At 72.9% G+C, this 57,671-nt stretch carries 47 protein-coding genes, 2 tRNA genes and 1 pseudogene (1 of these 50 running past the window's edge); 33 read left to right on the plus strand and 17 right to left on the minus strand.

Features of this window, described 5'->3' with window-relative positions:
• Positions 1-89 precede the first annotated feature (89 nt).
• Both DEI91_RS11290 and DEI91_RS11295 read left to right on the plus strand, forming a co-directional pair.
• Entirely contained in the window at positions 90-596 is a 507-nt protein-coding gene (locus tag DEI91_RS11290; RefSeq protein ID WP_111052400.1) for a hypothetical protein, read from the plus strand.
• 66 nt (positions 597-662) lie between these two features.
• The gene (locus DEI91_RS11295) at positions 663-1,535 is read left to right on the plus strand and encodes a PHP domain-containing protein (protein WP_111052401.1); all 873 of its coding nucleotides are present in this window, start codon (positions 663-665) and stop codon (positions 1,533-1,535) included.
• A 146-nt stretch (positions 1,536-1,681) separates the two neighbouring features.
• Here DEI91_RS11295 and DEI91_RS11300 read toward each other — a convergent pair whose 3' ends face one another.
• On the minus strand, positions 1,682-3,193 hold the full coding sequence (locus DEI91_RS11300; protein ID WP_111052477.1) for a DEAD/DEAH box helicase: 1,512 nt from the start codon (positions 3,191-3,193) through the stop codon (positions 1,682-1,684).
• Positions 3,194-3,277: 84 nt separating this feature from the next.
• Here DEI91_RS11300 and DEI91_RS11305 point away from each other — a divergent pair, with 84 nt between their 5' ends.
• Positions 3,278-3,991 (plus strand): ferritin-like domain-containing protein, encoded by a 714-nt coding sequence (locus tag DEI91_RS11305; protein ID WP_258367425.1) that lies wholly within the window; start codon positions 3,278-3,280, stop codon positions 3,989-3,991.
• A gap of 177 nt (positions 3,992-4,168) precedes the next feature.
• Here the strand turns inward: DEI91_RS11305 and DEI91_RS11310 are convergent, their stop codons facing one another.
• Complete coding sequence (locus DEI91_RS11310) at positions 4,169-4,465, minus strand: hypothetical protein (protein ID WP_111052402.1); 297 nt, start codon at positions 4,463-4,465, stop codon at positions 4,169-4,171.
• Positions 4,466-4,476: 11 nt separating this feature from the next.
• Complete coding sequence (locus DEI91_RS11315; RefSeq protein WP_111052403.1) at positions 4,477-4,701, minus strand: DUF3107 domain-containing protein; 225 nt, start codon at positions 4,699-4,701, stop codon at positions 4,477-4,479.
• A gap of 119 nt (positions 4,702-4,820) precedes the next feature.
• Between DEI91_RS11315 and DEI91_RS11320 the strand changes: the two genes are divergently transcribed.
• Entirely contained in the window at positions 4,821-7,976 is a 3,156-nt protein-coding gene (locus DEI91_RS11320) for a UrvD/REP family ATP-dependent DNA helicase (protein WP_181439582.1), read from the plus strand.
• Positions 7,973-11,251 carry an ATP-dependent DNA helicase gene (locus tag DEI91_RS11325; protein WP_258374400.1) on the plus strand — a complete coding sequence of 1,093 codons (3,279 nt, stop codon included), beginning with the start codon at positions 7,973-7,975 and terminating at the stop codon, positions 11,249-11,251. The genes DEI91_RS11320 and DEI91_RS11325 overlap by 4 nt, the downstream gene beginning before the upstream one ends.
• A gap of 58 nt (positions 11,252-11,309) precedes the next feature.
• On the opposite strand, the gene DEI91_RS11330 is transcribed toward DEI91_RS11325, so the two are convergent.
• A complete protein-coding gene (locus tag DEI91_RS11330; RefSeq protein ID WP_111052479.1) occupies positions 11,310-12,308 on the minus strand; it encodes a phosphotransferase in 999 nt (332 codons plus the stop codon).
• 81 nt (positions 12,309-12,389) lie between these two features.
• Here DEI91_RS11330 and nudC point away from each other — a divergent pair, with 81 nt between their 5' ends.
• Complete coding sequence (nudC, locus tag DEI91_RS11335; RefSeq protein WP_111052405.1) at positions 12,390-13,325, plus strand: NAD(+) diphosphatase; 936 nt, start codon at positions 12,390-12,392, stop codon at positions 13,323-13,325.
• A complete protein-coding gene (locus tag DEI91_RS11340) occupies positions 13,322-15,067 on the plus strand; it encodes an ATP-dependent helicase (protein WP_111052406.1) in 1,746 nt (581 codons plus the stop codon). Before nudC ends, DEI91_RS11340 begins: the two co-directional genes overlap by 4 nt.
• Here the strand turns inward: DEI91_RS11340 and DEI91_RS16855 are convergent.
• Both DEI91_RS16855 and DEI91_RS11350 read right to left on the minus strand, forming a co-directional pair.
• Positions 15,012-15,815 (minus strand): annotated as a pseudogene (locus tag DEI91_RS16855) (TOMM precursor leader peptide-binding protein); the annotation flags it as partial. The gene DEI91_RS11340 and the pseudogene DEI91_RS16855 sit on opposite strands and share 56 nt — an antisense overlap.
• Before the next feature lie 188 nt (positions 15,816-16,003).
• Positions 16,004-17,437 carry a zinc-dependent metalloprotease gene (locus tag DEI91_RS11350; protein ID WP_111052408.1) on the minus strand — a complete coding sequence of 478 codons (1,434 nt, stop codon included), beginning with the start codon at positions 17,435-17,437 and terminating at the stop codon, positions 16,004-16,006.
• 102 nt (positions 17,438-17,539) lie between these two features.
• On the opposite strand from DEI91_RS11350, the gene DEI91_RS11355 reads away from it, so the two are divergent.
• From DEI91_RS11355 to DEI91_RS11365, 3 genes are all read left to right on the plus strand, one after another.
• A complete protein-coding gene (locus tag DEI91_RS11355; RefSeq protein WP_111052409.1) occupies positions 17,540-18,649 on the plus strand; it encodes a PDZ domain-containing protein in 1,110 nt (369 codons plus the stop codon).
• 196 nt (positions 18,650-18,845) lie between these two features.
• Complete coding sequence (locus DEI91_RS11360) at positions 18,846-21,884, plus strand: UPF0182 family protein (RefSeq protein ID WP_181439583.1); 3,039 nt, start codon at positions 18,846-18,848, stop codon at positions 21,882-21,884.
• Positions 21,885-21,947: 63 nt separating this feature from the next.
• Positions 21,948-22,024 (plus strand) — tRNA-Met (locus DEI91_RS11365).
• 207 nt (positions 22,025-22,231) lie between these two features.
• Here the strand turns inward: DEI91_RS11365 and DEI91_RS11370 are convergent.
• Positions 22,232-23,173, minus strand: a complete 942-nt coding sequence (locus DEI91_RS11370; protein ID WP_111052410.1) for an aldo/keto reductase — start codon at positions 23,171-23,173, stop codon at positions 22,232-22,234.
• A gap of 102 nt (positions 23,174-23,275) precedes the next feature.
• Between DEI91_RS11370 and DEI91_RS11375 the strand changes: the two genes are divergently transcribed.
• On the plus strand, positions 23,276-23,872 hold the full coding sequence (locus DEI91_RS11375) for a TetR family transcriptional regulator (protein ID WP_111052411.1): 597 nt from the start codon (positions 23,276-23,278) through the stop codon (positions 23,870-23,872).
• A gap of 82 nt (positions 23,873-23,954) precedes the next feature.
• Complete coding sequence (locus tag DEI91_RS11380) at positions 23,955-24,770, plus strand: carbon-nitrogen hydrolase family protein (RefSeq protein WP_111052412.1); 816 nt, start codon at positions 23,955-23,957, stop codon at positions 24,768-24,770.
• Here DEI91_RS11380 and DEI91_RS11385 read toward each other — a convergent pair.
• Positions 24,746-25,960, minus strand: a complete 1,215-nt coding sequence (locus tag DEI91_RS11385; RefSeq protein ID WP_111052413.1) for an aminotransferase class I/II-fold pyridoxal phosphate-dependent enzyme — start codon at positions 25,958-25,960, stop codon at positions 24,746-24,748. The genes DEI91_RS11380 and DEI91_RS11385 overlap by 25 nt on opposite strands.
• A 216-nt stretch (positions 25,961-26,176) precedes the next feature.
• Here DEI91_RS11385 and DEI91_RS16465 point away from each other — a divergent pair, with 216 nt between their 5' ends.
• The 5 genes from DEI91_RS16465 to DEI91_RS11410 all read left to right on the plus strand — a co-directional run bounded on the left by DEI91_RS16465 (position 26,177) and on the right by DEI91_RS11410 (position 32,327).
• The gene (locus tag DEI91_RS16465; RefSeq protein ID WP_111052414.1) at positions 26,177-28,066 is read left to right on the plus strand and encodes a S1C family serine protease; all 1,890 of its coding nucleotides are present in this window, start codon (positions 26,177-26,179) and stop codon (positions 28,064-28,066) included.
• A gap of 173 nt (positions 28,067-28,239) precedes the next feature.
• Positions 28,240-29,283: a glycosyltransferase family 2 protein gene (locus DEI91_RS11395; RefSeq protein ID WP_111052415.1), complete on the plus strand. Its 1,044-nt coding sequence runs from the start codon at positions 28,240-28,242 to the stop codon at positions 29,281-29,283.
• A gap of 5 nt (positions 29,284-29,288) precedes the next feature.
• On the plus strand, positions 29,289-30,128 hold the full coding sequence (locus DEI91_RS11400) for a CDP-alcohol phosphatidyltransferase family protein (protein ID WP_111052482.1): 840 nt from the start codon (positions 29,289-29,291) through the stop codon (positions 30,126-30,128).
• Positions 30,125-31,033: a glycosyltransferase family 2 protein gene (locus tag DEI91_RS11405; protein ID WP_220038081.1), complete on the plus strand. Its 909-nt coding sequence runs from the start codon at positions 30,125-30,127 to the stop codon at positions 31,031-31,033. Before DEI91_RS11400 ends, DEI91_RS11405 begins: the two co-directional genes overlap by 4 nt.
• 61 nt (positions 31,034-31,094) lie before the next feature.
• A complete protein-coding gene (locus DEI91_RS11410; RefSeq protein ID WP_111052416.1) occupies positions 31,095-32,327 on the plus strand; it encodes a CDP-glycerol glycerophosphotransferase family protein in 1,233 nt (410 codons plus the stop codon).
• Positions 32,328-32,348: 21 nt separating this feature from the next.
• Here DEI91_RS11410 and DEI91_RS11415 read toward each other — a convergent pair whose 3' ends face one another.
• The 4 genes from DEI91_RS11415 to DEI91_RS11430 all read right to left on the minus strand — a co-directional run bounded on the left by DEI91_RS11415 (position 32,349) and on the right by DEI91_RS11430 (position 35,110).
• Complete coding sequence (locus tag DEI91_RS11415; RefSeq protein WP_111052417.1) at positions 32,349-32,651, minus strand: hypothetical protein; 303 nt, start codon at positions 32,649-32,651, stop codon at positions 32,349-32,351.
• Between the two features lie 107 nt (positions 32,652-32,758).
• Positions 32,759-33,529 carry an ABC transporter ATP-binding protein gene (locus DEI91_RS11420; RefSeq protein WP_111052418.1) on the minus strand — a complete coding sequence of 257 codons (771 nt, stop codon included), beginning with the start codon at positions 33,527-33,529 and terminating at the stop codon, positions 32,759-32,761.
• Positions 33,529-34,353, minus strand: a complete 825-nt coding sequence (locus DEI91_RS11425; RefSeq protein WP_111052419.1) for an ABC transporter permease — start codon at positions 34,351-34,353, stop codon at positions 33,529-33,531. Before DEI91_RS11425 ends, DEI91_RS11420 begins: the two co-directional genes overlap by 1 nt.
• Positions 34,354-34,414: 61 nt before the next feature.
• Positions 34,415-35,110 carry an NTP transferase domain-containing protein gene (locus tag DEI91_RS11430; protein ID WP_110823712.1) on the minus strand — a complete coding sequence of 232 codons (696 nt, stop codon included), beginning with the start codon at positions 35,108-35,110 and terminating at the stop codon, positions 34,415-34,417.
• A gap of 327 nt (positions 35,111-35,437) precedes the next feature.
• Between DEI91_RS11430 and DEI91_RS11435 the strand changes: the two genes are divergently transcribed.
• The 3 genes from DEI91_RS11435 (at position 35,438) to DEI91_RS11445 (ending at position 38,533) form a co-directional block, all read left to right on the plus strand.
• Positions 35,438-36,661, plus strand: a complete 1,224-nt coding sequence (locus DEI91_RS11435) for an ABC transporter ATP-binding protein (protein WP_309148056.1) — start codon at positions 35,438-35,440, stop codon at positions 36,659-36,661.
• Complete coding sequence (locus DEI91_RS11440) at positions 36,637-38,202, plus strand: ABC transporter permease (RefSeq protein ID WP_146244280.1); 1,566 nt, start codon at positions 36,637-36,639, stop codon at positions 38,200-38,202. The genes DEI91_RS11435 and DEI91_RS11440 overlap by 25 nt, the downstream gene beginning before the upstream one ends.
• 67 nt (positions 38,203-38,269) lie before the next feature.
• On the plus strand, positions 38,270-38,533 hold the full coding sequence (locus DEI91_RS11445) for a DUF3039 domain-containing protein (RefSeq protein ID WP_110823714.1): 264 nt from the start codon (positions 38,270-38,272) through the stop codon (positions 38,531-38,533).
• A gap of 24 nt (positions 38,534-38,557) precedes the next feature.
• On the opposite strand, the gene DEI91_RS11450 is transcribed toward DEI91_RS11445, so the two are convergent.
• Positions 38,558-39,805 (minus strand): nicotinate phosphoribosyltransferase, encoded by a 1,248-nt coding sequence (locus DEI91_RS11450; protein WP_375537685.1) that lies wholly within the window; start codon positions 39,803-39,805, stop codon positions 38,558-38,560.
• 136 nt (positions 39,806-39,941) lie between these two features.
• On the opposite strand from DEI91_RS11450, the gene murI reads away from it, so the two are divergent.
• From murI to rdgB, 3 genes are all read left to right on the plus strand, one after another.
• Positions 39,942-40,781, plus strand: coding sequence for a glutamate racemase (gene murI, locus DEI91_RS11455; protein WP_111052484.1), 840 nt, complete (start codon positions 39,942-39,944; stop codon positions 40,779-40,781).
• 83 nt (positions 40,782-40,864) lie between these two features.
• Complete coding sequence (rph, locus tag DEI91_RS11460) at positions 40,865-41,614, plus strand: ribonuclease PH (protein ID WP_110823716.1); 750 nt, start codon at positions 40,865-40,867, stop codon at positions 41,612-41,614.
• On the plus strand, positions 41,611-42,207 hold the full coding sequence (gene rdgB, locus DEI91_RS11465; RefSeq protein ID WP_111052422.1) for an RdgB/HAM1 family non-canonical purine NTP pyrophosphatase: 597 nt from the start codon (positions 41,611-41,613) through the stop codon (positions 42,205-42,207). The genes rph and rdgB overlap by 4 nt, the downstream gene beginning before the upstream one ends.
• 145 nt (positions 42,208-42,352) lie before the next feature.
• On the opposite strand, the gene DEI91_RS11470 is transcribed toward rdgB, so the two are convergent.
• The 3 genes from DEI91_RS11470 to DEI91_RS11480 all read right to left on the minus strand — a co-directional run bounded on the left by DEI91_RS11470 (position 42,353) and on the right by DEI91_RS11480 (position 44,635).
• Positions 42,353-43,027, minus strand: a complete 675-nt coding sequence (locus tag DEI91_RS11470; protein ID WP_111052423.1) for a DedA family protein — start codon at positions 43,025-43,027, stop codon at positions 42,353-42,355.
• 156 nt (positions 43,028-43,183) lie between these two features.
• Positions 43,184-43,263: transfer RNA gene (locus tag DEI91_RS11475), tRNA-Leu, on the minus strand.
• 67 nt (positions 43,264-43,330) lie between these two features.
• Positions 43,331-44,635, minus strand: a complete 1,305-nt coding sequence (locus DEI91_RS11480; RefSeq protein ID WP_111052424.1) for an MFS transporter — start codon at positions 44,633-44,635, stop codon at positions 43,331-43,333.
• Between the two features lie 42 nt (positions 44,636-44,677).
• Here DEI91_RS11480 and mnmA point away from each other — a divergent pair, with 42 nt between their 5' ends.
• The 8 genes from mnmA (at position 44,678) to DEI91_RS11520 (ending at position 55,213) form a co-directional block, all read left to right on the plus strand.
• On the plus strand, positions 44,678-45,784 hold the full coding sequence (gene mnmA / locus DEI91_RS11485) for a tRNA 2-thiouridine(34) synthase MnmA (protein WP_111052425.1): 1,107 nt from the start codon (positions 44,678-44,680) through the stop codon (positions 45,782-45,784).
• Positions 45,785-45,871: 87 nt separating this feature from the next.
• Complete coding sequence (gene ligA, locus DEI91_RS11490; protein WP_111052426.1) at positions 45,872-48,265, plus strand: NAD-dependent DNA ligase LigA; 2,394 nt, start codon at positions 45,872-45,874, stop codon at positions 48,263-48,265.
• A 180-nt stretch (positions 48,266-48,445) separates the two neighbouring features.
• Positions 48,446-49,786, plus strand: coding sequence for an alpha/beta hydrolase (locus DEI91_RS11495; RefSeq protein WP_111052427.1), 1,341 nt, complete (start codon positions 48,446-48,448; stop codon positions 49,784-49,786).
• A gap of 155 nt (positions 49,787-49,941) precedes the next feature.
• Entirely contained in the window at positions 49,942-50,241 is a 300-nt protein-coding gene (gatC, locus tag DEI91_RS11500) for an Asp-tRNA(Asn)/Glu-tRNA(Gln) amidotransferase subunit GatC (protein WP_111052428.1), read from the plus strand.
• 8 nt (positions 50,242-50,249) lie between these two features.
• Positions 50,250-51,797, plus strand: a complete 1,548-nt coding sequence (gene gatA, locus DEI91_RS11505) for an Asp-tRNA(Asn)/Glu-tRNA(Gln) amidotransferase subunit GatA (protein WP_111052429.1) — start codon at positions 50,250-50,252, stop codon at positions 51,795-51,797.
• Positions 51,797-53,299: an Asp-tRNA(Asn)/Glu-tRNA(Gln) amidotransferase subunit GatB gene (gene gatB, locus DEI91_RS11510; protein ID WP_111052430.1), complete on the plus strand. Its 1,503-nt coding sequence runs from the start codon at positions 51,797-51,799 to the stop codon at positions 53,297-53,299. The genes gatA and gatB overlap by 1 nt, the downstream gene beginning before the upstream one ends.
• A 136-nt stretch (positions 53,300-53,435) precedes the next feature.
• A complete protein-coding gene (locus tag DEI91_RS11515; protein WP_111052431.1) occupies positions 53,436-54,524 on the plus strand; it encodes a type III polyketide synthase in 1,089 nt (362 codons plus the stop codon).
• Positions 54,521-55,213 carry a class I SAM-dependent methyltransferase gene (locus tag DEI91_RS11520; protein ID WP_258374401.1) on the plus strand — a complete coding sequence of 231 codons (693 nt, stop codon included), beginning with the start codon at positions 54,521-54,523 and terminating at the stop codon, positions 55,211-55,213. Before DEI91_RS11515 ends, DEI91_RS11520 begins: the two co-directional genes overlap by 4 nt.
• Before the next feature lie 17 nt (positions 55,214-55,230).
• On the opposite strand, the gene DEI91_RS11525 is transcribed toward DEI91_RS11520, so the two are convergent.
• Entirely contained in the window at positions 55,231-56,283 is a 1,053-nt protein-coding gene (locus DEI91_RS11525) for a zinc-dependent alcohol dehydrogenase family protein (protein WP_111052432.1), read from the minus strand.
• Between the two features lie 81 nt (positions 56,284-56,364).
• Here DEI91_RS11525 and DEI91_RS11530 point away from each other — a divergent pair, with 81 nt between their 5' ends.
• Together DEI91_RS11530 and DEI91_RS11535 are read left to right on the plus strand one after the other, a co-directional pair.
• The gene (locus tag DEI91_RS11530) at positions 56,365-57,294 is read left to right on the plus strand and encodes a DUF3097 domain-containing protein (RefSeq protein ID WP_111052486.1); all 930 of its coding nucleotides are present in this window, start codon (positions 56,365-56,367) and stop codon (positions 57,292-57,294) included.
• Positions 57,295-57,503: 209 nt separating this feature from the next.
• Positions 57,504-57,671: the 5' end (the start) of a spermidine/putrescine ABC transporter substrate-binding protein gene (locus tag DEI91_RS11535; RefSeq protein ID WP_111052433.1), read on the plus strand. Its footprint extends 486 nt past the window's final position; only the first 168 of its 654 coding nucleotides appear in the window; it begins with the start codon at positions 57,504-57,506; its stop codon lies beyond the right edge, outside the window.

Below are 57,671 nucleotides of genomic sequence, written 5' to 3' on the forward strand. Positions count from 1 at the left end.
GGTGGGCGGGCGGTGGTGCAGACTCAGACCATGCAGGAGCAGGGGTCCGTCACGGCCGCCCGGACCGCGCACCGTGTCGGCGGCCGGGCGTGAGCGACTGGCAGCAGGTCCCGCCCCTGCCGCTCCGACGACGGCCGGACCGGGACGTGCTCGGTACGGCGCTCGTCTGGATGGCGGTGCCGATGCAGGTCGTGCTGACCGGGTTCCTCACGTTCGTCGTCGTCGCGGTGTGGTCCATCGTCGGCGGGGCGTTCACCGAGGTGCTCCAGTTCATCGGCTGGGCCGTCCTCTCGACACCCCTCACGCTCCTGGTCTTCGCCCTGGGGCTGCCGCTCCGGCTCGTCCCACGCGTCCGGGCGTGGTGGATCCGTCGAGCGGCATGGACCTTCGTGCTGTTCGGGGTCGCGGTCGCCGGGCTCGTCCTGTCGTACGTCGTCGGCACGGCCGGGCCCGTCCACACCGCAGCGGTCGCCGACCAGCCCGCCACCGACGGCTACGTGCCCGATCCGCGGGTCTTCCTGCCCGCACTCGGGGTGTTCGCCTTCGCGACGATGCACCTCCTCCCACCACTCCGGATCGCGAGCCCGGCGCGGTGACGGCGCCGGGGACCGTGCCGGTGGACCGCGTCCGACCAGCTGTCGGCCTGTCGGTAGCATTGCCGCGTGCCTGATCCGTTCATCGACCTGCACGCTCACTCGAGCGTCTCCGACGGCACCGAGCGCCCGGCCGACCTCGTCCGGGCCGCGGCGGCGAGCGGCCTGGACGCCGTCGCCCTCACCGACCACGACACCACCGCGGGATGGCACGAGGCCGCCGAGGCGGTCCGGCAGCTGCCGATGACCCTGCTGCCCGGGCTCGAACTGAGCACCCGGACCGGCTGGCGGAGCGTGCACGTGCTCGGGTACCTCGTCGACCCGGCGGACCCCGCGCTCGTCACGGAGACGACCGCGATCCGCGACGGCCGCTTCACGCGGGCCCGCAGCATGGTCGACGCGATCGGCCGCGACCACCCGATCACCTGGGACGACGTCCTGGCCGAGTCGAGCGAGGGGGCGACGATCGGCCGTCCGCACATCGCCGACGCCCTGGTCCGCCTCGGCCTGGAGCCCGATCGCAGTGCGGCGTTCCGCGGCATCCTGCACCCCTCCTCCGGCTACTACCAGCCGCACGACGCCCCGACCCCGTTGCGTGGCGTCGAGCTCATCCGTGCCGCCGGCGGCGTCCCCGTGATCGCGCACCCGGCCGCGTCCTCCCGCGGGATCGTCATCGACGAGCCGATGCTCCGTGAGCTCGTCGACGCGGGTCTCGGCGGGCTCGAGGTCGACCACCGGGAGAACAGCGCGGACGGCAAGCGGACGCTCCTGGACTGGACCGAGCGCTACGGCCTGTTCGTCACGGGGTCGAGCGACTACCACGGCGAGGGCAAGCCGAACCGCCTCGGCGAGCACCGCACGGCGCGCCGCTCGTTCGACGCGATCGTCGACCAGGCGACCGGCAGCGCGCCCGTCGTCGGTCCTGGTTCCCGCCTGTCCTGACCCGCAGCCGGTCCGGCGGACCGGTCCCCGGGCCTCCCGTCCGGTGGTGCGCCGACGCATGCGGCGTGGCGACGCGGGCCTCGTTCCGGCGCCGGAGACGACGACGGCCCCGTCACACTCGTGACGGGGCCGTCGTCCTGGAGGAGCTACTCGCCGTCCGTGGCACCCTGCGGTGCCGAGGCGGTCGCCTCCGACGAGCTGCCGCCGCGACGGCGACGACGGCGACGACGCTTCTGGGCGCCGTCGGCGGACTCGTCACCGGAGGCGGGTGCCGTCGCCGACTCCGGGGCGGCGGCGTCCGCGGCGGGAGCGGAGCGCTCCGGGGCGGTGCGGTCGCCCGAGGGACGGCGGGAGCCGGAGTCCTCGGAGCCCGACGACCGGGTGCGGCTGCGCGACCGCGACCCGCCGGAGGCCGAGCCGGACCGGCCACCGGATGCCGGCTTCTCGGCACCCGCGGTCGCGGCGCGCGGCGACGAACCGGGCAGGCGCCCCTTCGTCCCGGCCGGGATGTCGAGGTCGGTGAAGAGGTGCGGCGACGACGAGTACGTCTCGACGGGCTCGGGGATGCCGAACTCGAGCGCCTTGTCGATGAGCGTCCACTTGTGCAGGTCATCCCAGTCCACGAACGTGACCGCGATGCCGGTCTTGCCGGCACGGCCGGTGCGGCCGGCGCGGTGCAGGTACGTGTCCGGGTCGTCCGGGATGGTGTGGTTGATCACGTGCGTGACGTCGTCGACGTCGATGCCGCGGGCGGCCACGTCGGTCGCGATGAGGACGTCGCGCTTGCCGGCCTTGAACGCGGCCATGGCGCGCTCGCGCTGCTCCTGGTTGAGGTCACCGTGGACGGCGGCGGCGTTGAACCCGCGGTCCTTCAGTTCCTCGACGATGCGGGCGGCCGCACGCTTGGTGCGCGTGAAGATGACGGTCTTGCCGCGGCCCTCCGCCTGGAGGATGCGGGCGATGACCTCGTCCTTGTCCAGGGAGTGCGCGCGGTAGATGACGTGCTTGATGTTCGCCTGCATCAGCCCCTCGTCGGGGTCCGTCGCGCGGATGTGCACCGGACGCGACATGAAGCGGCGCGCGAGGGCGACGATCGGCGCGGGCATCGTCGCCGAGAAGAGCATCGTGTGCCGGACGGCCGGGACCGCCTGGAAGATCCGCTCGATGTCGGACAGGAAGCCGAGGTCGAGCATGCGGTCGGCCTCGTCGAGGACGATCTCCTGCACGTGCGACAGGTCGAGGAGCCGCTGGCGGTGCAGGTCGATGAGGCGACCGGGCGTGCCGACGACGATCTGGGCGCCGGCCTTGAGCTGCTCGACCTGGCCCTCGTACGCCTTGCCGCCGTAGATCGACACGAGCTTCGTGGGTCGGTTGACCATCGCGGACTCGAGGTCCTCGCTCACCTGCACGGCGAGTTCGCGGGTGGGGACGACGACGAGCGCCTTCACCCCCGGTCCGGGGTCGGCGCCGATGCGCTGGATCAGCGGCAGGCCGAACCCGAAGGTCTTGCCGGTGCCGGTCTTGGCCTGACCGATGATGTCCTGGCCGGTCAGGGCGAGCGGGATCGTCTGCTGCTGGATCGGGAAGGGCTCGATGATGCCCTTGCTCGCGAGCGCATCGACGATGTCCTGCTCGATCTGGAGTTCTGAGAAAGTCAAGAAGTTCACCCTGTTCGTGGGGAGGAGTCACGGCCAGTCTACCGACGTGCCGGACGAGGGGGAGCCGACCCGTATGCTGGTCGCGTGGTGTCGTGGTGGAACCGGAAGCGCGCTGCGCAGCTCGCCGCGGCCTGGCTCGCGTCGCGGAACCCGCGCGGCGGTGCCGTCGAGCGTCTCCGGCTCGACGACGTCAGCCCCGAGCTCGACGTGTACCTCGGCCAGGCCGCCTACCTCCAGCTGTCGCTGTACGAGACGATGGGCCGCGCCGGAGCCGGTGCCCCGACGCTCTCCGGCCGGCTGGTCACGGGCGTGCTCGCGACCACCGCACTCGAGCGGCACCGTGCCATCGTCGCGGAGATCGAGCGGGGCGGGCAGGAGCCGGCCGACCTGATGGCGCCGCACCGCGAGGCGATCGACCGGTTCCTCGAGCGGACGAACGGTGCCGACTGGTACGAGTCGATGCTCACCGGGTACGTGACCGCCGGCATCCTCAACGACCTGTTCGCGAACCTGCTCCGGTCGCTCCCGATCGACGTCCGGCAGCGCCTGCGCACCGTGTTCGACGCTCGGGAGGAACCGGCCGTGGTCGAGGAGCTCACGGCACGCATCGACGAGGACCCGGTCGTGGCGTCCCGTCTCGCGATGTGGGGGCGGCGCCTGGTCGGGGACACCCTGCTCGTGGCGCGGTCGGCGCTCGCCTCGCACGCCCGCGAGGACCAGGAGCGGCTCGAGCCGGTCTGGACCGAGCTCATCGCGGCGCACACCCGGCGGATGGACGCGCTCGGGCTCACGGCCTGACCCGACCCGACAGGCTGACCCGAGCCGACCCGACAGGCTGACCCGAGCCGACCCGACAGGCTGACCCGACCCGACAGGCTGACCCGACCCGACCCGACCGGCCGACCCGACAGTCGGCAGGCCTGGTCAGCGGTGGGGCGGGGTCAGCAGGCGGGCGGGGTCGGCAGTCGGCCGCGCTCAGGCGCCCTGCTTGACCAGACGCTCGTAGTGCGCCTCGTCGGCAGCGGTCCGACGGCGGCCGAGGACGACCGCGACCACGAGGGCGACCGCAGCGGACCCGAGCAGCGCGACGACCCAGATCCAGGTCCCGTCGTACGGCCACCCGGCCCAGGTCAGGGCCTCCCAGAGGACCGCCGCGGCGATGCCGCCGACGGCCGGGGCGACCAGAACGCCCCGGGTCGTGCGCCGCGGCACGACCACGTGGGCGACGGCCCCGAGCAGGATCCCGCCGAGGACGGCGAAGAGGAGCTCCACGCTCGGGAGGGTCAGGCGAAGAAGCCGACGCGGCGCGACTCTTCGGCGCTCACCTCGACGTACGCGAGCGACGCGACCGGCACGATGATCCGGCGGCCCTTGTCGTCCTTAAGGGAGATGTGCGTCGCCTGGGCCGTGAGGGCCTCGGACACGATGGTCTCGATCTCGTCGGCGGTCTGCGCCGTCTCGAAACCGATCTCACGCGGGCTGTTGATGATGCCGATCTTGATGTCCACGACCTCACACTAGCCGAGCGTCCCCAGGCTGCCCGGAGCGTTCGCCGCGGGCGCACGGCCCCGTCCGCAGCCCGGCGCGGGTGGCGCGCGATGTCGGCAGCGCTGGGTACCGTACGAGCGTGCCACCGACGACCCTGACGCCCGCGCCGGACCTCGGCTCGGTGTCGCGCGCGCTCGTCGAGGACCCCGCGCAGCAGGCGGTCCTGGCACTGCCGGACGGCGTGCACGCGGCGGTGTTCGGCGCCCCGGGCACGGGCAAGACGAGCACGCTCACCCGGCTCGTGGCGGACCGGGTCGCCCGGCCGGGCGCGGTCGACGCCGGGGGCAACGCGACCGTGCTCGCGCTCACCTCGGCCCGGATGGCGGCCACCGCGCTCCGGGACCGGCTCGCGGCCGCGGTGGACCGGGTGACGCCGGGCGCGCTCGCCCGGACCGTGAACTCCCTCGCGTTCCAGGTCGTGGCGCACGCGGCGACGGTGCAGGGGCAGGACGCGCCCACCCTCCTGACCGGTGGCGAGCAGGACCGCATCCTCGCCGACCTGCTCGCCGGACACGAGCTCGACGGCTCCGGACCGGACTGGCCCGCACCGATCACCGCGGTCGTCCGCGAGCGAGCCGGCTTCCGCACGGCGCTGCGGGACCTCATGATGCGCGCGGTCGCCGCCGGCATCGAGCCCGACGACATGCGCGAACTCGGGGACGAGACCGGGCACCCCGAGTGGCGTGCCGTCGGGGACCTCGTCGACGAGTACCGCGCGACCGTGACCGCGTTCCGGACCACCGCGCTCGACGCCGCCGAACTCGTGGCGTTCGCGACCGCGGCGGTGCTCCGCGGCGACCTCCCGCCCGCGGTGGCCGCGCTCCGTCTCGTCGTCGTCGACGACGTGCAGGAACTCGTCGAGGGCGAGATCGCCCTGCTCGGCGCGCTGGCCCGCTCCGGCGTGCAGGTCGTCGCGTTCGGCGACCCGGACATCGCCGCCTCCGCCTTCCGTGGCGCGGAACCCGACGTGCTCGGCAGGCTCGGTCCGCGCCTCGGCGTCACCCACGTCCAGGAGATCGTGCTCGACACGGTGCACCGGCACGCCGGACCGGTCCGGGCGCTGGTCACCGGCATCACCGGCCGCATCGGCACCGCGGCGGCGGGCCGACAGCGTGCCGCCGTCGCCCGGGAGCACGGTGGCCGCTCCGACGCCGTCCTGCACCTGGAGGCCCCGAGCCGGTCCGCGATGGTGGCCGCGGTCGCGAGACGCCTGCGCGAGCACCGACTGCTCGACGGCGTCCCGTGGCACCGGATGGTCGTGGTGACCCGCAGCGGAGCCGCGATCCCGGAACTCGTCCGGGCGCTCTCGGTGGCCGAGGTCCCGGCGACGGCCGGTGCCGCGCCCACCCGCCCGCGGGACGAGACCGCCTCCCGGGCCCTCGTCGACGCGGCCGCCGTCGCGCTCGGCGTCGTGCCGCTCGACGCCCAGCTCGCGACGGCGTTCGCGACCGGACCGCTCGGCGGACTCGACACCCTGGCGATGCGGCGGTTGCGGCTCGCGCTCCGGCGCGAGGAGTTGGCGGGCGGCGGGACCCGCACCTCCGACGACCTCCTGGTCGAGGCGCTCGGGGCGCCCGAGCGGCTCGCGACGATCGACGCGCCCTTCGCGCGGCGTGCCGCACGCCTCGCGTCGAGCTTCGCGGCCGCGCGGCACGATGCCGAGACCGGCGCGAGCATCGAGGAGCTCCTGTGGGGGCTGTGGGAGCGCAGCGGTCTCGCGGGCACCTGGCGCGCGCAGTCGGTCGCCGGAGGCGTCGGGGCGGCCGAGGCCGACCGCCACCTCGACGCCGTGGTGGGGCTCTTCACCGCGGCGAAGCGGTTCGTCGAGCGGACGCCGGACGCCCCGGCGCGCGTCTTCGTCGACGACCTCCTCGGCGCCGACCTGCCCGAGGACTCCATCGGACCGGACCGGACCGCGGGACGGGTCCGGGTGCTGACCCCCTCGGCCACCGTCGGACTGGAGTGTGACGTCGTGGTGGTGACGGGCCTCCAGGACGGGGTCTGGCCGAACACCCGCGTGCGGGGCAGCCTGCTCGACCCCGACGGGCTGGTCCGCGCAGCCGCCGGCATCCCGCACTCGCCGACCGACGACCGGGCAGCGGTGATCGGAGACGAGCTGCGCCTGTTCGCGCGGGCCGTGTCCCGGGCGACGACGCAGGTGGTCATCGCGACCGTCGCGAACGACGACGAGTCCCCGTCGCCGTTCGTCCGGCTCGTGCCGGTCCCGCCGGACCGACAGCCGTCGGCGCATCCGCTGTCCCTGCGCGGCCTCGCCGGCTCGCTGCGTCGGCGCGTGGTCGCGACCGGCGACTCCGAGGCGGCGTCCGCACTCGCGCGCCTCGCCGCCGAGGACGTGCCGGGGGCGTCGCCGGACGACTGGTACGGCCTGGCCGAGCCGACGACCGACGCGCCGCTCGTCGACCTCGACGCGGAACCGGTCGTGCTCGAGGACGGCGACGACCCCGTCCCGCCGACGGTGTCGGTGTCGCCGTCCCGCATCGGCACGTTCGAGGAGTGCCCCGTGCACTGGTTCGCCCAGACGTTCGGCGGCGGGGCCCCGAGTCCGGCCATGGGGATCGGGACGATCGTGCACGAGGCGATGGAGCACGCGACCGAGACCGACGTCGAGTCGCTGTGGCAGCGGGTCGAGGAGCGGTGGGACGAGCTGACGTTCGAGTCGCCGTGGATCGCCGACCGTGAGCGTGCCCGGACCCGGCGGATGATCGAGGGGCTGAGCGACTACCTCCGGACCACGGCGCGTGCCGGGCGGCGCCTGCTCGGCGCCGAGTCCACCTTCGCGCTCGTGACCGGGCCGGCCCGGGTGCGGGGGAGCATCGACCGCATCGAGGTCGACCCGGACGGGCGGATCAGCATCGTCGACCTGAAGACCGGACGGTCGATGCCGAGCGAGAAGAACGACATGCCGGCGCACCCGCAGCTCGCCGCCTACCAGCTCGCGGTCGCCGACGGCGCGGTCGAGGGCGTCCCCGTGGGTGCGGAGACCACCGACGCCCGGCTCGTCTTCGTGCAGAACCCGAAGGGCGGGCACGCGTACTCCGAGCGGACCCAGCGCGCGCTCGACCCCGAGGCGCGCGAGGCGTACCGCGAGCGCTTGCACGACGTCGCCCGCGGCATGGCGGGTCGGACGTTCCTGGCGGCGGTCGACGACCACTGCGACCGCGCCCGGACGGGTACCGAGTGCCGGATCCACGTCGTGGGCGAGGTGACCTGGTGAGCGCGGAGGAGACGACGGCGGTGGACACCGCCCCGACCGACGGCGCCGCCCCCGTGGCACCTCGGGTCGGAGCCGACGCGATCGCGGACGCCCTCGGGAAGCCCCGGCCCACCGAGCAGCAGCGGGCCGTGATCGAGTCCCCGCTCGCGCCGGCCCTCGTCGTCGCGGGTGCCGGCAGCGGGAAGACCGAGACGATGGCCTCCCGTGTCGTCTGGCTGCTCGCGAACGGGTTCGTGCAGCCGGACCAGGTGCTCGGCCTGACCTTCACCCGCAAGGCCGCGGGCGAGCTCGGCGTGCGGATCAACGACCGGATCGCCGCGCTCGAGGCCGCCGGGCTCATCCCCGCCGGCGACGCCTTCCTCGCGCCCACGGTGTCGACCTACAACGCCTTCGCGAACGCCGTCTTCCGCGAGAACGCCCTGCTCGTCGGCCGGGACGGCGAGTCCCAGGTGCTCACCGAGCCGTCCGCCTGGCAGCTCGCCCGGCGGGTCGTCGTCGCCGCACGGGACGATCGTCTGGCCGGCCTCGACCGGAACGTCGACACCGTCACCGCGGCCGTGGTGGCCCTCGCCGGGGCCGCGTCCGAGCACCTCGTCGACCCCGCGGACCTCCGGCGGTTCGCGATCGACTTCGGGGAACTGCTCGAACTGCCCGGTTCGGGCCGGGGCACGCCGTACAAGGCCGTCACCGACGCGGTCGCCGCGATCGGGTCCCTCGAGCCCCTCGCCGACCTGGTCGAGGAGTTCCGCCGCCAGAAGGTGGACCGCGGCTTCGTCGAGTTCTCCGACCAGATCGCCCTGGCGCTCGCCGCCGCCGACGCCGCCCCACGGGTGGCCGCCGACCTGCGCGCCCGCTTCGCGGTGGTGCTGCTCGACGAGTACCAGGACACCTCGGTCGTGCAGACGCGCTTCCTCGCGCGGCTGTTCCGGGACCACCCGGTGATGGCGGTCGGGGACCCGCACCAGTCCATCTACGGCTTCCGCGGCGCGAGTGCCGCGAACCTCGCCCGCTTCCCGGCGGACTTCGGCGGCGCCACGGCCGAGCCCGTGGTGACCTACGCCCTGTCGACGAGCTGGCGGAACCCGGTCGACGTGCTCGCCGCGGCGAACGCGGTCGTGTCCCCGCTCTCCGCCGCGTCCGAGGTGCGGGTCGAACAGCTCGCCCCGCGACCGGGAGCGGACCGCGGCACGGTCGCGGTCGCCTTCCCGGAGACCCTGCCCGAGGAGGCCGACACCGTCGCCGCCTGGTTCCAGGACCACCGCGGGCGCAACCCGGACGGGTCGATGGCGCTCCTGCTCCGCGCCCGGAAGGACCTGGCGGCCTTCACCGCCGCGCTCGCCGCGCGCGGGGTGCCGTACCACGTGCTCGGGACGGGCGGGCTGCTGCAGCGGCCCGAGATCGTCGACCTGGTGGCCTGCCTCCGCGTGCTGCACGACCCCGCAGCGGGCAACGACCTCATCCGCCTGCTCGCCGGCGCACGGTGGCGGGTCGGGGTGGCGGACGTCGTCGCGCTGCACGGTCTCGCCCGGTGGTTGTTCAGCCGCGACCACACGCACAAGCGTCTCGACGACGACGTCACCGCGGCCTTCCGGGCGTCCGTCGCCGCGGGGGAGCAGGGCTCCGTGGTCGACGCGCTCGACTTCGTCACGACCGCGCCCGACGACCACTCCGCCCTCGCCGGCATCAGCCCGGCCGGCCGCGAGCGGATGCGCGCGCTCGGCGCCCAGCTCGCCACGCTGCGCTCCCGTGCCGGCGGGGACTTGGTCGACTTCGTCACGCTCGTGGTGCAGGAGATGCGGCTCGACATCGAGGTCGCCGCGCACGAGCAGGGCGGGTCGGCGTACCTCGACGCCTTCGTCGACGAACTGAGCGGCTTCGTGCAGACCGACGACCGAGCGGACCTCGGCGCGTTCCTCGGGTGGATCGACGCCGCCGCCCGTCGTGACGACATGGGTCCGCGGTCCGAGGAGCCCGAGGGCGGGACGGTGCAGATCCTGACCATCCACGGGTCGAAGGGCCTGGAATGGGACGCGGTCGCCGTGCCACGGATGGTCGAGGGCGCCCTGCCGGCCCGTCCCCAGGAGGGATCGACGGGGTGGCTCGGGTTCGGCCGGTTGCCGTACGAGTTCCGCGGGGACGCCGACGAACTCCCGCGTCTGGCCTGGCGCGGGCAGGAGACGCAGAAGGACGTCGTCGCCGCGATCGACGCCTTCAAGGACGAGGTCCGGGCACGGAACGAGGACGAGGAACGCCGCCTGACGTACGTCGCGCTCACCCGTGCGAAGCACGAGCTGCTCGTCACCGGGTCCTCGTGGTCGACCGGGGTGAAGCCGACGGCCCCGAGCCGGTACCTGCACGACCTCGTCGACGCCGGGGTGCTCCCCGCCGACCGGATCCCGGAGGGCACCGCGCACGAGTCGAACCCGCTCGGCGACCAGGGGGCGACACAGACCTGGCCGCACGTGCCGTTCGGCTCCCGTGGACCACGGGTGCTCGCAGCCGCGGACCGCGTGCGCAACGCGAACCCCGGCGCCGCCGGCCGGCACGCCGCCGACATCGACCTGTTGCTCGCGGAACGCCGGGCGTCCCGGTCGGCCGGGCACGCGGTGGTCGTCCCGCACCGCGTGCCGGCGTCCGGTTTCAAGGACTACCTCGGCGAGCCGGACCGCGTCGCCGAACGGCTGCGCCGTCCGATGCCCGAGCGGCCGTACCGGGCCACCCGCCTCGGCACCCTGTTCCACCAGTGGGTCGAACAGCGTGCCCGTGGCGGTGGCGCCGCGGCGCCGCTCGGCGGGTGGGACGGCGGCCTCGACGCGTGGGACGGCGAGCTCGACCTCGACCTCGACGAGACCGCTCCCGCGACCGACGGTGACCTCGCCGTCACGGACGACGACGCCCGACGGCTGGCCGACTTCCAGGAGACCTTCGCCCGCTCGCGCTGGGCGGGCCTGACGCCCCTCGAGGTCGAACGCGAGATCCACATCCCGTTCCTCGGGCACAGCGTCGTGTGCAAGCTCGACGCCGTCTACGAGATCGACGGGCGGATCGAGGTCGTCGACTGGAAGACCGGCAAGGCACCGACCGGCGCGGAGGACCTGGAACGCCGACAGGTGCAGCTCGCCCTGTACCGCGTCGCGTACGCCGAGTTCACCGGCCGCCCGGTCGAGGACGTCGACGCGGTGTTCTACTTCGTCGCGGACGACCTCGAGGTCCGACCGACGTCACTGCTCGACCGCGCCGGACTGGAACGCGCCTGGCGCGAGGCGATCGGCTGAGCCGGGTCGCGCCTCCAGGCCGGACAGTGCCTCGTGGCCGGGGCGCCGCGCGGCTGCGTCAGCCGTGCCGACGCTCGGTCGAGGAGAGGAGCTGCTCGACCTCGCCGATCTCCATCGTGTCCGGCGACACCGCCTGCAAGGGCGCGGCGGACGGCGCGTGCACGGCCTCGGCCAGGCGGTGCATCATCGCGACGGCGTCGTCGACGACCTCCGTGCTCTTCACCTGCACGCCGTGCAGCAGCCACTGCGCGGTCTCGAGTTCGTGGTGCACGCGGGCGCGTTGCCCGAGCTGGCGGTCGCGGCCCCCGCCGCCGGCGGTGTAGGCACTGAGGACGGTGTCGAAGGCCTCGCGACGGCCGGCGAGCACCCACGCCAGGTCCTTCGCCGGGTCGCCGAGACGCAGTTCGCCCCAGCCGAGCACGCCGGTGACCTCGTCCCCGCGCACGAGCAGCGAGTCGATGCCGAGCGAGCCGTGCACGACGGTCGGGGTGAACTGCCAGAGCTGCTGGTCGCGCGCGGCACCTTCCCAACGCTCCTGGAGCGCGGCCGGCACGAGCTTCGTCGCGACGGCGCGGTCCATCACGGACACCGCGGACCGGAGCACCTCGAAGGGCGTGAGGGACGGCAGACCGGCGTCCGTCACGAAGCTCGTCGGCAGGCCGTGCAGGGCGGCGACCGCCCGGCCGACGCTGGTGGCCAGCTCCGGACGGTCCGTCAGGTCGCGGAGCGCGGGGTGCTCGCCCTCGACGAACGTGGTGAGGATGGCGCGGGTCGAGCCGATCGGCGCCTGTCCGCGGTACTCCGGGACGGCGAACGGGAGGCGCGTGCGGATCCCGGCGCTGAGCGCACGGATCGCCACCAGGTCGGCGGACTGACGGGCCTCGGCGCGCTGGTTCCGGGGACGGCGGATCGCCGAGCGGTTGCCCTCCGCGTCGCGGACGACCGCGGACTCGTAGTCGCCGGCGGCCACCGAACCGAGCGTGCGCGTCCCGGTCAGGACGAGCCCGGGCACGGCCGTCGTCGCCAACGCGGCTAGAGTGAACTGCGATCCCGCCATGCCCATCAGGGTAGGTCCGCGGCGCATCCGATCGGTGCGCGCCACGCTGACCCGGGACGTGTCGACCACGAGGAGATCCGCGTGACCGTGGAGTTCGCCGCCCGGCTGCCGCTCGCCCGCAACGAGCTCGACCGTGATGCCGAGTACCGCACCACCCCGGACCTCGACCGCGTGCTGCGGGACGACCCGACGACGCGCTTCCTGCCCGTGCACGCCGGCGCGATGCTCCGGGGCGGCGACGGCACCCTCCGCTTCGTCGACGCCGGACAGGTACCCGAGGACGCGACGCTGCTCTACCTCGGACGCGCGGTCGCCGACGCCGCCGACGCTCCGGCCGGCACCCGCTTCGTCGCGGCGCTCGTCGACGACGACGCTGCCGCCGCCATCGAACCGGACACCGCGGCGTGGGAGAACCTGCGCATGTTCGGCACCGAGCTGTCCGCCCGCGACCAGGGTCTCGCGGTCGAGGCGGTCGCGATGGCGAACTGGCACGCCGTGCACGGCTTCTCGCCGCGGACCGGCTCGGCGACCGAGTCGACCGTCGGCGGCTGGGTCCGCCGCGACCCCGAGGGACACCAGCACTTCCCGCGCACCGACGCGGCGATCATCGTCGGCATCACCGACGGCGAGGACCGCATCCTGCTCGGCTCGAACGCCGCCTGGGACGCGAACCGGTACTCGCTGCTCGCCGGGTTCGTCGAGCCCGGGGAGTCGCTCGAGGACGCCGTCCGGCGTGAGGTCCTCGAGGAGGCCGGCGTCACCATCGAGGAACCGGAGTACCTCGGCTCGCAGCCGTGGCCGTTCCCGGCGTCGCTCATGGTCGGCTTCCGCGCTCGGGCCGTCGACGGCGACCCCTCCGCCGCGCGGCCGGACGGCGTCGAGATCCTCGACGTCCGCTGGTTCTCCCGCGACGAGATCCGCGAACAGGCCGGGGACACGATCCTGCTGCCCGGCCGGACTTCGATCGCCCGCGTCATCATCGAGGAGTGGTACGGCGGGCCGCTCGACCTGCCGTGACCGTCGCACCCGGCGCCGCCGACCCGGCGACCCCCACCCCGGACGCGCTGCTCGCCGCGCTCGACGCCGAGCAGCGCACGGTCGCCCGGACGTTGCTCGGCCCGGTCGCCGTGCTGGCCGGTGCGGGCACCGGCAAGACGCGCGCCATCACGCACCGCATCGCCTACGGCGTCGCGACCGGCACCTACTCGCCGAACCACGTCCTCGCGCTGACGTTCACCACCCGCGCGGCCGGTGAGCTGCGGTCGCGGTTGCGCGCGCTCGGTGCCGGAGCCGTGCAGGCCCGGACGTTCCACGCCGCGGCGATGTCCCAGCTCGGGTACTTCTGGCCGGACACGGTCGGCGGGCACGCACCCGGCCTCGTCGAGTCCAAGGGCCGGATGATCGCGCACGCCGCGGACACGATCGGGCTGCGGGTGGACACCCCGACGCTCCGGGACCTGGCGGGCGAGGTCGAGTGGCGGAAGGTGCAACGACTCACCTACGACGAGTACGAGTCCGCCGCGACGGAGCGGACGATGCCGCGCGACACCTCGCCGTCCCGCGTGGTCGACCTCATGCGCGCGTACGAGCGGCTCAAGGACGACCGTCGGCAGATGGACTTCGAGGACGTGCTGCTCGCGACCCTCGGCATGGTGGAGTCCGAGCCCCGGGTGGCGTCGTACGTGCGGCAGCAGTACCGGTTCTTCGTGGTGGACGAGTACCAGGACGTCTCGCCCGTGCAGCACGACCTGCTCCGGGCATGGCTCGGCGGCCGTGACGACCTGTGCGTGGTCGGCGACGCCAGCCAGACGATCTACTCGTTCACGGGGGCGTCCAGCCGCTACCTGCTCGGCTTCGGGTCGGAGTTCCCGCGCGCGTCCGTGCTCCGCCTCGAGCGGAACTACCGGTCGACCCGGGAGGTCGTGCACGCGGCGAACGCGCTCATGCGCGGCCAGCCGGGGGCGCTCGACCTCGTCGCGCAGGAGACTGCTCCGGGGCCGGAGCCGACGGTGCTCGCCTGCGCGCACGACGGGGACGAGGCCGCGACGATCGCCCGCCGCATCACCGAGCTCGTGGACGGCGGGGCGGCGTACGGCGAGTGCGCCGTGCTGTACCGCGTCGGCGCACAGGCGGCGGCGATCGAGTCGGCGCTCGCCCGCAACGGGATCCCGTACCGGGTGCAGGGCGGCAAGCGCTTCTTCGACCGGCCGGAGGTGAAGCTCGCGGTCCACCACATGCGCGGCGAGGCGGTGCGGCAGACCGACGACGAGCTCCTGCGCCGGGTGGAGCTCGTGCTGCAGATCAGCGGGTGGACGCGGACCGCGCCCGAAGGGACGGGTGCCGTCCGCGAGCAGTGGGAGGCCCTGCAGGCGATCATGCAGCTCGCCGAGGCCGCGCCCGCCGGGACGACCATGCAGCAGTTCACGGCCGACCTGGTGGACCGCGCCGCGACCCACCACGAGCCGGAACTCGACGCCGTCACGCTCGCGACCCTGCACTCGTCGAAGGGTCTGGAGTGGCCGCACGTGGTGCTCGCGGGCGTCGCCGAGGGGCTGCTGCCGATCTCGTACGCGACGACCGACGACGGCGTCGACGAGGAACGGCGGCTGTTCTACGTGGGCATCACCCGTGCTCGTCGTTCCCTGACGATGACGTGGTCGGCCCAGGGGTCCACGCGGGGCGGGGCACGGGTGGCGAGCCGGTTCCTGGCAGCGCTCGGCACGCACAGCGCGGATGCGGAGCGACCCGCCGCACCGTGACCGACAGGTCCGTCCGGTCGATGACGAGCTGCTGCGCGTCCGGGTACTGCGCCACGAGGGGGAGTCGCTCGAGGACCAGACGGGTCACCGTCGTGGCCACCGTCGCCGCCCGGTAGGGCGAGAGCGCCGCCGCCGGGCGGCCCCAGACCTGGGCTGCGATCGCCGGCCACGCCGGGTCCGCGTCGGTGCGGTGGAGTTCGACGCACTGGAGGCACGGCCCGGCTCCCGGCACCAGGAACGGCCCGACACGCACCCGACCGTCGCCGACGACCACGGGGAGGTGCGGGACCGACCGGCGACACCAGGCGGCCCGGACCGTCGGGTCCGTCACGTGGTCGGCGACGAGGACGGCGAGCGTCGGCGGGGGATCCGGCTCGGGGACCGGACCGCCGCGCGGAGCGGACGTCCGCACCACCTCCACCCCGTCACCGGTGAGCATCCGGTCGAGCTCCTGCGGGAGCGGTCCGGTACCGGACACCTCGACCCGTGCGGTCGGCTCGGCGCCGAGGTCGACCAGGGCCGGTGCGGCGTCGCCGAGCAGCCGGGCCGCGACCGCCGGTGGACAGCCGACACTCCGGGCGACCCCGGCCATCGCGTCCCGACCGGTCTCCCGCCGGAGCGCGCACAGGAAGCGCTCCTCGGCCGTCGTCGGGACGGCGACCACGGCGCGCGGCGGGTCGACCCCGAGCTGGACCGTGCACGGATCGCGCCAGATGAACTCGAGCGTCGGGTCGATGCGGATGCCCATGCCTCCACGCTGGCGCAGATCCGCCCCGCCGGACGGGACCGGACGCCGATCTGTGGACAAGCCGGGGCGGGCCGGACGGTTCGGGACGGGAAGCGGGTCGTGCCTCCCGTCCGACCGAGCGGGAACGCCCTGACCGGAGCGACTGGTGCCGCGATCCCCCCTGCGGGTCGCCGTCGGCGGGACCGCGGCTAGTGCCGCGGTCCGTCCTGCGGGTCGCCGTCGCCGGGACCGTCCGCCGGTCCGGCGGCGGGCCCGTCACCCGAGTCCTCGATGCCGCCGTCCTCGTCCTCGTGCGGACGATCGGCGGTGGTGTCGTTGAGCAGGTCCTCGAGCGCACGGTCGAACGCGTCGTCCTCCGGCGTCTGCGACGGGTCGCGGAGCCGGGCGACCAGGGCCTCCGGCGCGTCGATGTCGTCCGAGCCGGGCACCAGGTCGAACGCGGCCCAGAGCGCGTCGCGCTCCCCGGCGCCGAGCTCGTCGGTGACCCGCTGCCACATCGCCGCCGCCTCACGGAGGCGGCGCGGCCGGAGCTCCAGGCCGACGAGCGTCGCGAAGGCCGATTCGGCGGGACCCCCGGCGGCACGGCGGCGGCGCACCATCTCGGCGATCGCGCCGGAGCGGGGGAGTCGGGCGGTCGCCGCGGCGGTGACGGTGTCGACCCATCCCTCGACGAGCGCGAGCATGGTCTCGAGCCGGGCGAGCGCGGCGTCCTGCTCCGGGGTCCGCGGCGGGATGAGCGCCCCGGAGGCCAGCGCGTCCCGCAGCTGCTCCTGGTCGGTCGGGTCGATGCCCGACAGGGACTCCTCGACCCGGTCGAACGGGATGTGCACGCCCTTCGCGTACTCGGTGATCGACGAGATGATGTGCAGGCGCAGCCAGCGGGCCGACCGGAACAACCGGGCGTGGGCGAGCTCGCGGACGGCGAGGTAGATGCGCACCTCGTCGGCCGGGACGTCCAGGCCCTCCGCGAACTCGGCGACGTTCTGCGGCACGAGCGCGGCGACCTGCTCGTCGAGGAGCGGCACGCCGACGTCGCCACCGGACACGACCTCCTTGGCGAGCTGTCCGACGACCTGACCGAGCTGGATCGCGAAGAGCGCACCGCCCACTCCGCGCATCGCCTTCGAGACGTCGCCGAGCATCCGCTTCAGCTCCTCGGGCGCACGCTGGTCGATCGCCTCGGTCAGGGCGGTCGCGATGCTCGACGCGACCGGCTCGGCGATCTGCGACCACACGGGTGCCGTCGCCGTCGCCCACTGCTCCCGCGTGTAGACGCTCGGCGTCGAGGTGAGCTCCGCGACGGTGGTCACCTCGTCGAGCCAGAGCGCGGCCACCTGGAACGCCTGCAGCGCGGCCTGCGCGGTGGCGGGGTCGAGCGGCTGCTCGCCCTCGCGGGCGATTGCGGCGGCGCGCTCCGCCGTGACGGTGAAGTCGATGCCGTCACCGCCGCTCTGCGCGGCCCGCTGGAGCTGGCTCATCAGGTTCGCGACGAAGGCCGGGTCGTTCGGCAGGCCGGCGGCACCGGCGAGCTGCGACGGGTCGATCTGCCCCTCGCCGGAGAGGAGCTTGCGGAGCATCTCCTGGAAGTCGTCGTCCGGCCCCGGCTGCGGTTCATCAGGCATGCCGACTACGCTAACCGCTGCCCGCGAGCCCGGACCTGGGACCGGCCCGGGCATCCGCCCGACCGGCTGCGCCGTGGGCGAACAGCCCCCGGAAGGACCCGCGTGACCCTCTTCGCCCCCGCCCCTCGCCGTCGCTCGCGCTCACGGACGGTCGGGTGGGCCTTCGTCGTCGGCGCCCTCGTCCTGGCGGTCGTCGCGAGCCTGTTGCCGAGTCCGTACCTGATCGAGATGCCCGGCCCGGTGTTCAACACCATCGGCACGCAGCGGCAGGGGACCGGCAAGGACGCGAAGGACGTCGAACTCATCCAGATCGAGGGGCACCGCACCTACCCGACGTCCGGTGCGCTCGACATGCTCACCGTCAGCGTGCAGGGCACGGCCACCGAGCGGCCGCCGTGGACGAGCGTCATCCGCGCCCTCTTCTCGAAGTCCGAGGCGGTGGTGCCCGCGAGCGCGATCTACCCGCCCGGACGCACGACCGAGCAGGTCAACGAGCAGGACGCCGCGGACATGACGAACTCGCAGCAGGCCTCGGTCGCCGCGGCACTCGTCCACCAGGGCTTCGAGGTCCCGAGCGAACTCGAGATCGGGACCGTGCAGGACGGCTCCCCGGCCGACGGCGTGGTCCGCGAAGGGGACGTCGTCACCGCGTTCGACGGGACGTCGCTCACCACGAACGCCGACGCCTCGACCCTCCGGCAGCTCGTCGCCGAGCACGGCACGAGCGGGCCCGCGACCCTCACGGTCGAGCGGGACGGCGCCACCCGGCAGGTCTCGGTCACCCCGCGTGCCGAGCAGGGCACCGCGCTGCTCGGAGTCGGCGTGGTCGAACGCTACGACTTCCCGTTCGACGTCGACATCGCGCTGCAGGACGTCGGCGGCCCCTCGGCGGGGATGATGTTCGCGCTCGGGGTCATCGACGAGATCACGCCCGGTGCGCTGAACGGCGGGAGGCACGTCGCGGGCACCGGCACGATCACCGCCGGCGGCGAGGTCGGCCCGATCGGTGGCATCCGGCAGAAGCTGTACGGCGCCGAGGCGGCGGGTGCGACGGTGTTCCTCGCCCCGAAGGCGAACTGCGACGAGGTCGTCGGCCACGTCCCGGACGGCCTCGACGTGTACGCCGTCTCGACGCTCGACCAGGCGGTCACCGACCTGGAGACCATCGCCGCCGGTCGGAGCACTGCCGGACTGGAGCGCTGCACGGCCTGAGCGCGTGGCGCGCGCGGTGCGCGCCGACGCTCCCCGCGCCTCCTGGGCGCGACGCCGGTGACCACCCGGCCAGGAGGCCCGGAGCGCGTTCCTGAGACGGGGCACAGGTTGCCTGTCGGTCGAGACGAATAGGATCGTCACCACTGACGGCTCGGCCTGCCGGCGCCGCCGGTCCGACACGTCTGGAGCACAACAAGTGACGAACACCTCGTCCACCGCGGGACGGCGCTCGCCGCGTGTCCCGATCGTGGTCACGATCATCGTGCTGGCCGCACTGGTGATCGGCTTCTTCATCTTCGCCAGCCTGTACACCGACTACGCGTGGTTCGCGCAGCTCGGGTTCGAGCGCGTCCTGACCACCCGGTGGCTCGCCGGGACGGCCATGTTCGTCGCCGGCTTCCTGGGCATGGCGATCCCGGTCTGGGTGAGCATCGTGCTCGCCTTCCGGTTCCGTCCGGTCTACGCGAAGCTCAACGCGCAGCTCGACCGCTACCAGCAGGTCATCGAGCCGCTGCGTCGCGTGGTCGTGCTCGGCATCCCCGCGGTGCTCGGCGTCTTCGCCGGGCTCGCGACCGCACCGCGGTGGAGCACCGTGCTGGAGTACGTCAACCGGACGCCGTTCGGCAAGACGGACCCGCAGTTCGGGCTCGACGTCGGGTTCTACGTCTTCGAGCTGCCGTTCTGGCGTGCGCTCGTGGCGTACTCGTCCGCGGTCGTCCTCATCGCCGGCCTCGCCGCCCTCGCCGCGACGTACCTGTACGGCGCCATCCGCTTCGGTGGTCGCGAGGTCCGCATCTCGAAGGCCGCGCGCATCCAGCTCGCGATCACGGCCGCGCTGTACATCGCGCTGCAGGCCGCGAGCCTCTGGCTCGACCAGTACACGGCGCTGACGAAGGACAACTCGCTCATCACCGGCGCGCAGTACACCGAGGTGAACGCGACGATCCCGGGCCGCGAGATCATGGCCGGCATCGCGGCCATCGTCGCGATCCTGTTCATCGTCACCGCGGTCATCGGCCGCTGGCGGGTGTCGATCATCGGGACCGGGCTGCTCCTGGTCTCCGCGATCGTCATCGGCGGGATCTACCCGTGGATCGTGCAGCGCCTGCAGGTCGCACCGAGCGAGCGCTCGTTCGAGTCCGCGTTCATCCAGCGGAACATCGACGCCACCCGCGACGCCTACAACGTCGCCGGGGTGCAGGAACAGGACTACGACGCCACCACCACGGCGACGACCGGTGCCCTGTCCGAGGACGCGCAGACCACGGCGAACATCCGCATCATCGACCCGAAGATCGTCGCGGACACGTACAGCCAGCTCCAGCAGTACCGCCAGTACTACAAGTTCCCGGACCAGCTCGACGTCGACCGCTACCAGGTGGACGGCAAGACCGAGGACACCGTGCTCGCGGTGCGTGACATCGACCTCGACGGCCTCGGGGCGTCCGCCACGCAGTACAACCGCACGTTCGTCTACACGCACGGCTACGGCGTCGTCGCGGCGTACGGCAACCAGCGGGCGTCCGACGGGAAGCCGGTGTTCATCGAGTCGGGCATCCCGGCCGGGGACACGCTCGGCAAGTACCAGCCGCGCGTGTACTTCGGCGAGAACTCGCCGGCGTACTCGATCGTCGGGGCACCGCAGGGCACGAAGGACGTGGAGCTCGACTACCCGTCCGGGTCCGACGACGACGACGGCAACGCCACGACGACGTACGCCGCCGACGGTGGACCGAAGATCGGCAACTTCTTCAACCGGCTGGTCTACGCGGCGAAGTTCCAGTCGGAGCAGATCCTGCTGTCGAACGCGGTCAACGCGGACTCGCAGATCCTGTACGACCGTGACCCGGTGGAGCGCGTGCAGAAGGTCGCGCCGTACCTGAAGCTCGACGGTGACGCCTACCCGGCGATCGTCGACAACCGCATCAAGTGGATCGTCGACGGCTACACCACGAGCAACGCGTACCCGTACTCGCAGAGCCAGAGCATGACGGACAGCATCAACGGCACCGACTCCGGCAGCTTCCGCACCGACCAGGTGAACTACATCCGGAACTCGGTCAAGGCGACGGTCGACGCCTACACGGGCAAGGTCACGCTCTACGCCTGGGACACGAAGGACCCGGTGCTCAAGACGTGGCAGAAGGTGTTCCCGACGTCGCTGGAGCCCGTGTCCGCGATGAGCGCCGACCTGCTCGCCCACGTCCGCTACCCGACCGACCTGTTCAAGGTCCAGCGGAGCATCCTCGGCACCTACCACGTCACCAACGCCAACTCGTTCTACTCGGGCGACGACGCGTGGACGACGCCGGTCGACCCGACCTCGACCTCGACGAGCGCGGGCGACGCCGACTCGGCGGGCACCACCACCGGGAACAACGCGAACGCCACGAACGCGCTCGGGACGCAGACCACCGCGACCAACCCGGACCAGCAGGACCCGTACTACCTGACGATGAAGGTGCCCGGCGCCGGGACGGCGTACTCGCTGTACAGCACGTACATCCCGAAGCAGAACTCGTCGTCGAACGCGCGGAACGTGCTGACCGGCTACCTGGCGGTCGGCTCCGACGCCAGTGGCGCGGGCAAGGGCAAGAAGGGCGAGGGCTACGGCGAGCTCACGCTGCTGACGATCCCGAAGACCGACAGCATCCCCGGGCCGTCCCAGGTGCAGAACCTGTTCAACTCCGACCCGGCCGTCTCGCAGGAGCTCAACATCCTGAAGCGCGGCAACAGCACCGTCAAGCAGGGCAACCTGCTGACGCTGCCGGTCGGTGGCGGCTTCCTGTACGTGCAGCCGGTCTACGTGCAGTCGACCTCGAGTGGGTCGTACCCGCTCCTGCAGAAGGTGCTCGTGGCCTTCGGCGACAAGATCGCGTTCGAGGACACCCTCGACGAGGCGCTCGACGAGCTGTTCGGCGGCAACTCCGGAGCAGCGGCGGGTGACTCCGGTGCGGCTGCGGACACGCCGGGCTCCGACGACGAGGGGACGGACACGTCGACGGGCGGCAGCTCGACGGGCGGTGCCGCCGGTGGCTCGACCGGTGGGTCGTCCTCCGGTGCGGCGACGCCGGACCTGCAGCAGGCGCTGTCGGACGCGGACGAGGCGCTCCGTGCTCGTGAGCAGGCGTACGCCGACAACGACCTGGTCGCCGCAGCCGAGGCGGACCAGCGTCTGCAGGAGGCCATCGAGGCCGCCATCGCAGCGCAGGGCGGCAGCGGCTCGGACGGCTGATGCGGGCGGGCGGGGTGCTCGATTTGGCACCTCGCCCGAACCCGTGTAGTGTTTTCCATGTGCCGCGGGGTGGAGCAGTTCGGTAGCTCGCTGGGCTCATAACCCAGAGGTCGTAGGTTCAAATCCTGCCCCCGCAACCAACGCGACACGAGAAGCCCCGGTCCTCACGGACCGGGGCTTCTTCGCGTTCCCGGCTGTGCTCGTCCGGCTGTGCTCGTCCGGCTGTGCTCGTCCGGCTGTGTCCCGTCCAGCCGCGCTGGCGGTCCAGCGCATCGGGCGGGAGGCTCGCGGCCGACCGGCGCCGAGCCTCCCGTCCGCCGGTCCGCCGGGCCGACGTGGTCCGTCCCTCAGCTGGTGGCGCGCGCGCCGCGGACCCCGTGGCCGAGTGCGTCGATACGGGCGAGCTCGTCGGGGGTGAACGTCACGTCCGCTGCGGCGGTGTTCTCGGCGACGCGTCCCCTGTTCCGCGATCCCGGGATGGGGACGATGTCGTCCCGCTGCGCGAGGATCCACGCGAGGGCGAGCTGCGAGACGGAGACGCCCTTCTCGGCCGCGAGCTCGGTCAGACCCGCGACGACCGCCGTGTTGGCAGCCCAGTTCTCCGGGGCCCACCACTCCAGCCACTGACGGATGTCGTCCTCCGCGTAGGCGCTCCGGGGCTGCACCGCGCCGCTGAGGAAGCCGCGGGCCAGGGGTGAGTACGCCACGAGCCCGATGCCGAGCTCGTCGACGACCGGGAAGAGGTCCTCGGACTCGCGGGCGAAGACCGAGTACTCGGTCTGCAGGACCGAGATCGGGTGGACCGCGTGTGCCTGCCGGATGTTCTCGGCGTCGGTGTTCGACAGTCCGAGGTACCGGACCTTGCCGGTCTGCACGAACTCCTGCATGACTCCCACGACGTCCTCGATCGGGACCTGCGGGTCGTGCACGTGCTGGTACAGCAGGTCGATCGAGTCGGTCTCGAGGTTCCGGAGGCTCGCGTCGACGACCTCGCGGATGTGGTCGAGCTGCGAGTTCGGGGCGTAGGTGTCCGGCGTGAAGCCGAACTTCGTGGCGATCGTGACCTCGTCGCGGACCGGGGCGAGCGCGGCACCGAGGAGGCGCTCGCCCGTGCCCCACCCGTACAGCTCGGCGGTGTCGAAGTGGGTGACGCCGAGGTCGTGCGCGTGGCGGATCGCGGCGACGGACTCCGTGTCGTCGCCGGGGCCGTACGCGAAGGTCGTGCCCATCGCGCCGTAGCCGATCGCGCTGGCGACCAGGCCCTGTCGCCCGAGTGTTCGTTGCTGCATGTCGTCCTCCTGAAGGGTCGGCGAGTGATGGTGGCACTGTACGCCGGCTTTGTCAGAGTCTGTCAAGTGCGGCCGGCGCTGCCATCGCGGTACGATCGGGTCATGAGCGAGACGACGGACACCCGACCGGGCCTGCGGGACATCACCCGCGACGCGGTCCGGGCACGGATCGCGGCGGTCGCGATCGCCCGGTTCGACGCAGACGGGTTCGACCGGGTGACCGTCGAACAGGTCGCGGCGGAGGCGGGCATCTCGGCACGGAGCTTCCACCGGTACTTCCCGGCGAAGGAGGACGCGGTCATCGGCGACCCGGCACGGCACGGGGCCGCACTCGCCGCCGCGTTCGGTGCCCGCCCCGCCGACGAACCGGTCTGGACCGCTCTGCGCGAGGCCTTCGTGACGATGCTCGAGCGCGGGAGCGACCACGACCCGGAGACCGGACGGCGGTCCGTCCGGGTGATGCTCAGCACGCCGTCACTCCGGGCGCGGAACACCGAGAAGCACTCCGCCTGGGCCGAGGTGCTCCTGCCGCTGGTGGTCGACCGGCTCGGAGGGACCGACGGCGACCTGCGGGCGCGGGCCGTCGTGCAGGCGGCGCTCGCGTGCTTCGACGTGTCCGTGGCTGCCTGGGCGGAGGGCGCCGACGACGTCGTCAGGGTCCTGCGGCGGTCGTTCGACGTCCTCGACGTCCGGGCATGACCGGCCGCCCCGTCGCCGGGGCGCCTGACCGCGCCCGACGCCGGGGGAGCCCGACGTCCCTCGGCGCGGTTAGCCTGGCCCCGTGACGACACTGACCATCGCCGCGGCGCAGTTCGCCCCCGTCGACGACCCCGCCGCGAACCTCGAGACCGTCCGGACCGCCGCCGTCGACGCTGTCGCACGGGGCGCCCGGCTCCTGGTCACGCCCGAGTACACCTCGTACTTCACCGCCGACATCGACGACCGGTTCGTCGCGGCCGCACAGCCGCTCGACGGCCCCTTCGTCACGGGCCTCCGTCGGATCGCCCGGAGCATCGGGATCGCCCTCGTCGTCGGTGTCGCCGAGGCGGGGGAGACCCCGGGGCGGTTCCGGAACACGCTCGTCGCGATCGGAGCCGACGGCTCGGTCCTCGACGCGTACCGGAAGGTGCACCTCTACGACGCCTTCGGGTCACGGGAGTCGGACCGGATCGAGGCCGGCGACCCCGCGCAGCTGCCCGTCGTCGAGGTCGACGGTGTCCGGATCGGGCTCGAGACCTGCTACGACCTCCGGTTCCCCGAGGTCACCCGACGCCTCGCCGCGACCGACACCGGCGCCGCGGACGTCGTGGTGCTGCCGGCCGAGTGGGTCCGCGGTCCGGGCAAGGAACACCACTGGCGGACCCTGCTCACGGCGCGTGCCATCGAGAACACGGTCTGGGTGCTCGGGGTCGGGCAGGCGCCCCCGGTCGGGATCGGGGCGTCGGTCGCACTCGACCCGACGGGTACCGCGGTCGCCGCACTCGGCGCGGAGCCCGGTCTCCTCGTGGTGACGGTCGACACGGCGGTGACGGACCGGGTGCGCGGGGTGAACCCGTCCCTGTCCCTCGGCCGCTACGCGGTGGTGCCGCGCGACTGAGCGAGCGCTGCCAGCCGTGCCACTGCGTCCTCGAGGACCGACCGGCGCTTGCAGAACGCGAACCGGATGAGCGACCGGTAGCCGTCGACGTGGTCGGGCCGGACGAACGCGGACACCGGCACCCCCACGACGCCGACGAGCCGCGGCAGCTCGAGGCAGAGCGCGCGGGCGTCGAGGTGTCCGAGCGGAGCGGCGTCCGCGACGACGAAGTAGCCGGCGTCGGGTCGCAGCACCCCGAACCCGGCGTCGGCCAGGCCGGTGGCGAGCAGCTCCTGCTTCGCCCCGAGGTCGGCGGCGATCCCGGTGAAGACGGTGTCGGGCAGGCGGAGCCCCGTCGCGACGGCCGGCTGGAAGGGCGCCCCGTTCACGAAGGTCAGGTACTGCTTGACGGTCGTGATCGCCTCGACCAGCGCTGCCGGGGCCGTCAGCCAACCGATCTTCCACCCCGTCGTGTTGAAGGTCTTGCCGGCACTCGAGATCGACACGGTCCGGTCCCGCGCGCCGGGCAGCGAGGCGGGCGGCACGTGGGTCCCGCCGAACGCCAGGTGCTCGTACACCTCGTCGGTGACGATCACGGCGTCGTGCCGCTCGGCGAGTTCGACCACGGTGCGGAGGACGTCGACGGGGAGCACCCGACCCGTCGGGTTGTGCGGGGTGTTCACGAGGACCACGCGCGTCCGGTCGGTGAACGCGGCGCGGAGGTCCGCCTCGTCCGGCAGGAAGTCCGGCGCCCGGAGCGGGACCGTGACGTGCTCCGCGCCGGCGAGCCGGATGAGCGCGCCGTACGCGTCGTAGAACGGCTCGAAGGTGACGACCTCGTCGCCGGGCTCGACCAGCGCCAGGAGGGTGGCGGCCAGGGCCTCTGTGGCACCGGCGGTGACGAGGACCTCCCGGTCGGGGTCGACGTCGAGCCCGTACCAGCGCGCTTGGTGCTCGGCGACGGCGGCGCGCAGGTCCGGGGTCCCGCGGCCGGGCGGGTACTGGTTGGCGCCGTCCCGGATCGCACGGACGGCCGCGTCGAGGACCTCCGCGGGCCCGTCTTCGTCCGGGAACCCCTGCCCCAGGTTGACGGCGCCGGTCGCTGCGGCGAGGGCGCTCATCTCCGCGAAGACGGTCGGCGCCGGCACCCCGTCGGGGCCCAGCAGCATCGCTCCCTCGGCGGCTCGAAGCCACGGACCGGTCTGCCGCATGCGCGACCCCTCTCACCCTCGGGGCACCGGCCGGGAGGCTCGGCGCGCGTCGGACCCCAACCTAGCGTCCGTCGCGCGGCCGGCTCCGGGCGGACATCGGGGCACCGGGCACTCAGCTGACGCATACGATCGCCTTGGTCAGCTCGCAGCTGTGCCATCAGGACCGCCCAGGTCGGTGGAGAAGACTGCAGGAGCTTTGGAAGGAGCACGTCCAGCATGAGCGACACACACCACGGACACGGCGACGACGACCGCCGCGACGAGACCACCGGTCCGGACGAGTCGAACGGCGCCCGGTACGGGCACCGCGACGCCGACGACACGGACGTGGTGGGGACGACTCAGGTGCAGGAGACCGAGCAGTTCGCTGCCGCCTCCGACCACCACACCGACCAGTACACGGCCCCGTACCCGGCCGCCGACACCCGCGCGGCGGACGCGGCGCCCACGGCGGAGTACGGCCAGTACGGCCAGTACGCGCAGCAGGGTCGGTACGGCCAGGGCGGGCAGTACGGCACCGGCCAGTACGGTTCGGACCAGTACGGGAACAGCCAGTCCGGCACCGCTCAGTACGGGCAGGGCCAGTACGGCACCGGCCAGTACGGGCAGAGCCAGTACGGCACCGCCCAGTACGGGCAGGGCCAGTACGGCGAGCACGACAAGTCCGGCGACACCCGCTACGGCCAGTACGGCCAGCAGGACCAGTACGGCCAGGGCCAGTACGGCCAGCAGGGCACGTACGGCCAGGACGCCCCGCGGTACGGCGAGCACGCTGGTGACCACCACGCGGCCTCCGGCGCGAGCGCGTTCGGTGCGGCAGCCGACCAGCGGCCGGAGAACGGCCACTACTTCACCGGCACACCGGCCGCCACGAGCGCGACCCCGCGCGACCGGTCCGGTCGGAACCGCCTCGTGCTGCCGCTGGTCGCGGCCGCCGTGATCGCCGGTCTCGTCGGCGGTGGCGCCGGTTGGGCAGCGGGCGCAGCGTCGGACGGTGGCACGGTCGTCGGCGGTTCGGGCACCTCGCAGAGCGGTGGCAACCTCACCGTGAACGACTACGACTCCGCGACCGTCGTCACCGCGGTCGCCGCCAAGGCCACCCCGTCGGTCGTCACGATCAACGTCTCCGCGAGCAGCGAGGCCGGCACCGGTTCAGGCGTCGTGTTGAACAAGGAGGGCTACATCGTCACGAACACCCACGTGGTGACGCTCGACGGTGACAGCGCGAACGGCACGATCTCGGTGACGACCTCGAACGGCAAGGTCTACAAGGGCACGCTCGTCGGCACCGACCCGACGGTCGACCTGGCGGTCATCAAGATCGACGCGCCCGACCTCACCCCGATCGACTTCGCGGACTCGTCGAAGCTCAACGTCGGCGACACCGCGGTGGCGATCGGTGCGCCGCTCGGCCTCTCGAACACCGTCACCGACGGCATCGTCTCCACGCTGAACCGCAGCATCCAGGTCACCTCGAGCGACCCGAACGCGGGCGGCGACACGAACGAAGGCCAGGGCAACAACGGCAACGGTCCGTTCGACTTCTGGGGCAACGGCGACAACGGCAGCAGCTCCGGGGCCAGCACGACCGTGTCGCTCCCCGTGATCCAGACCGACGCGTCGATCAACCCCGGCAACTCGGGCGGTGCGCTGCTCGACGACAAGGGCGCGCTCATCGGCATCAACGTCGCGATCGCGAGTGCCGGCAGCTCGGACTCGTCCAGCTCGCAGGCCGGCAGCATCGGCGTGGGCTTCTCGATCCCGTCGAACCTCGTCAAGCGCGTCGCGACGGAGATCGTCGAGAACGGCAAGGCCACGCACGGTCTGCTCGGTGCGTCGGTCGGTGACGCGACCGAGGACGCGAACGCCTCGCAGGTCGGCGCGCTCATCAAGTCCGTCACCTCCGGCGGTGCCGCGGCCGAGGCCGGGCTGCAGAAGGGCGACGTCGTGACGAAGCTCGGTGACGCCTCCATCGCGGACGCCACCGACCTCACCGCGCAGGTCCGCTTCTACGCGGGCGGCGCGACGACGAAGGTCACCTACGTCCGCAACGGGGAGACCCGCACGGCGGAGGTCGAGCTCGGGACGTACGACAGCTCGAACTGACCCGGGACGCACCGGACGGGAGGCTCCCCACCAGCTGGTGGGGAGCCTCCCGTCCGTCTGCCGGGCGCGGCGGGGCGCGGCCAGGTGGTCGCCGCGCGTGCTTGATAGGCTCGGGTCCGCTCTGCGAGCGGCCCCGGCGGGCCGCGTCGCGCCCGCCGGACCCCGAGGATCACATGCAGCACGACGGACAGGCCCTGCCGGGTGTCTCCTACGTCATGCCCGTCCTCAACGAGGTGACCGAGGTCCGCGCGGCGGTCGGCAGTCTGCTCGAGCAGGACTACCAGGGGCCGTTCGAGGTCATCCTGGCCCTCGGCCCCTCGATCGACGGCACGAACGAACTCGTCGCCGAGATGAGCGCCGCCGACCCGCGGATCCGTGCGGTCGAGAACGCGGTCGGGTCCACGCCGGCCGGCCTCAACGTCGCGATCCGGGCCTCCGAGCACCCGATCGTCGTCCGCGTCGACGCGCACAGCGTCCTGCCGCGGGACTACACGCGGATCGCGGTCCGGACGCTGCAGGAGTCCGGCGCGGACAACGTCGGCGGCATCATGCGCGCCGAGGGCCGCACGCCCTTCGAGAAGGCGGTCGCGCTGGCGTACGGCAGCCGCGTCGGCCTCGGCGGCACCCCGCACCACGTCGGCGGGCAGGCCGGACCGGCCGAGACGGCGTACCTCGGGGTCTTCCGTCGGGAGCGGCTGTTCGCCGTCGGGCTCTTCGACGAGGGCATCAAGCGCGGGCAGGACTGGGAGCTCAACCGGCGCCTGCGGACCACCGGCGGGACCGTCTGGTTCACCCCGGAGCTCGTCGTCACCTACCGGCCGCGGCCGAGTCTCCGTCGCCTCGTGCGGCAGTTCGTCGCCACCGGTCTCTGGCGCGGCGAGCTCGCCCGACGCTTCCCCGCCGGCAACGGCCTGCGCTACTTCGTCCCGCCGGCGATGGTCGTCGCCGTCGCGCTCGGCCTGGTCGCCGGGCTCGTCGGAGTCGTCGGCGCGCTGCTCGACGGTCCGGCCGCCTGGGCGATGGTCGGCTTCGCGATCCCGGCGGCCTACCTCCTCTTCGTCGTCGTCGGTGCCCTCGCGGTGTCGCGGCGCTCGGACCCGGCGACGCGGGCGTGGTTGCTCGTCGTGCTCCCGTGCATCCACGTGGGCTGGGGTGTCGGTTTCATCATCGGGTTCCTCACCCGGACCTCCGATCTGACCACGCACACGGGACGGTGACCGACATGGCCGACGACGACCGCGGGAACAGCGGCGCACCGGGCGCACGCGGGTTCACCCGACCCACGTCGATCGCCGAGCTCCGGGCGGTGGCGCAGCCGGACGAGGTCCGGGCACGCGCGAACGCGGAGCACTGGACGGCCTCGCTGTACCTCCGGGACGTCTCGCCGTACCTCACCTCGCTCCTGCTCCGGACCCGGGTCAGCGCGAACCAGGTCACCGGCCTGATGATCCTGGTCGGTTGGTCGACTGCCGCCGCGCTCCTCGTCCCGGGCATCTGGGGCGCGCTGCTCGCGCTCGTGCTCGGGCAGCTGCAGATGCTCGTCGACTGCTCCGACGGCGAGGTCGCGCGCTGGCGGGGCACGCGCTCCCCGGCCGGCATCTTCCTCGACAAGGTCGGGCACTACACGACCGAGGGGCTCATCCCGATCGCACTCGGCGTCCGCGCGGCGACGTGGCCGATCGAGGGCGTCGACTGGATGTGGACGACGATCGGGTGCGCACTCGGCCTGGTGATCGTGCTCAACAAGGCGCTCAACGACATGGTGCACGTGGCCCGGGCGCACAGCGGCATGGAGAAGCTCGCGGATCGCCGCGACGGGGTGACGGCCCCGTCCGGTGCCCGCCTCGCGACGCTCCGTCGGGTGGCGCGGTTCCTGCCGTTCCACCGTCTGTACCACTCGGTCGAACTGACCATCATCACGTTCGTCGTCGCACTCGTCGCCCTGGTCGTCGGGCACCCGCTGGCCGACCGGATCCTGGTCGGGGCGCTCCTGCCACTCGCGGTCCTCGCCACGGCGGGGCACTTCCTCGCGATCGTCTCGTCGAAGCGGGTGCGCGCGTGACGCCGGGGACCGACCGCCGCCGCGCCGTGCTGCACCGTGAGCGGCCGAGGGTCGCCGTGGTCAGCCTGACGCAGGGGACGCGGCCGGACGACCTCCGCCGCGGCCTCGACAGCGTGCTCGCGCAGCAGGACGTCGAGCTCGACGTCGTGTGCGTCGGGAACGGCTGGCAGCCGACGGGCCTGCCGGACGGGGTGCGGGCGCTGGCGCTGCCGGAGAACCTCGGGATCCCGGCCGGACGGAACGCCGGAGCCGCGGTCGTCGACGGCGACTACGTGTTCTTCCTCGACGACGACGCCTCGGTGCCGTCGCCCACGTTCCTGCGCGACGCGATCGCACTCTTCGAGCACGACCCGTCGCTCGGTCTCGTGCAGCCGCGGGTCGTCGACCCGACCGGCGCCGCGAGCCCCCGACGCTGGGTGCCGCGGATCCGCAAGGGCGACCCCGAGCGGAGTTCGCCGGTGTTCTCGGTCTGGGAGGGTGCCGTCGTCCTGCCGATGGACGTCTGGCGCGCCGTCGGGGGCTGGGGCGCCGAGTACTTCTACGCGCACGAGGGCATCGAGCTCGCCTGGCGGGTGTGGGACGCCGGTCGCCGCACCTGGTACGCCGGGCAGCTCGTCGCGAACCACCCCGCGATCGACCCCGCGCGGCACCGTGAGTACGTGCGCCTGAACGCCCGGAACCGCGTGTGGTTGGCTCGTCGGAACCTGCCTGCCGTCCTCCGACCGCTCTACGTCGGCAGCTGGGCCGCGATCCAGGTCCTGCGCTGGTGGCGCTCCCCGCGGCGGCTCGCGACCTGGTTCGCCGGGATCGCCGAGGGGTGGCGCGCGGACTGCGGCCCGGTCCGGGTGATGGGATGGTTGACGATCGGCCGGATGACGCTCGCCGGCCGCCCGCCGGTCGTCTGACGCCCCGGCACCCGTCCGCACACGCCTGATCCCAGCCCGACCGACCGCCCAGGAGCACAGCATGGCCATCGTCAAGGACGCCCGCACCGCGATCCGCCTCGCGGCCCGTCTGCTGCGGTCGCGCCAGGTCCGCGCGCAGCTGGCACGTCGGTTGCCGTCGGTCCCGACGCCCGCTCCCGGGTCGGTCGAGATCGCCGTGTACTTCGCCGACGGCCCCGTGAACATGTACCAGATCCGGCAGTGGTACGGCCCCCTGGCGGAGCTGGCGCGGCACCGCGGGGTCGCGATCGTCTCCCGGAGCCCCGGGGCCATGCTGACGCTGCTCGACGAGTCGCCGGTGCCGGTCGTGTACGCCCGGCAGGTCGTGGACCTCGAGCGGTTCGTCGCCGAGCAGGCCCCGAAGACGGTGCTCTACGTCAACCAGAACGCCCGGAACTTCCAGATGATGCGGTACGGGCGCATGTGGCACGTCTTCGTGAACCACGGCGAGAGCGACAAGATGTACATGACGACGAACCAGTTCAAGGCGTACGACTACGCCCTGATCGCCGGTGACGCCGCCCGGGACCGCCTCGCCGACGCGCTCTGGGACTACGACCTGGACGCGCGGACGATCGCCATCGGGCGTCCGCAGGCCGACCACTTCGTGGGGGAGCCGCCCTACCCGGACGACGACCGGACCGTGGTGCTGTACGCGCCGACGTGGGAGGGCGACCGCGCCGCCGCCGCCTACGGGTCCATCGCGAGCCACGGGACGACGATCGCCGACCGTGTGCTCGCATCGCCGCGCCACCGGCTCGTGTACCGCCCGCACCCGCGGAGCGGCGTCATCGACCCCGGGTACAAGGCCGCGCACGAGCGGATCGTCGCCGCCATCGCCGCCGCGAACGCCGCCGATCCCACGGCGCACCACGTGTACGACGACGGGCCGACGCTCGGGTGGCAGCTGGCCGACGCCGACGTCGCGATCACCGACATCAGCGCGATGATCTACGACCGGCTGGCCGTGGGGAAGCCGTTGCTCGTGACCCGACCGGTGTCCGCGGACGCCGAGGTGGACGAACGCGGCTACCTGTCCGACGCGGACTGGCTCCGTGCCGACGACGCCGGGGACGTCATCGCGCGGGTGGACCGGGCCGCGAACGACGCCGAGCAGCTCGCGCGCCTCCGCCACTGGGTCGAGCGGTACTTCGGCGACCCGACCCCCGGTGCGGCGACCGCGCGGTTCCACGCGGCCGTCGACCGGCTCGTCGACCACTGGCACGAGGTCGCCGCCGCCCGGTCCGGTTCCTGAGCGGGCCGGACGGCAGCGCGCTCAGGGAGCGAGCCCGGGACCGGCGAGGGACATCCGCCACAGGTACTCGGACCGGTCCGGACGGCGCCACCGCACGATGACGACGCCGGTCTCCTCGGCTCCCGCGCCGAACACGGCGAGGGACAACCCCCGTCCCGGCTCGAGCCGACGGACGACGAGCGGCGGCGAGTAGCCCGTCCCGAGGTGCGTCAGGTCGATGCCGTCGAGGGTCTCGGTACTCGTGTTGGTGATCTCGTACCGCCGAGGGGCGGCCGATCGGTCGACGGTGAACGGTACTGGGTACGCGGTGGTGGGGTGGTGCATGGGCAGCACAGTAGGGGTGGGGTCCGACGTCGGGGCCCCGTCGCACCCCCGGACGGCACGGGGCTGTGGAGCGCGGCGCGGGAGTGGTCGGTTGTGCAGGAGTGGGCTCAGGCCCCGTGGTCCGCGTTGTACCGGTCGAGCGCCTCGGTGATCGGTCCGTCGAACTGCAGCCGGCCCTTGTCCAGGTACAGCCCGCGGTCGCAGAACCGGCGGAGGTCCTTGTCGCTGTGCGAGACGAAGAACAGCGTGCGACCACCGGCCAGGAGCTCCTCGATGCGCTTGTAGCACTTCTCACGGAACGCCTTGTCGCCCACCGCCAGGACCTCGTCGACCAGGATCACGGGCTCGTCCAACCGCGAGATGACCGCGAAGGCGATCCGCACCTTCATGCCGCTGGAGAGGTGCTTGTACGGGGTGTCGACGAAGTCGCCGATCTCGGCGAACGCGATGATCTCGTCGAACGCCGCCCGGATCTCGGCCCGGGACATGCCGTGCAGTCCCGCCGTGAGGTACACGTTGTCGCGGACCGTGAGGTCCCCGACGAACCCGCCGGTGATCTCGATGAGCGGAGCGACGCCGGCGCCGACGTGCACACGGCCTTCGTCCGGGAGCATGACCTGCGCCACGAGCTTCAGCAGCGTCGACTTGCCCTGCCCGTTCCGGCCCACCACGCCGATCGCCTCGCCCGGGCGCACGTCGAACGAGACGTTCCGCAGTGCCCAGAACTCGTCGGCCTTGCGCCGCCGTTGCCCGCGCCCGAACAGGTCCTTGAAGCTCCGGCTCGCCCGCCGGTTCCGCTTGAACCGGATGCCGGCGTCGGTGACGGAGATCACCGGGGCGGTCGTGCGCGCGGCGACGGTCGGTTCGGTCGTGGCCATCACAGCTCCTTGAGGACGCGGTGCTCGCTCCGCCGGAAGACGACGAGCCCGACGGCCAGCACGATCCCCGTGACGACGACCGAGGCGAGCACCTCGGACCAGTCGAGCTGGCCGGGGAAGAACGCCGAGCGGTAGATGCCGAAGATGCCGCTGAGCGGGTTGACCGCCGCGAGGTCGTGCAGCGCCGGGGGGAGGGCCTGCGTGCCGTAGACGATCGGGGACGCGTAGAACATGAAGCGGAGCACGAGCTTGACGGCACGCTCGAGGTCGCGGAAGAACACCACGAGCGGGGCCACGATGAGCCCGAGGCCGTAGACGAGGGTCGCCTGCAGCACGATCGCGAGCGGCCAGAGCACGACCTGCCAGTGCAGGTGCGCCCCGGTGGCGAGGACGAACACCGCGAGCACCGGGATGCTCAGCAGGAACTCGATCGCCTTCGACGCGTCGATGCGCGCGACCCAGATGCTCCGCGGGATCGTCGTCGAGCGGATCAGCTTCGACTCCTTGATGAACGCCCGGGTCGAGTCCGACACAGCGCCCGTGAACCACATCCAGGGCAGCAGCGCCGCGAGCAGGAACACGATGTACGGTTCCTCGCCCACGGACCCGCGGTGGAACACCTGGGTGAAGACGAACCAGTAGATCCCCGACATCACCAGCGGGTCGAGGATCGACCAGAAGTACCCGAGGGCGGACGTCGAGTACCGGACGCGCAGGTCGCGGACGGTCAGCAGCCAGAGTGCCTGCCGGTACCGTCGGCCGGCCCCGCGGGACCGTGACGGCGACGCCGCGACCGCGGGGGCGTGCGTGCGCGTTCCGCTCATGGGTTCCCTCCGGTCGGTACCACGCCGGAGGGAGGCGACGACCAGGGGGTCCTGACGACGGTCAGGCGAACAGGTCGTTCGCGCGCTCGAGGTCCTCGGCGAAGTCGATCTCGACCGCGTAGAGGTCCGAGATGTCGATCGGCGTCCAGCGTAGCCCGTCCTCGGCGATGGCTGCTTCGATGCCGCCCTCGAAGTACTCCTGGTCGTCGACCCGGCCGAGCTGGCGCACGAGGGCCTGCTTGTCGGCCGCGGAGACGTAGTTGATGCCGACGGCCTCACCGAGACCACCGACGACCTTCTTCGAGAGCTTCGCGATGAACCCCTCGGCGTCGACGGTGTACTTGACCTCTTCGTCGGAGACCTTCTCGGTGTTGACGCTGACGAACGACCGACCTTCGTCGATCATGTCGGCCGCACGCACGAGGGCCATGGGGTCGAAGACGACGTCGCCGTTCATCCAGAGGACGCCGCTCTTGCCGGTCGCCTTGAGGGCGCGGAGCAGACTCTTCGAGGTGTTCGTGGAGTCGTAGGACTCGTTGTAGACGAAGTTCGCCTCGGGGAAGGCCTCGACGATGTACTCCGACTTGTAGCCGACGACGATGGTCACCCGGGCGCTCGACCCGAAGGCGGCGCGGATGTTGTCGAACTGCTGCTGCATGATGGTGCGGCCGTCGCTGAGCTCCGTGAGCGGCTTCGGCAGGCTGCGCCCGAGGCGGCTGCCCATCCCCGCTGCGAGGATGACGATCTGCGTGGTCATGCTTGTCCCTTCCGGTGTCCACCGGCGTCGGTGCGAGGGGGTGCCCTGGCTGGGGACCCCCGTGACGCTGGGTGGACTCTTCGAGTCTGCTCGCTGCTGGTGCGAGTCCGCCGAGGATGCGCGTGATCCGGAGCGAGACGCGCTCCGACCCGCGGATGCCCCGCGCGGTGCGGGCAGGTTTCCGAGTGGTGAACACTGCGTCGTGTCCCGGTGAATGATACGGAACCACATCGCGTCGGGGTACGGCTCGCCCGGCATCGTGTTCATTTCGTGATCCGGTCGGACGCGGCGCACAGCCCGGTCGGAACCGTTGGTACGGTTGGGCTCGTGTCGGCAGGAACAACGGGAGACGACGACGTGTACAGCACGTCGGACGCCACATGGACGGCCGATCAGGACGACGACGACGCGACCGCTGCCCCCGGGACGGGCAGGGGCGACCACGACGACACGGGGGACACGGGGACGCTCGGCGCGTCCGCGGGTGACGACATGACGGACGAGACGACCGACAGCGCGGAGCACGCCGCGGACGGCGCGGGGGCAGGCGTCGTCGCGCCCACCGCGACGAGCACGTCGACGCCGCGTCCGAAGAAGAAGAACGGGAAGCGGCCCGGGCGGGCGACCCGCCCGCAGGGAGCAGCCGGGACGGCACCGGGCGGCGGACCCGAGGACGGCGGCGCCGACCAGGAGACCCGGACCGGCTCCGCGACATCAGGCGGCTCCGGCGCGTCCGGCACGGCCGCGCGGGGGACGAAGCGTCCGTCGCCCCGGAAGAACGTGCCGCAGCAGCCCGTCGTGCTCCGCGCCGACGGCCTCGTGAAGCGGTACGGGCAGACGTTGGCGGTGGACGACGTCGACCTCGAGATCCGCCAGGGCTCGATCTTCGGCGTGGTCGGCCCGAACGGGGCGGGCAAGACGACGACGCTGTCGATCCTCACCGGCCTGCTGCGTCCCGACGCCGGCACCGTGACGGTCCTCGACCACGACGTGTGGGCGGACCCGACCGCGGCGAAGCGGACCATGGGTGTCCTGCCCGACCGGCTCCGGCTCTTCGACCGCCTGACCGGTGCGCAGATGCTCTTCTACTCGGCGACGCTCCGCGGCCTCGACGGTGCGACCGCGCGCAGCCGCAGTGCCGACCTCGCCGCGGCGTTCGGCCTCGGGGACGCGCTCGGCCGGCCGGTCGCCGACTACTCGGTCGGCATGGCGAAGAAGATCGCCCTCGCCGCCACCCTCATCCACTCGCCGCGCGTGCTCGTGCTCGACGAACCGTTCGAGTCCGTCGACCCGGTCAGCGCGACGACGATCACCGACATCCTCCGCCGTTACACCGCCGGGGGCGGCACCGTCGTGCTCTCCAGCCACTCGATGGAGCTGGTCCAGCGCACCTGCGACTCCGTGGCGATCATCGTCGGCGGGAAGGTCCTGGCAGCCGGCACCATGGCGCAGGTCCGCGGCCGCCGCAGCCTCGAGGACACCTTCGTCGAACTCGCCGGTGGTCGCCCCGTCACGGAGAGCCTGGAATGGTTGCACAGCTTCTCCGGCTGAGGGCCGACCTGCTCGCGGGCGAGGTCCGCGGGGGAGCTCGTCGGTCCGTGGCCGTCGTGTGCGGCAGCCTCGTCGCACTCGTCGCCGCCGTCTGGGTCGCGTCCGTCTTCGGTGGCCTCCGCGGCGCGGACCCGGCGACGGCCCGCGCGGTCGTCGTCCTGGTGGGGGCCGCCGTCGCCGTGGGGTGCACGTTCGTGTCGCTCGCCGTCGGGGTGGCGGACCCGCTCGACCCGCGGCGCTTCGTCGGGTACGGCATCACCCGGAAGGACCTGACGGTCGGGCTCGGTCTGGCCGGACTCATCGGTGTCCCGGTGCTCGCGGTCGCCGTGGTGGCCGTCGCCCAGGTGGTCACCTGGAGCCGCGGGGTCGGGCCGGCGCTCCTGGGCGTCGTCGCAGCGGTCCTCGTCATCGCGACGAACGCCCTGCTCATCCGCGTCGGCAGCACGGTCGGTGCCGTGCTCTTCGCCGCGCACCGTGCCCGGGACGCCGCCTGGGCCGTGACGTTCGTCGGGGTCGCGCTGCTCGTCCCGACGGTGCCGCTGCTGCTCCGCCCGGCGTGGGTCGACCCTTCGGGCGCCGAACTCCAGCGCATCGCCGACATCGCCGGCTGGACGCCGTGGGGAGCGGCGTGGGCCGTCCCCGCCGACGTCGCGAACGGGGACGGCGGTGCGGCCGTCGGCAAGCTCGTGGTCGCCCTCCTCGTCGTCGGGCTGCTCGCCCTCGCCTGGTGGGCCCTCGTCGGACGACTGCTCGTCACGGTCCAGGGCCGGAGCCGGTCCCGGCACCACCGCACCCTCGGCTGGTTCGACCGGCTCGGGTCGACCCCGTTCGGCGCCGTCGCCGCCCGGGCGCTCACCTACTGGGGACGTGACCCGCGCTACCGGAGCTCGTACCTGATCCTGGTGTTCGTGCCGCTCGTGGTGGTGCCGCTCGGCGTCGCCGGGGTGCCCTGGGCGTGGACCGCGCTCGTGCCGCTGCCGCTCATGGCCCTCATCGCCGGGTTCCTGCCGCACAACGACGTGTCGTACGACAACACCGCGGTCTGGCTGCACGTCGCCTCGGGTGCCCCGGGGTGGACGGACCGGCTCGGGCGTCTCGTCCCGCTCATCGTCGTCGGCATCCCGCTGCTCGTCGTCGGGGCCGCGGTGTCGGCGCGTCTGTACGGCGACCCGGACGCGTTCCCGCTGCTCCTCGGCGTCTCCGCGAGCGCCCTGCTCGGCGGACTCGGCCTGTCGAGCGTCGTGTCGGTGGCACTGGCCTACCCGACCGTCCGGCCCGGTGACCACCCCTTCGACCAGCCCCAGGCGGCGGGCGCCACGGCGACGGTCGCGCAGACGTCGATGGTCCTCGGAACGCTGGTCTGCATGGCGCCGGCCGGGTGGCTGGCGGTGCGCGCCCTCGTCGACGGCGGGGACCCGTGGCCGTCCCTGTGGACCGGCGTCGGCGTCGGCCTGGTCGTCCTCGTGGTCGGTGTGGTCGTCGGAGGTGCGGTGTTCGACCGACGCGGGCCGGACCTCCTGGCCGCCGCGCAGCGCAACTGACCGTCCGCAGGGCCCTCGACGAGACCGGAGGGCAGCGCGTCCGCGGACGGCGACGTACGCTGGTGTCATGAGCACGACGGAACCCGGTGGTGGCGGCCTCGACGTGATGGACCGCGAACTCGAGAAGCTCCTGGAAGAGGAGGCGATCGAGCCCGGCGACCACGAGCGGTTCTCGCACTACGTCAAGAAGGACAAGATCCTCGAGTCAGCCCTGACCGGCAAGGCCGTCAAGGCGTTGTGCGGCAAGAAGTGGATCCCCGGCCGCGACCCGGAGAAGTTCCCGGTCTGCCCGGACTGCAAGGCCATCTACGAGAAGATGAAGTCCGAGTAGGACCGTCGTCCGGCCCGCGTCCGCTCAGATGACGAGCGTCGGGATCGCCGGGTCGCCACGGCCGATGCGCTCGGCGTCCGCCGGCAGCTCGGCCTTCGCCCGCTTGTGGTGTGCGCGCGCCGCCTCGACCCCGGCAGCGCCGAGGAACGCGGGGTCGACCTCGCCGTGCGTCACCACGGGCACGAGCAGGTCCCGCTCGTCCGGTCCGACGGACCCGGAGGTCAGCACGACCTCGGCCGTCGCGATGCCGTTCCGCAGCCGGCGTCCGGCCTCCTTGCGCCCGCCGGTCGACGCCTTGTCGGCGGACTTCTTGGCGACGGGCACCCACTCGCCGGCGGGGGAGTGGTGCGCGACGAGCTTGAACACCATGCCGGCTGCCGGGTGCCCGGAGCCGGACACGACGGACGTGCCGACGCCGTAGGAGTCCACCGGCGCGGCACGCAGCGCGGCGATCGTGTACTCGTCGAGGTCGTTCGTCACGGTGATCTTCGTGCTGGTCGCGCCGAGCCGGTCCAGCTGTGCGCGGACGCTCGCGACGACCGACGGCAGGTCACCGCTGTCGATGCGGACCGCGCCGAGCGTGCCGTCCGTCAGGCGGACAGCGGTGTCGACGGCGGCCTCGATGTCGTACGTGTCGACGAGCAGCGTCGTACCGGTGCCGAGCGCATCGATCTGCGAGCGGAAGGCGGCTTCCTCGGTGTCGTGCAGGAGCGTGAAGGCGTGCGCGGCGGTGCCCATCGTCGGGATGCCCCAGGTGCGCCCGGCCTCGAGGTTGCTCGTCGCGCCGAAGCCCGCGATGTAGGCGGCGCGGGCAGCGGCCACCGCGTTCCACTCGCCGGTGCGGCGCGAGCCCATCTCGGCGAGCGGGCGGCGGTCGGCTGCGGACACCATGCGGGCGGCCGCGGAGGCGATGGCCGAGTCGGCGTTGAACACGCTCAGGGCGAGGGTCTCGAGCATCACGGCCTCGGCGAACGTGCCCTCGATCTGCAGCACGGGCGAGTTCGGGAAGAACACCTCGCCCTCGCGGTAGGCGCGGACGTCGCCCGTGAAGCGGTAGTCGGCGAGCCAGCGGGCGGTGCCCTCGTCGATGACCCGGCGGTCGCGGAGGAACCCGATCTCCTCGTCACCGAAGCGGAACTCGGTGAGCTGGGTGAGGAAGCGCCCGAGGCCGGCCGCGACGCCGTACCGGCGCCCGTCCGGCAGCCGGCGGGCGAACACCTCGAAGACGCAGCGGCGGTCGGCGGTGCCGTCCTTCAACGCGGCGTCGACCATGGTGAGTTCGTACTGGTCGGTGAGGAGCGCGGTGGTCACCCGTCCGACCCTACCCAGAGGTCCTGCCGTCGGGCCAGGCCGGCCGGGAGGCCCGGTGCGCGTCCGCCCCGTCGGTCGCGTCGGTACGCTGGTCACCGTGACGGATGCACCGATCGGAGTCTTCGACAGCGGCGTCGGCGGGCTCACGGTGGCCCGGGCGATCATCGACCAGCTGCCCCGCGAGAGCGTCCGGTACGTCGGCGACACCCTGCACTCGCCGTACGGCCCGAAGCCGATCGCGGACGTGCGACGGTACGCGCTCGAGGTCATGGACGACCTCGTCGACCAGGGCGTCAAGGCACTCGTCATCGCGTGCAACACCGCGTCCTCGGCGGTGCTCCGGGACGCCCGCGAACGCTACGAGCAGGCGACCGGCATCCCCGTCGTCGAGGTGATCCAGCCCGCGGCCCGTGCCGCCGTCAAGCAGACCCGGACCGGACGGATCGGGGTCATCGGCACGATCGGCACCATCGCGTCCCGCGCCTACGAGGACGCCTTCGCGGTCGCCGCAGACGTCACCCTCACCACGGCCGCCTGCCCCCGGTTCGTGGAGTTCGTCGAGGCGGGGGACACCTCGTCGGCGGAACTCCGCGAGGTCGCCGCCGGGTACCTCGCCCCGGTGCGGGACGCCGGCGTCGACACGCTCGTCCTCGGCTGCACGCACTACCCGCTCATGTCGGCCGCGATCCAGTACGTGATGGGACCGGACGTCACGCTCGTGTCCAGCGCCGAGGAGACCGCGAGCGACGTCTACCGGCGCCTGGTCGAACACGGTCTGGAGCGCACGGGCTCCGAGCCGCCGAGCCACTCGTTCGAGGCGACCGGTGCCGACCCCGACGGCTTCATCCGCCTCGCCCGCCGCTTCCTCGGGCCCGAGGTCGCGGCCGTCGGCCACCTCGAGACCGGCACCATCACGCTCCCGCGCGCCCTGCGCTGACCCTGCCCCGCCCGCCACCCGGCGGGCGCGCGGCCGACCGGACCACCCGCACCGAGCCTCCAGGCCGGACCGAGAGGAACACCATGAACGCCACCGACGGACCCGTCCGCATCGACGGTCGGACGACCACCGACCACCGCCCCGTCACGATCGAACGCGGCTGGAGCAGCCAGGCCGAGGGCAGCGCGCTCATCTCGTTCGGGAACACGAAGGTGCTCTGCACCGCCTCGTTCACGAACGGCGTCCCGCGCTGGATGGCCGGCAAGGGCACCGGCTGGGTCACCGCCGAGTACTCGATGCTCCCGCGGTCGACGAACGAACGCATGCAGCGCGAGTCGATCAAGGGCAAAGTCGGCGGCCGCACCCACGAGATCTCCCGACTGATCGGCCGGTCGCTCCGCGCGGTCGTCGACATGAAGGGCCTGGGCGAGAACACGCTCGTCCTCGACTGCGACGTGCTGCAGGCCGACGGCGGCACCCGCACGGCGTCGATCACCGGCGCGTACGTCGCGATGGCCGACGCGATCGAGTGGGGCCGGTCGAAGGGCTTCATCGGCAAGAAGGCGACGCCGCTGACGGACAGCGTGCAGGCGATCTCGGTCGGGATCGTCGGCGGGGTGCCGATGCTCGACCTGGCGTACGAGGAGGACTCGCGCGCCGACACGGACATGAACATCGTCACGACCGGGTCGGGGAAGTTCATCGAGGTCCAGGGCACGGCGGAGCACGCGCCGTTCGACCGCGAGGAGCTCGACGCGCTGCTCGACCTCGGACTCGCGGGCAACGCCTCGCTCGCCGCCGTCCAGCGCGAGGTGCTGGGGCTGTCCTCGTGACCGGCACGGTCGTCCTCGCGACGCACAACCAGGGCAAGGTCGTCGAGCTGCGGGAGATCCTCGGCGAGGCACTCGGCGGGGTCGAGCTCGTCGCGTACGACGGCCCCGAGCCGGTCGAGGACGGCGACACCTACGCGGCGAACGCACTCATCAAGGCCCGGGCCGCGGTCGCCCACACGGGGTTGCCCGCGCTCGCGGACGACTCCGGCATCGCGGTCGACGCGCTCGGGGGTGCGCCGGGCATCCACTCCGCCCGGTACGCCGGCACCCGGGTGGACGCGGACAACATCGCGCTGCTGCTGCAGAACCTGGAGGGTGTGGTCGAGCGCACCGCGGCCTTCGTCTGCGCGGCCGCGTTCGTGACGCCCTCCGGCGCCGAGCACGTGTTCGAGGCGGTGTGGAACGGCGAGGTCGGCACCGAACCGGTCGGTGACGGCGGCCACGGCTACGACCCGGTGTTCCGGCCGGACGACGCGGAGGGGTCGGCAGCGGAGCTGAGCCGCACCGAGAAGAACGCGCTGAGCCACCGGTCGAAGGCGTTCCGGGGCATCGCGCCGATCGTCCGCGAGTGGTTCGAGGGCGCGGAGCGGTAGCCGCGCGGGGGCCGGCGCCGGCCGGACTCGCACAACACGAACCGGCTCGAACCACGGACGTCCGTGGTTCGAGCCGGTTCGTGTCGTGCGGTGCCGGATCGCGCCGCAGGGCAGCCCGCCCCGCGCGGCTCGCGGCCGGTCCCGGCTACGGCTGCTGTTCGGCCTGCTTCGCCTTGCGCGAGTTCCGGAGGTACGTGACGAGGGCGGGGACGACCGTGACGACGACGGCGGCGAGCAGGATCACGTCGATGTAGTTGCGGACGATGTACGCCACCGCGGGGATGTACCCGAGGAAGTACCCGAGGAACGTCACACCGACGCCCCAGACCACGGCCCCGACGGCGTTGTACAGCGAGTACTTCCGGTAGTTCATCCGTCCGACGCCGGCCGCGATCGGGGCGAAGGTGCGGACCACGGGGACGAAGCGGGCGAGGATCACCGCGAGGGCGCCGTACCGGTGGAAGAACGCGTTCGTGCGGTCGACGTTCGCCTTCGAGAACAGCCCGCTGTCCTTCCGCTCGAAGATCGGCGGTCCGGCCTTCTTGCCGATGTAGTACCCGAGCTCGCCACCGATGAAGGCAGCGGCACCGATCATGAGCGCGACGACCCAGATCGGGATGCCGCCGATCTGCCCGTCACGGTCGAAGGCGAACAGGCCCGTGATGACGAGCAGGCTGTCCCCGGGGAAGATGAACCCGACCAGCAGGCCCGTCTCGGCGAAGATGATCGCGCAGACGACGAGCACGGCGAACGCCCCGAAGTGGTCGAGGATGTACTGCGGATCCAGCCAGGGGATCAGGGCGAGTGCGACGGAGTCCATGGTTCTTCCGGTCGGCGGACGAGGGCGGACGGAGCACCCGCCGGACCGAGGGTACCGTGCGGGCGTGTCCTGGCCATCCGCCGTCAGGTTGACGTCGACCGGCCGGGACGCAGGCGCGCGTGGACCACTGACGCCGGTCGTCGCCGCGACGTCCGGTGCGGAAGGAGGGACTCGAACCCTCACGCCGAAGCACAGGAACCTAAATCCTGCGTGTCTACCGATTCCACCACTCCCGCTGGCCGGACCAGTGTACGCAGGCGGCCTCGCGGTGGACGCTGGACGGGCCTGACGACGGGATGCCGCTCAGCGGAGCGTGCGGGGGAGGTACCGCGGCACGTAGCGGAGCAGGATGCCCGCGCCGACGAGGCCGAGCACGCCCATCACGCCGCTCGCGACCGCGATCGACGCGACCGCGGTGACGCCCGAGATCACGAGCGGGGCTGCCGCGGAGCCGACGTCCCCGGTGAACCGCCACGCCCCGAGGAACGGTGCCGGACGATCGGCGGGCGCGAGGTCGGCTCCGAGCGTCATGAGGATGCCGGAGCCGACGCCGTTCGCGAGCGACATCGCCATCGCCACCGCGACGAACCAGCCGACCCTGGCGTCGAGGTGGTCGCTCCCGGCGAGCAGGAAGTAGCAGACGCTCAGGCCGAGCATGCAGGGCAGGGCGCTCGCCAGCCGTCCCCACCGGTCCATGATCTGACCGCTCGTGTAGAACAGCGCGAAGTCGACGGCTCCGGCGATGCCGATGACGAGCGCGGCCGCCGAGTCGTCGAGGCCGACGCTGACCGCCCAGAGCGGCAGGATCACCTGGCGACCCGCCCGCATCGCGCCGATGAGTGCGGCGCCGCTGCCGAGCCGCACGAGGACCCGGTGGTGGTGACGGAGGGTGCGGAAGAGGCCCTCGGACTCCGCCTGCACGAACTGCTCGCCCGCGCGTTCCGCGGGGTCCGTCCCGGAGGCGGCGGCCGGTCCGGAGGCGCCGGCCGGCCGGGAGGCGCGGCGTGGCCGCTGCAGGCCGCGCACGCCCGTCGCCGGGTCGCGGATGACGAGGAGCACCACGGCCGCGCCGAGACAGCAGACGACGTGCACCCAGAACGCGCTCTGCGTCGTCCCCGTGAGGTGCACGACGCCCGCGGCGAGGAACGGGCCGACGAAGTAGCCGAAGCGGAACACCCCGCCCAGGCTCGACAGCGCGCGGGCCCGGATCCGGAGCGGGATCGCGGTGGTCATGTAGGCGTGCCGGGCGAGCGCGAACACCGCCGTCGACAGGCCGACCAGGAAGACCCCGACCGCGAGCACGACCGGGTTCGGCGCTGCCGTGCAGACGAGCAGGCCGACGACCGACACGACCGCGGCGCCGATCATCGCGTTGCGCTCGCCGATCCGGGCCACGACGACGCCCGAGGGCACGTCGCCGATGAGCTCGCCGACGAGGATGAGGGACGCGACGAAGCCGGCGATCGCGAGGGTCGCGCCGAGGGAGTCCGCGGCGATCGGGATGATCGGGATGATCGCGCCCTCGCCGACCGCGAAGAGCGCCGCGGGGAGGAAACCGGACAGCAGGACGCCGCGGAGGTCGAAGGCGTCGTTCGGGGTGCTCGTCATCGTCGAGCAACGGTACGCCGGTGTCGGAGTTACCCTGGACGCATGCGTGTTCTGGCGGCGATGAGCGGTGGGGTCGACTCGGCGGTTGCCGCTGCCCGGGCGGTCGACGCCGGCCACGACGTCGTCGGCGTGCACCTCGCGCTGAGCCGGATGCCGGGCACGCTCCGGACCGGCAGCCGCGGGTGCTGCACCATCGAGGACTCGATGGACGCCCAGCGGGCTGCCGCGGCACTCGGCATCCCGTACTACGTGTGGGACTTCTCGGCGCGCTTCAAGGAGGACGTCGTCGACGACTTCGTGGCCGAGTACCAGGCGGGGCGCACCCCGAACCCGTGCATGCGGTGCAACGAGCGCATCAAGTTCGCCGCGCTGCTCGAGAAGGCCCTCGCCCTCGGCTTCGACGCGGTCTGCACCGGGCACTACGCCTCGATCGTCACCGGCGCCGACGGCGCACGCGAGCTGCACCGTTCGGCGGCGTGGGCGAAGGACCAGTCGTACGTGCTCGGCGTGCTGACCGCCGAGCAGCTCCGGCACGCGATGTTCCCGCTGGGAGCCACCCCGTCCAAGGACGAGGTCCGGGCCGAGGCGGCAGCGCGTGGGCTGACGGTCGCGCAGAAGCCCGACTCGTACGACATCTGCTTCATTCCGGACGGCGACACCCGCGGCTGGCTGGCCGACCGCGTCGGCACCGCGCCGGGCGAGGTCGTCGAGCGGGACGGGACCGTGGTGGGTTCGCACGACGGCGCTGCCGGGTACACCGTCGGGCAGCGCCGTGGCCTGGCGCTCGGTCGTCCCGCGGCCGACGGCAAGCCCCGCTTCGTGCTCGAGATCCGCCCGAAGGACAACACCGTCGTGGTCGGCCCGAAGGAGGCGCTCGACGTCGCCTCGCTCTCCGGCACCCGGTACACCTGGGCCGGTTCGGCGCCTGCGGACCCGTCGACGCCGTTCCGGTGCGACGTGCAGATCCGCGCCCACGCCGACCCCGAGCCGGCGACCGCCCGGGTCGAGGACGGCGCGCTCGTGATCGAGCCGGACGCGCCCCTGTCCGGCGTCGCCCCGGGGCAGACCGCGGTCGTCTACGTCGGCACGCGGGTGCTCGGGCAGTGCACGATCGACACCACGGTGTCGGCGGCCCCGGTGCCCGCCTGACCGGTCGGATCGCACCGCCGACAGCTGCACCCGACGGCTGCGCCGCTGCTGCGACCGGCGTCGGTGGAGCACGGTAGAACTGAGTGCATGAGCGAGACCGACGCAACCTTCGAGACCATCGACCCCGCGGGGCTCGACGCCGCGCAGGCCGCTCGGGAGGTCGACCGGCTCCGCGCCCGACTCGTGGAGCTGCGCCACGCCTACTACGAGGGCAACGGGTCGCCGGTCGCTGACGCCGAGTACGACGCGATGATGCGCCGGCTGGACGCGATCGAGCAGCGGTTCCCGGAGCTGCTCACGGACGACAGCCCGACCCAGACCGTCGGTGGACAGGCGCAGACCACGCAGTTCGCGCCGGTGGAACACGCCGAACGCATGCTCAGTCTCGACAACGTGTTCAGCCCCGAGGAACTGACCGACTGGGCGCTCAAGGTCCAGCGGGACGCGGGCGCCGAGCGCGTGCGGTTCCTCACCGAACTGAAGATCGACGGACTCGCGATCAACCTGCGGTACGAGCACGGTCGGCTCGTCTCGGCAGCGACCCGTGGCGACGGCGTCGTCGGGGAGGACGTCACCGGCAACGTCCGGACGATGGGCACCATCCCCGACCGGCTCTCCGGCACCGGGCACCCGCCCCTGGTGGAAGTCCGGGGTGAGATCTTCTTCCCGGTCGCGCAGTTCGACGAGCTGAACGCCCGGCAGCGGGACGCCGGCGAGCGCGTGTTCGCCAACCCCCGCAACGCGGCCGCCGGCTCCCTGCGCCAGAAGGAGGAGGGCAAGTCGCCGGCGAAGCGCGAGCTCATGGTCGACCGCCTCCGCCGGCTCCGGATGCTCGTGCACGGCATCGGTGCCTGGCCGGTGCGGGACCTCGAGCGGGACACCGACGTCCGCGCCCAGTCCGAGGTGTACGAGCTCCTGCACGAGTGGGGACTGCCGACCGGCACGCACCACCGCGTGTTCGACTCGATCGAGGAGGTCCTGGGGTTCGTCCGGGACTACGGGGAGCGCCGGTCGGCGGTCGAGCACCAGATCGACGGCATCGTCATCAAGGTCGACGACCTGGGCCTGCACGAGGAGCTCGGTTCGACCTCCCGGGCGCCGCGCTGGGCGATCGCCTACAAGTACCCGCCGGAGGAGGTCCACACGAAGCTGCTGGACATCGTCGTCAGCGTCGGACGGACCGGGCGCGCGACGCCGTTCGCGTCGATGGCTCCGGCCGAGGTCGCCGGCTCGGTCGTGCGACAGGCGACGCTGCACAACCAGCAGGTCGTCAAGGCGAAGGGCGTGCTGATCGGCGACACCGTCGTGCTCCGCAAAGCCGGCGACGTCATCCCCGAGGTCCTCGGCCCGGTGGTGGAGCTCCGTGACGGGTCCGAGCGCGAGTTCGTGATGCCGACGGACTGTCCCGAGTGCGGGACCCCGCTCCGGCCGGCCAAGGAGGGGGACATCGACCTCCGCTGCCCGAACGCCGAGAGCTGCCCGGCGCAGGTGCGCGGGCGGGTCGAGCACATCGCGTCGCGCGGGTCGCTCGACATCGAAGGGCTCGGCGAGGTCGCCGCCGCCGCCCTGACGCAGCCGGTGTACCCGGAGACGCCGCCGCTCGTCACGGAGGCCGGGTTGTTCGACCTGACCATGGAGGACATCGTCCCGATCGAGGTCGTCGTGCGGGACGCCGAGACCGGCATGGAGAAGACCGAGGACGGTGGCGCTCCGAAGCGGGTCACCCCGTTCAGTCGCGCCCGCAAGAAGACCGACCCGCCGTTCGACCCCGAGGCACGCGGCGCCGACTACACGGGGGAGCCGGGGCGCTACCCCTCGAAGAACGCCTTCGAGATGCTCGCGAACATCGACGCCGCCAAGACGAAGCCGCTGTGGCGGATCCTGGTCGGCCTGAACATCCGGCACGTCGGGCCCGTGGCCGCCCGGGCACTGGCGAACCACTTCGGGTCGCTCGACGCGATCCGGTCGTCCTCGCGAGAGGACCTGGCCGCCGTGGACGGCGTCGGTGGCATCATCGCGGACGCGCTCCTCGACTGGTTCGAGGTCGACTGGCACCGCGACATCATCGACCGGTGGACCGCAGCGGGCGTGCAGCTCAGCACCCCCGGTCACCCGGGCCCGGGCGCCGCGGTCGTCGAGGGCGGCGTGCTCAGCGGCGTGACCGTCGTCGCGACCGGATCGCTCGAGGGCTTCACGCGTGAGGGCGCGCTCGAGGCGATCATGGCCGCGGGCGGGAAGGCGGCGTCCAGCGTCAGCAAGAAGACCGACTTCGTCGCAGCCGGTCCCGGTGCGGGGTCCAAGCTGACGAAGGCCGAGCAGCTCGGGGTGCGCGTCATCGACGCGGCGCAGTTCGCCCTCCTCGTCACGGCGGGCCCGGCGGCGCTCGCCGACACGGCGACGGACGAGGCGGCGTCGGACGACGGCATCGTGGCCGACGATGCGGCAGGGACCGACCCCGAGGCGGTCGACACCGCGAGCTGATGCGGATGCATGCACACCGGAGCGGGATCCGGCGGGTACGACGCGCCTGATCGTGTCCCCAGTACGGGGGGCAAGTTGCATCCCGCATGACCCCCGAAGGGCCGTCCTCCATACACTCGACAGCGCATCACCTGTCGTCTGCAGGGGAACGACAGGCTGGCCTTCCAGGGGGAGACCCGTTTGCTGCTCATCGCCGCGGCACTGCTGACCGCCTCGATGCACTCGCAGGGAGTGGTCGAGGCCCCGGCCGTGCCCACCGTCGCCGTCGTCCGGACGGTCGCGTCCGCCCCCATGCGGCACGCGCCTCCGGAGGTCGCGCCCGCCCGCGCCGTCGACACGCTCGCCGACGCCACCGGGCAGCGCTGGCTCGAGGTCCTCGCAGCGGCACCGCCGACGGTCCTCCGGGCAGCCGACACCGACGGACGGGTGCTCACCACCGCGATGGACGACCCGCCGGCCACCGACGCGGTGACGGCGTGGTGGTCGGCGCTGTCCCCGGCGACACGGAGCGTCCTCACCGACGGCGCTCCGGCGGTCGTCGGCAACCTGGACGGGGTCCCGTTCGCGGTGCGGGACACGGCGAACCGTGCGGTGCTGGCGTCGGAACTCGCCGACCCGCAGGCCCCGACGGCGCTGGCCGCGATGCTCGGACAGGTGCAGGAGTCGCTCGAGCAGGAGCCCGGCGACCCGCGCAAGTACCTCGTCACGCTGGACACGCGGGGGAGCGGTCGGTGCGCGATCTCGGTCGGTGACATCGGGACGGCCGGACACGTGTCGGTCGTCGTGCCGGGCATCTTCTTCACCGTGAACGGGCAGATGGCGGACTTCACCGCGACCGCCGGCGACGTGTACCGGGAGCAGGCGACGCTCGCGCCCGTGACGGCTCCCGCGAACGGGCCCGGGGTGGCGGTCCTGGCCTGGATGGGGTACCGCACACCGGGCATCTCGGACTTCATGTCGCTCGACCTCGCACACCTCGGCGCCGACCGGCTCGTGCGGACGCTCGACGGCATCCGGTCCGTCCGGGCGGACGCCGAGCCCCGGCTCGGCGTCGTGGCGCACTCGTACGGGTCCACCACGGCGATGATCGCGCTCTCGTCGGGACGGGTCTCGGTCGACAGTCTCACCATGCTCGGCTCGCCGGGCAGCTCGGTCACGGCGGCGGACCAGCTCGCGGTGACCCGGGGCCAGGTGTACGTGGGCGGAGCGCACTGGGACCCGGTGGCCGGCACCGGCTTCTTCGGCACCGACCCCGGACTCACCGCGTTCGGCGCGGCGCGGCTCGACCTCCTCGCCGCCGACGACCCCGACGGTGGTGCCGTGTTCCGGCAGCCCTTCGGCCACAACGACTACCTCAAGCCAGGCACCGCCTCGCTGCACGACGTGGCACTCATCGGGGTCGGCCGGGGCGACCTGGTCCGGCACGAGCACCACCACGGCGACGGTCCGGACGGCGGTGTCGTCCAGGCGACCCCGGACATGTACCTCGTCCGTCCGCAGGACCTCCAGCCGCGCGACTGACACCGGCCGTGGTGGACGTGACCCACCGCGACGCACGCGGTGTCGGTCGGTGACCCCGGGCCGACGCTGCGCGGGACGCCGTCCACAGGCGATCCCGCGCCCGCCGGGGCTGCCAATAGACTGGCGCCATTCCACGAACCGATCGACGGAGCACCATGCCTGACATCACGAGCGAGCAGGTCGCCCACCTGGCGGACCTCGCACGTATCGCACTCACGCCCGACGAGATCGAGAAGATGACCGAGGAGCTGTCACTCATCGTCGACAGCGTCGCGAAGGTCACCGAGGTCGCGACCCCGGACGTCCCCGCGACGAGCCACCCGGTCCCGCTCGAGAACGTCTCCCGCCCCGACGTGGTCGGCCAGACGCTGACCCAGGAGCAGGCCCTCTCGGGCGCCCCCGACTCGGACGGCGAGCGCTTCCGCGTCACGGCGATCCTCGGCGAAGAACAGTAGGCGGAACAGTGACCGACGACATCACCACGCTGAGCGCTGCTGCGCTCGCAGACGCCCTGGTGGCCCGCGACGTCTCGAGCGTCGAGGCGACCCAGGCGCACCTCGACCGCATCGCCGCCGTCGACGGGGACGTCCACGCGTTCCTGCACGTGAACCAGAACGCACTCGCCGCGGCTGCGTCGATCGACACGCGCCGTGCCGCCGGGGACGACCTCGGGCCGCTCGCCGGCGTGCCGATCGCCGTGAAGGACGTCCTGTGCACGCAGGACATGCCCACCACCTCGGGCTCGAAGATCCTCGAGGGCTGGGTGCCGCCGTACGACGCCACCCCGGTCGCGAAGCTCCGCCGTGCCGGACTCGTGCCGCTCGGCAAGACGAACATGGACGAGTTCGCCATGGGCTCGTCGACCGAGTTCTCGGCGTACGGACCGACGCGCAACCCGTGGGACCTCGACCGCATCCCCGGCGGCTCCGGCGGTGGGTCGGCCGCAGCGGTCGCCGCGCACGAGGCGCCGATCGCCCTCGGGTCCGACACCGGCGGCTCGATCCGCCAGCCGGGGGCCGTCACGGGCACCGTCGGCGTCAAGCCGACGTACGGCGGCGTCAGCCGCTACGGCGCGATCGCGCTCGCGTCGAGCCTCGACCAGATCGGCCCGGTGTCCCGCACCGTCCTCGACGCCGCGCTCCTGCACGACGTCATCGGCGGGCACGACCCGAAGGACTCCACGTCGCTCCGGCAGGAGTGGCCGTCGTTCGCCGCCGCGGCCCGCGAGGGCCTGCAGGCCGAGTCGCTGCAGGGCGTCCGCATCGGCGTCGTGAAGGAGCTCGCCGGTGGCGAGGGCTTCCAGGCCGGTGTGACGCAGCGCTTCCAGGAGACCGTGGCGCTGCTCGAGTCGGCCGGCGCGGTCGTCGTCGAGATCGACGCGCCCTCGTTCGCGTACGCGATCAGCGCGTACTACCTGATCCTCCCGGCCGAGGCGTCGTCGAACCTCGCCAAGTTCGACTCCGTGCGCTTCGGCCTGCGGGTCACGCCCGAGGGCGGGGCCACGGTCGAGGACGTCATGGCCGCCACGCGCGAGGCCGGCTTCGGTCCGGAGGTCAAGCGCCGCATCATCCTCGGCACCTACGCCCTCAGCGCCGGCTACTACGACGCCTACTACGGCAGCGCGCAGAAGGTCCGCACGCTGGTGCAGCGGGACTTCACCGCCGCGTTCGACCAGGTCGACCTGCTCATCAGCCCGTCCGCGCCGACCACGGCGTTCCGGATCGGCGAGCGCATCGACGACCCGCTCGCGATGTACCTCAACGACCTCACCACGATCCCGGCGAACCTGGCGGGCGTGCCGGGCATGAGCATCCCGAACGGCCTGGCCCCGGAGGACTCGCTGCCGACCGGCGTGCAGCTCATGGCCCCGCAGCGCGAGGACGCCCGGCTCTACCGCGTCGGCGCCACCCTCGAGCGGCTGCTCGAACAGCAGTGGGGTGCCCCGCTCATCTCCCGGATCCCGGACCTGGACGCCGCACAGCAGTCCGCCGCAGAGGAAGGTGTCATCTGATGGCCAAGGACGCACTCATGGACTTCGACGAGGCGATCGAGCGGTTCGAGCCGGTCCTCGGCTTCGAGGTGCACGTCGAACTCGCGACGAAGACCAAGATGTTCTCGGACGCGCCGAACTTCTTCGGTGGCGAGCCGAACACGAACGTGACCCCGGTCGACCTCGGGTTGCCCGGGTCCCTGCCGGTCGTCAACGAGCAGGCCGTGCGGTACTCGATCCAGCTCGGCCTCGCGCTCGGCTGCTCGATCGCCGAGAGTTCGCGGTTCGCGCGGAAGAACTACTTCTACCCGGACAACCCGAAGAACTACCAGATCTCGCAGTACGACGAGCCGATCGCGTTCGAGGGCGAGGTCGAGGTCGAACTGGCCGATGGCACGATCTTCCAGGTGCCCATCGAGCGCGCCCACATGGAGGAGGACGCCGGCAAGCTGACCCACGTCGGCGGCGCCACCGGTCGGATCCAGGGCGCCGAGTACTCCCTGGTGGACTACAACCGCGCCGGTGTCCCGCTCGTCGAGATCGTCACGAAGCCCATCTTCGGCGCGAAGGACCGCGCCCCCGAGCTCGGTGCCGCGTACGTGCAGGTCATCCGTGACCTCGTCCGCGCGCTCGGCGTCTCCGAGGCCCGGATGGAACGCGGCAACCTGCGCTGCGACGCGAACATCTCGCTGCGCCCGTGGGGGCAGGAGGAGCTCGGCACGCGGACCGAGACGAAGAACGTCAACTCCTTCCGCGCCGTCGAGCGTGCCATCCGCTACGAGATCCAGCGCCAGGCCGCGATCCTCGCCGCCGGCGGGACGATCACACAGGAGACCCGGCACTGGCACGAGGACACCGGTCGCACCTCGGCCGGACGTCCCAAGTCGGACGCCGACGACTACCGGTACTTCCCGGAGCCCGACCTGCTGCCCGTCGTGCCGGACCCGGCCCTCGTCGAGGAGCTCCGCGCCGGCCTGCCCGAGGCTCCGGTGGCGCGCCGCCGTCGCCTCAAGGGCGAGTGGGGCTTCGCCGACCTCGAGTTCCAGGACGTCGTCAACGGCGGGCTCCTCGACGAGGTCCAGGCGACGGTCGACGCCGGTGCCGCTCCGCAGGCCGCCCGCAAGTGGTGGACCGGTGAGATCAGCCGCGTCGCGAACGCGCGGGACGCCGCCCCCGGTGACCTCGTGTCGCCGCAGCACGTCGCCGAGGTCATCGCGCTCGTGGAGTCGGGCGACCTGACCGATCGGCTCGCGCGTCAGGTCCTCGAGGGCGTCATCGCCGGCGAGGGTTCGCCCGCGCAGGTCGTCGAGACGCGCGGACTCAAGGTGGTCTCGGACGACAGCGCCCTCACCGCCGCCGTCGACGAGGCCCTCGCCGGCCAGCCCGACGTGCTGCAGAAGATCCGCGACGGCAAGGTGCAGGCCGCCGGCGCGATCATCGGCTCGGTCATGAAGGCGATGAAGGGCCAGGCGGACGCCGCGCGCGTCCGCGAGCTCGTCCTGGAGCGCGCCCAGCAGCAGTAGGGCGGCGCACGACGGACGGGAGGCCCGTGGCGGGATCGCCGCGGGCCTCCCGTCCGTCGTCGCCTGGCCGCGGTGCCCGTACCCGGCGTCCGGTCCATCCTGGGGACACGTCAGCGACCTGGTGACAGGATGGAGCGTGTCAGCAACGATCCGAGCCATCGGTACCGCCGTCCCGCGGACCACCCTCGGGCAGGCGGAGGTCCGGGACCTCTTCGCCGCCCAGCCCGGCCTGGGGCGGCTGGCGTCGCGGCTCGTCCCGGCGGCGTTCAACGCCTCCGAGGTGGACTCCCGCCACAGCGTCCTGCCCGAGCTCGACGCCGCGGCCGCGCCCGGCCCGTTCCGGGACGCCGACGGTGCGCTCACCTCGCCGAGCACCGGGATGCGCAACGACCGCTTCCGCGAACTCGCCCCGCCCCTGTTCGTCGGTGCCGCGCGGGACGCCCTCGAGCGTGCCGCTGTCGACCCCGCGACCGTCACGCACGTGGTCACCGTCTCCTGCACCGGCTTCACACAACCCGGGCCGGACCTCGCGATCGTCGAGGAGCTCGGGTTGCCGCGGAACGTCTTCCGGCAGCACGTCGGGTTCATGGGGTGCTTCGCCGCGTTCCCGGCGCTCCGCATCGCGGACGCGTTCGTCGGCGCCGACCCGTCCGCGGTGGTGCTCGTCGTGTGCGCCGAGCTCTGCACGCTGCACGTGCGGCACTCGGAGGACCCCGACCAGATCGTCGCGAACAGCGTCTTCGGGGACGGGGCCGCCGCCGCGGTCGTCACCGCGGGCGGCCCGGGGCTGCGGCTCGATGCGTTCACCACCATGGTGCTGCCGGAGGGTGCGAGCGAGATGGCGTGGAACATCGGCGACGAGGGATTCGAGATGGTCCTCAGTACCGAGGTCCCGAAGCTCATCGGCGTGCACGCGCAGGAAGCCGTCGCCCCGCTCCTCGACCCGCGCGGCTGGACCCCGGACGACGTCCCGGTGTGGGCGGTGCACCCGGGCGGTCGGGCCATCCTCGACCGGACCCAGGACGCCCTGCACCTGCCCGAGAGCGCCCTGACGGCCAGCCGGACGGTGCTGCGCGAGCACGGCAACATGTCGAGCGCGACGGTGCTGTTCGTCCTCCGCGAGGCACTGGCCGCCGACCCGGCCGACGGCACCCCGGTGGTCGCGCTCGCGTTCGGACCGGGCCTGACGGTCGAGGCCGCGGCGCTGACGGTGGTGGGGGAGTGACGGCGCGGATCGACCTGTCCACCCGCGCCGTCGACCTGCGTGAGCTCATGGACGACCCGGACTGCGACCCGGCCACCCTGGACCGCACGTACCGCCGGTTCGCGGTCGTGAACGCCGCCGTGAGCGGCTGGCGCTCGGCGTGGCAGACGCACGTGGTGCCCGCGTTGCCCGCTACCGGACGCGCCCGCGTGCTCGACCTCGGCTGCGGCGGCGGTGACCTCGCCCGGTCGCTCAGCCGGTGGGCGCGCGGTGATGGCTTCGACCTCGAGGTCGTCGGCATCGACCCGGACCCGCGGGCGATCCGGGCGGCCGAGCGATCGGCGGCGCCCGGCGTCACGTTCCGGCAGCAGTCGAGCGCCGAACTCGTGGCCGCCGGCGAGCGGTTCGACGTGGTCGTCTCGAACCACGTGCTGCACCACCTCGACGACGCCGAGCGGAACGGCTTCCTGCGCGACTCCGCGGCGCTCGCGGGAGCTCGCAGCGTGCACTCCGACATCCGGCGATCGGCCGCGGCCTACCGGCTGTACGCGGTCGGGTCGGTGTTCGTCACCGCGGGGACGTTCATCCGTGAGGACGGGCTGCGCTCCATCCGGCGGAGCTTCACGGTGCCGGAACTCGCCGCCGCGCTGCCACCGGGCTGGCGGGCGGAGTCGGCGTCCCCACACCGGGTGCTCGCGGTCCACGACTGACCCCGCCGAAGGGGTCCCTACGGCCGGAGCAGCACCTTGATCGCCCGGCGCTCGTCCATCGCCGCGTACGCCTCGGCCGCGTCGTCGAGCGGCAGTTCGAGGTCGAACACCCGGCCCGGGTCGATCGTCCGCGCGAGGACGTCGGGGAGCAGCTCCTCGATGTAGGCGCGGGCGGGCGCCATCCCGCCACCGACCGTGATGTTCTGCGCGAACAGGAACGGCATCGGCAGCTCCGGGTCACCCGCGGGCACGCCGACGTAGCCGACGTTGCCGCCCGGCCGGACGACCCGCAGCGCCTGGTCCATGCTCTCCGCGGTGCCGACGGCCTCGAGCGCGCAGTCCGCCAGGTCGCCGCCGAGCAGGTCCCGCACCGCCTGGACGCCTTCGTCACCCCGCGCCTCCACGATGTCGGTGGCACCGAACTCGCGCGCCAGGGCCTGCCGGTCCGCGTGCCGGCTCATGGCGATGATCCGCTCCGCGCCGAGCCGTGCCGCCGCGAGGACGCCGGACAGGCCGACCGCGCCGTCGCCGACCACGACGACGGTCTTGCCGGGGCCGACTTCGGCGGAGACGGCGGCGTGGTGTCCGGTCGAGAAGACGTCGGACAGCGTCAGCAGGGACGGCACGAGGTCGTCGTCGACGGGACCCGGCACGACGACGAGCGTGGCCGCCGCGTCCGGCACGCGGACGTACTCCGCCTGTGCGCCGCCGAGCGGGTGCCCGTACGCGTCCGGCGTCACGCCGAACGTCGAGCGGTGCTCGCAGCCGCTCGTCATGCCGTGCGCGCAGGCCTGGCAGGTGCCGTCGTTCGTGGTGAACGGGGCGATGACGAAGTCGCCGACGTGCAGGTCCGACACGGCCTCGCCGACCTGGTCGACGACGCCGACGAACTCGTGGCCGATCGCCCGCGGCTCGGTCGTGTCGCGCACCCCGCGGTACGGCCAGAGGTCGGAGCCGCAGACGCAGGCCGCGGTGACGCGGACCACGGCGTCGGTCGGGTCGATGATCGTCGGGGCGTCACGCTCTTCGACGCGGATGTCGCGAGGGGCGTGGATGACTGTTGCGCGCACGGGCGTGTGCCTTCCGTCGTGATGGTGGGGGACCGGCCGGTCGACGTCGTCCTGCCGCCCGTCGACAGTACGCTCGTGCGGGTGGACGAGGACCGGTACGGCAGTGACGTGCTCTCGGGCGACTGGCGCTCGCGGGGCGTGCGGAAGGTGCGGCAGGTGCCGCTCGAACGGGACATGGTGCTCGAGGACCCGGCCAGTGGCTGGGCCGGCGCCGTCGTCGGGCTCGAGGCCGGCAACGTGTCGCTCGAGGACTGGAAGGGCCGTACCCGCGCCTTCCCCTTCACCGGGCAGTTCCTGCTCGAGGGCGAACTCGTCACGCTGACCCGCCCGCAGGCACCCGTCGGCCGCTCCGCCGCCGCGGCACCGCTGGCCAGGACGGCCGGTCCGGACGGGAGGCCCGGTGCGGCCCCGGCGGTCCGGCGTGCACCCGAGGGCGGTCGCCTCCGCACCGCGTCCGGGTCGTTCGCGGTCGAACAGCAGCGCGCCCGCGTCGCCCTGCCCTCACGGATCATGGTCGAGGGCAAGCACGACGCCGAGCTCGTCGAGAAGGTGTGGGGAGCGGACCTCCGCGTCGAGGGGGTCGTCGTCGAGGAGCTCTCCGGTGTCGACAACCTGGCCGACGTCCTCGACGACTTCCGGCCGAACCGGGAGCGTCGGGTCGGCGTACTCGTGGACCACCTCGTGCCGGGCTCGAAGGAGTCCCGGTTCGCCGACGCCGTGATGCGCGGGAAGTGGGGCGCGCACGTGCTCGTCGTCGGGCACCCGTTCGTGGACGTCTGGCAGTCGGTGAAGCCCGCGCGCGTGGGGCTGCGCGAGTGGCCCACCGTCCCGCGCTCGATCGAGTGGAAGGCCGGCATCTGCCAGGCGCTCGGGTGGCCGCACGCGGAGCAGGCCGACATCGCCCGGGCGTGGCAGCGCATCCTCGGGCAGGTGCGGACCTTCGCCGACCTCGAGCCGCAGTTGCTCGGCCGGGTCGAGGAGTTGATCGACTTCGTGACCGAAGCACCATGATCAACCGCCCTCGCGAGCTCGGTCGGCGCTGGCGCCGCGCGCCGCTGGCGCGTCGCATGAGCGGGGCGCGCGCGACTTCGTGACCGAAGCGGTCTGACCCGTACGCGCCCGTCCGTCCGGACCGCCCCGACGGACGTCCACCGGGCCTCCCGTGCGGACCCGCCCCGCGCTTGGGCGCGGATCCCGGGCGCGCCGCCTACGCTGACGGGATGGACGGCATCGACGGGCGCGTGCGGAACGCCGTCGACGTCTGGCTGCGGTGGCTGCCGCGGTGGCAGATCGGCTCGGCCCGCCCGCGCACCCGCATCTGCCGACGCTGCACCGGTTCGCCGATCGCGGCGGCCGCGGGCTTCGGGCCGGACGTGCCGCACCCCGTG

Origin of the sequence: Curtobacterium sp. MCBD17_032 (assembly GCF_003234855.1) — a bacterium.
GTDB lineage: Bacteria > Actinomycetota > Actinomycetes > Actinomycetales > Microbacteriaceae > Curtobacterium.

Bases quoted from the DNA above. Each gene is read 5' to 3' on its own strand.
- DEI91_RS11410 (WP_111052416.1), top strand. From the start codon at position 31,095: ATGGCCATCGTCAAGGACGCCCGCACCGCGATCCGCCTCGCGGCCCGT.
- DEI91_RS11400 (WP_111052482.1), top strand. From the start codon at position 29,289: ATGGCCGACGACGACCGCGGGAACAGCGGCGCACCGGGCGCACGCGGG.
- DEI91_RS11430 (WP_110823712.1), bottom strand. From the start codon at position 35,110: ATGACCACGCAGATCGTCATCCTCGCAGCGGGGATGGGCAGCCGCCTC.
- rph (WP_110823716.1), top strand. From the start codon at position 40,865: ATGAACGCCACCGACGGACCCGTCCGCATCGACGGTCGGACGACCACC.
- gatB (WP_111052430.1), top strand. From the start codon at position 51,797: ATGGCCAAGGACGCACTCATGGACTTCGACGAGGCGATCGAGCGGTTC.
- DEI91_RS11330 (WP_111052479.1), bottom strand. From the start codon at position 12,308: ATGGCGGGATCGCAGTTCACTCTAGCCGCGTTGGCGACGACGGCCGTG.
- DEI91_RS11375 (WP_111052411.1), top strand. From the start codon at position 23,276: ATGAGCGAGACGACGGACACCCGACCGGGCCTGCGGGACATCACCCGC.
- DEI91_RS11415 (WP_111052417.1), bottom strand. From the start codon at position 32,651: ATGCACCACCCCACCACCGCGTACCCAGTACCGTTCACCGTCGACCGA.
- DEI91_RS11350 (WP_111052408.1), bottom strand. From the start codon at position 17,437: ATGCCTGATGAACCGCAGCCGGGGCCGGACGACGACTTCCAGGAGATG.
- DEI91_RS11385 (WP_111052413.1), bottom strand. From the start codon at position 25,960: ATGCGGCAGACCGGTCCGTGGCTTCGAGCCGCCGAGGGAGCGATGCTG.
- DEI91_RS16465 (WP_111052414.1), top strand. From the start codon at position 26,177: ATGAGCGACACACACCACGGACACGGCGACGACGACCGCCGCGACGAG.
- DEI91_RS11445 (WP_110823714.1), top strand. From the start codon at position 38,270: ATGAGCACGACGGAACCCGGTGGTGGCGGCCTCGACGTGATGGACCGC.
- DEI91_RS11470 (WP_111052423.1), bottom strand. From the start codon at position 43,027: ATGGACTCCGTCGCACTCGCCCTGATCCCCTGGCTGGATCCGCAGTAC.
- DEI91_RS11425 (WP_111052419.1), bottom strand. From the start codon at position 34,353: ATGAGCGGAACGCGCACGCACGCCCCCGCGGTCGCGGCGTCGCCGTCA.
- gatC (WP_111052428.1), top strand. From the start codon at position 49,942: ATGCCTGACATCACGAGCGAGCAGGTCGCCCACCTGGCGGACCTCGCA.
- ligA (WP_111052426.1), top strand. From the start codon at position 45,872: ATGAGCGAGACCGACGCAACCTTCGAGACCATCGACCCCGCGGGGCTC.
- DEI91_RS11450 (WP_375537685.1), bottom strand. From the start codon at position 39,805: ATGGTCGACGCCGCGTTGAAGGACGGCACCGCCGACCGCCGCTGCGTC.
- mnmA (WP_111052425.1), top strand. From the start codon at position 44,678: ATGCGTGTTCTGGCGGCGATGAGCGGTGGGGTCGACTCGGCGGTTGCC.
- DEI91_RS11440 (WP_146244280.1), top strand. From the start codon at position 36,637: ATGGTTGCACAGCTTCTCCGGCTGAGGGCCGACCTGCTCGCGGGCGAG.
- DEI91_RS11480 (WP_111052424.1), bottom strand. From the start codon at position 44,635: ATGACGAGCACCCCGAACGACGCCTTCGACCTCCGCGGCGTCCTGCTG.
- DEI91_RS11395 (WP_111052415.1), top strand. From the start codon at position 28,240: ATGCAGCACGACGGACAGGCCCTGCCGGGTGTCTCCTACGTCATGCCC.
- DEI91_RS11370 (WP_111052410.1), bottom strand. From the start codon at position 23,173: ATGCAGCAACGAACACTCGGGCGACAGGGCCTGGTCGCCAGCGCGATC.
- DEI91_RS11420 (WP_111052418.1), bottom strand. From the start codon at position 33,529: ATGGCCACGACCGAACCGACCGTCGCCGCGCGCACGACCGCCCCGGTG.